The following is a 57,671-nucleotide window of genomic DNA, read 5'->3' as shown; positions in this document are numbered from 1 at the left end:
CAAGGACTCATAATAAACGCACTGTGACTAAAGTATGTGATCATCCTAGCATAGTTTATAATTCAACTGATAAGTGGCGATTACCAATACGATGAAAAGTTGATGAAAAAATATGAAGATAAAAATAGGTAAGTCATCCAAACATTCAGTGTACAGAGTCACTAACCAGTAGATTCAGCTATAAAGTGATAGCTTGTCAGATGTAGCATCAAAAAAGACCGTCTTAGATATGCTAAAACGGTCTCTTGGTTAAGGTACTACAATGTACTCTCGGTGGTATAGGTGCCTTAAGGGTATAACTGCTAGGTTAAGCCTTTGCAGTTGGCATAGTAACTGATGGGTGCTGGCCAGTCTGAGAAGATACCTTTGACGCCAACATCTTGTGCCAGTACGTCGATAAAGGTCATCATATCGCCATCATTATTGATCGCATCATTTAGACCGCTATAGTACCAGCCGCCGCCATTTGCTAGTGGGCCTGATCGTTCAAGCGACCATGTGAGGATCTCCAGCCCATTGGCTTTGGCTTGTATGGCAAATTCAGAGGGTGATAAATTACCATTGCCATCGCTTGTGACTAGTAACCAAGAAGCTGGAGCAATGATGTTGATGCCTCGTGCTTTAATATCGGCCAAAGAATGTTTCCATGTAGTCGGGTCGTTTTTATCAAAAAGGGCGCCCGCCGCCGTTTCATTGGTATCATCGATTAAATAAACCGCATTGGCGCCAAAGCTTGGCTCATTACGAAGCCAATAATCGACATCTTCGATATTAAACGATTGCGGGTATACATCGCTAGGGGCAACACCCGCTGCCTTATAGGTATCAATCAGCTGTTGACGATAATCGTCTAAGCTATAGCCATTGAACGGCATGGATACAGCAGGGGCTTTTAGCTCAGGGGTATGCTTCATGCCCAAACTGCTGGCAAGTGCAATGTGTTCTTTTAACGTCAGTAGTTTCCCATTTTGCGAATACAAGTCTGTTCGCCATGGTGCAGTTGCATTCATATAGCCGCTAATGGTTGTGGCTTGAGTGTTGGCGGCATCCATTTTCCCCTTTAGACTCTGAAAATCATTTAAACTGATGTCTGAGGTTCGACATTCAATATTGGCGGCATTGGTAAGCACACCATTGGTGTCCATTATAGGTGGTACCGTACATTGACTGGCGAGCGGGGTTGCTACAATATTAGTCGTGGTATGCAAATCATTCTGTGCGTGACGACAAACCAGCTCACCATCTTTGGTGAATGCCACATCACATTCTAATATGCCTGCTCCCATCTGGGCTGAGGCAATGTAGCCATCATAGGTATGTTCAGGGAACTGCAAGGGCGCACCGCGATGAGCGATAGAAAAGTCTGTTTTGCTAGGCTGCTGATTACCGCAAGCCAACAGCTCGTCTTTAAGCGCGCCCTCATCCATGTCATTGACCAGATAGAATGGACGAACCCCATAAGTATAATTCACAGACCGAGCCGGTTCAGTGACTGGCGGCGTGGTAGGTGGTACGGTGGTTACGATATCGTTATCTTCTTCGCACGCTATTAATAAAATACTGCTGGCAAACATGAGCGGTAGTAGCAGTTTTTTCGTCGGGCGGCTTTTATAAACGCCTTGATGACGGGTCACCACTGAATTATTTAATATTGTCATGTAAACTGTCCTCAAACAAAGGGCAAAATAAGAAGTAGGGTATGACCATGGGTATCACATTGCGTATAGTAGTACAGTACTTAAAATATCAAATTATGTTTAAGAAATGATGACAACTAAGAGACATTGCATTTTTAGTTTTATTTACTTTTCAGATATTTATAACTATTAAGGATAAAATATGAGTGATTATTTAGACTGCGTTATTACCGAACACAATCCCGCGCAAAAAGATATTGATCGCGCTGTTATTTGGCTTCATGGCTTGGGCGCTAGCGGTCATGATTTTGAGCCAGTAGTACCACAGTTAGGCTTGGCTAATGACATGGCGGTACGTTTTGTCTTTCCACATGCCCCTAAGCGTGCAGTAACCGTCAATGGTGGTATGGTTATGCCAGCATGGTACGATATTTTGGAGATGAGCCTTGAGCGCAAAATTGATGTGGCTCAAATCGAAGCGTCGTCGCAGCAAATACAGGATCTAATCCGCCGTGAAATTGAGCGCGGCGTTGCACCAGAGCATATCGTGATAGCAGGATTTTCACAGGGCGGGGCAGTGGCTTATCATGTGGCCTTAAGTTATCCAGAACGTTTGGCAGGCTTGATGACACTTTCGACCTATCTTGCGACTAATGAAAACATCGCCTATAGCGCGGCTAATAAAGACATGCCTATTTTGATTGAGCATGGCAGTCATGACCCAGTCGTACCTGTCATTCTAGGTGAACAAGCGCAGAAGCTGTTATCTGATAAAGGGTATAATGTGACTTACCGGACTTATCCGATGGCGCATCAAGTATGTATGCCGCAAATCCAAAATATTGGCAAATGGCTAAACAGTGTTTTAGCATAAATGATTGAGCTGTAACGTAATGTAATGCAGTTGTCATATAGGTTGAAAGTCGATCTATAAGTGCTATATAATAGTCGACCTTATTGGGGATGTTCTGGCTTCGACGCTGGTGCTGAAACTCAATGATGCATGTCGAGAGTGTATGTCCTCTCGTTAATCAAACATATATTGTTATAGTCGCAAACGACGAAACTTACGCTCTAGCAGCTTAAACCCTGCTTACTTAGTTGCTGATCACCTACAGTTGGTTAACTAAGTTGAAGCGTCCGCATGTAGGCTCGCCACAAGGGATTGTCTCAATCGCTTGGGTTCAAAAGTAGAGAATCGTCCAATCCATCCTGACTGTCGGATCGGTGCGGATTAAAACTGAAGACAGAAACTAAACATGTAGATTCATGAGCGTAATGCCGGCGGACGCGGGTTCAACTCCCGCCATCTCCACCAAATACTAAAAATCCGATCACTTAGGTGGTCGGATTTTTTTTGGTTTGATTTTAATAGGTTAGTAATGAATATACAGTTTTGATGAAAATTAAAAAGGGCAATCTACAGATTCTTCGTTAGCCAGAAAAGCCATTTGATAGTTGTAAGAGTTGTTGATGCATATTTCTGTTGCATCAACCGTATTAAACTGTTCTGCGGTCATTCTTATAGAATGGCTAAAGTTTATCACTTGTTGCGGTGACTGCAAGTCTGCAATTAAATCATTAGCGGTAAAATGAATCTTAGCTATATTGTCCACAATCTTAACTGTGAAGTTATTATTACCAAAATTATTTGACTCAAAACCTAGATTTTTCTCTTCTATAGTCAAACCGTTTAGATATTCTTGAATAGCATTTTTGAGCGGCGAAGCTTGATCTACAAATCGGATAACATATGAAGTATCATCCAAGTGGGGATTATTAAAATATACCTTGACTGCTATCTTGTTTCTTACTACCTGACTGTTTTTATCTCGAAGGTATTTTTTATAGTTGTAGTTATATATATAAGATAACTTGTTCATCATTACATTAGCTAACTCGGGATTAACTTTAATAGTTGATTCTGTAGCAAAACCCCATAAAAATGGCTTAGAACAACTGCCTTTATTACAAATTAGGTTTAAAATTTCATTTCCATCTGATAACTCTACTCTAGAATTTGGAAAAACTTTAGCCTTGTATTTCTCATTCTTATAATATACTTCTGTAGTTGCAAAGAAATTATACTCAACTGGTGAAAGTTCTTGAACTTCTATAAGCGAAGAGTAAGTCTCATAATCTTGGATTTTAATGGTCTCTTTAAATTTTTTAGAGTCTTTCCAGTAAGTACATACCATATTATCTATGCTATCTAGATTAAATTGTGCGCAGTTTAATTTAGATTGAGGTGTCTCTAACGTTTGTGTTTGAGTTAAAGAAACATCTCCTTCATGAGTCTTAGATATCACTGGAGAGTTGATATCTTCCGCATTGCTACAACCTGCCATTGCAATAAATAATATCGGTAATACTAACCTATAAATATTTTTCTTCATCTCTCACTTCTCAGGAAATCTTGTATCAAACGTAAATTAGCTACTAGGGTAAGAGTAAATGAGGGATGAATAAGCCCAGATTTTTAGTTATTGCCTAACTAGTATTCTCGAAAAAAAGACAATTAAAAATGATAAAGTCTGTCTCGTGGAAACAGCGCTATTACAATATCTATTGTAATTTGTTCACATCTTGAAAATATATAACGTTTCCACTAGAACATTCATAGTAAAAGTGAAAGCCTATAGCCATATTTTTTTTAAAAAATTCGTCAGCTATCTCTTCATATTTTTTTATATAATTTTCGCAGTCGACCTTATAACCATCATTTGTATGTATAAATTTGATAGTTTCATGAGTAGGTATTTTGTTACCTTCTAATAGGTTACCTATTTCTAGCAAACCGGACTTATTAGCTAAGGTGTTAAGTTTATTGTTTATATTAACATTGTCGTAACTTCCCATGTAGTCTGAACCCATGACCTGTTCAATAGTTTCGATTTCAAAAGATAAATCTGGTTCGTCAATTCTTTTTAATTGTGACCAAGAGCCAACGGCGCTGTAGTCTTCATCTAAAAACTGTAAACTATAAAGGTAGTAAGCATTATCCTTAACTAATAAGTAGTACGCAGCTTCGTTTGAATCCTGATTTTTAAAAAGAACATATTTTCCATCAATTTTTTTAGGAGTAAAATTTTTGCAAGTTTTATCTGAACGACATTTTTTATTAGAAAAGTAAATACCTGTTGGAATACTATTATGTGTATCTACGCCTATGCCAATATCTGAGGATGATCGAACAGCATTTGTCTCTAACTTTGAGTCTATGCGACTTCCTTTATCGACGTCATCTGTAGGAAGCTGAACAGTGGTGTCGCTACAAGCTTGTAATGCTAAAATGAACAATAAGAGTAGAGTTTTTTTCATAAAATATAACTCCTTATCTATTGAGGTATTTCGAGATGAAAAGCTGGTTCAGCTTTATCTCTAAGAGGAGATATAAAGCCGGAAATTTTACCTTGTCTTTCGGCTTCATCACAAATTCTTTGAAATCTTTCCTTTTTTGTATAGGTATTAAACCCATTACTATTGATGCCTAAATCAATAATGTTTGCTTTAGCATATGTTTCAAAACTAACACAATGCTTCGATACCCTCTGACCTTTTTTATCGTATTCTAAAATCTTAGATACCATATTTTGAATGGTTTTCTCCCTACCTAATTTCATTTTGATTCCTTTTTCACACACTTGAGTCACTATTTCACCAGGAGTTCGGTATGATATTCGTTTACCACCAGCAATATTATCGTACATTGCACTAGCTTGTTCTTCAGGAGTTCTTAACGAACTGGTAATTATGAGTTCTTTCGCACCATATTTTTCAGCAATCTCTCTTAAAATCGTTTTAGTCTTTTCAGTAACTACAGTTGATTTTGTATTGCGGCTGAAACTGATTTTTATATTTGAATGTTTAGGCTTCTTAGCTTTATAAACATAAGCAACGCCGTTTTTATCACTATTAGCGACAATAGTCCCTTTTTTCACTTCCTTACCATTCTCGTTGACTAGAACTGCGATACTAATACCCACATCTGAATCGTGTGTATGGCCTCTTGTGCCATCACTACCTGTAGTAGCTGGGTTTTTTCCATACTTAGTAGATTGCGTCCAATAAGTTAATCCTGACAAAGGCTTATCCGTTGCTTCATCTAAAAACTTAATAGTAATCTTTGCTTGATCTGTTTTAACTTCATGTGTTGGCCCTTCTTGAGTTATCTTATCATTGCGTATGACATTACTTTTATCAACGGGGCTTGAAGTATTAGGTTTTGTGTCATTAGGCTTTTGAGCTGAAGAAGGGTTATTGAATGATGCATTACTAGCAGAGCTTGCTGAACTGCTAGAATCTTTAATCAGTTTACTTGTATCGAATGTCCATTCAGTTGAACCGTCAGTGACGATATTTCTCGTAAATTTATTTGCTACTACATGAATGATCTTTAGTTCCTGTCCCGCCAGTGCTTTTACAGTGGCTAAGCCTCTAGCATTCGCTTTTTTGGTTTCAGAGGTCCGACCGCGATAAACGGTTTTAAATTGATAGTTAGGTATAGGTTTTTTACTTTTATCAACAAACTTTAGTTGTAGCGTAACGACAGGAACCTTTAATACTTTGGTCTGTCCGTTTAAGTCACCTGTTACTGGAAATGCCATGCTGTAAATAGATTTTTTCTTACCACCGTCGTCATCAAGATAGACGCCGATAGATTGGCTGACATCGGCTTTGATACCTGATTCGATACCTGAGCTGTCGGTTTTATGGGGTTTGATATTGTTCTTGTACTCAAAATAATAGGGTGTGTTTGGTAGTGGCTTGCCTGTGTCGCCTTCGACTAGTTTGATGTTAAAGGTGACCTCTTCTAAATTAGATGCAGTATTAGTTTTTGGCGTATTGTTGATACCAACTGTATCATTACGAACCTGAGTATTTTCTGATTCTGTTTCGTGTTTTTCTAAACTAGACTTAAAGCCATTGCCCGTACCTACTATTATTGTTGCCACAATATCTTTACCAGTAGGTAGAATTTTTAGATTATTACCTTTCTTATCTTTTATATAATTTCCATCAACTATAAATCTAGCACCCATCTCTATTCGAGCAAAAAAAACTGGTAATTGTCCTTTACTATTAGTTTTTAAGTTAGATAAAACTGGAACTTTTTTGCCAGAAGCAAACCTTATATCAACGCTTACCCCATCCATTGGTAAACCTTTATTGTCACGTAGAGTAACAAACATTTTTGAACGTTTAAATCTTAACCACTGAAAATCATCTTTCTCAGTTCCAGCAATTTTTACTATTTCTTTTTTATTATCTTTGACCCAATCTGGCACTGCAGTAGTATATAGTTTTGGCTTATCTCTATGTAGCTGCTTTTGAGCTTCAGGACTCCAGTAGGATACTACTCCATTAGTATCATCCTTAACCTTACCTTCATAAATTGGAAGTACTGTATCAATTACTTTTTTTAACAAGCTACTTATGTTGCCTGAATTAAATTGTGACATTGCCTCATAATAAGGAATATTTTTACTAGTATAAGCATCATAACCTGTTGTTGTTGCAATACCATATATTGTAGAATATTGAGTCCAATTTCCAAACCCAATTCTATTTCTCATAGAGTGTGCAATAACTTCCCAGCTTCTTACGCTAGAAGCATCTGCCTCTCCATAAATTGTAGCTACTACTATTTTAAATTCTTTACTATAACTCATATTAACTCTCGCAAGCATCTTTAATTTCAAGTGTGATTAAATTAGATTGCTTTCCGAAAGCATAGAGATGTAGGATGCCATTACTATCAATAAATGCATCTTCTTTAAATATTTGATGCAAAGGCTCTGTATCCAGAAGTTCTTGATAATCTTCATTGTCCTTATACATCGCTATATTTGAAAAATTATAGATTAATTTATTTAAAGGTTTTTTATCACTTAAAATGCGAGAAAATATTTTATGCTCATTCCAGTTTGCATAAATGATGCATTTTCTGTTTTTATCAAATAAAATTTCATTATCTTTCGTCAAGAACAAATCGTTACGCGTAATGTAATGCCCATATCCACAAGGGCTACCACAGGATATATGAAAATAATAGAGATTATCATCAATTTTTTTTATATCGCTAATCTTACTAGCATCAAATTTGACTATCTCTTTACTCTTATCTTCAAATATGCGGTATACAGAGCATGTATCCTGTGAACAGGTCTTGATAACTAAAAATTTATTAGCATCTTTTGCTAGGCAAAATTGTGTCATCAAACAAGCTGACAATACAGTTATTTTAGCTCCGTTTTTCATTTTAGCTCCATTTTCTATCTTACGAAGAACGTTTTTTAACAATAGATTCTTCAACAGCAGAAATCGTCATCATCAGTGTCGTGATAGTGAGAACTTACTGGTTCTCCATCGAAAGCATTAAATGAACCAATAACATCTTCTTCATTATGCGTATTTTCATTTTTTTCAAAAAAATAAACTCCTTGTTCTAGTACAAACTCAACCTTCTCAGCCTTATCACCAAACACCCTTAATGTCTGCCCATCTTCATCAAGCTTTCCTTCGATCTCTGTACCTTTTGTATGATTAATAAGCTTATAGCTGATACCTTGGTCTATCAAATCTTGAGGAATTAATTTTTTTAAATCAAAAGCTTTACTGAATAATCCTGATTTAAGTAAAGATATAATCGGTGCATTAACTTTACCTCCACTCAATAATTCCTTCTTCACTGCCTTAATCTTAATCGTCCCTGGACACAACAGCTTAATTCCACTGTTATCAATCGTAATCGAAGCTCCAGCTGATGTTTGCAGCTTAATCCGCTTAGGACTCGACACATTGACCTGTCCGGACTCACTACCGATTGTCATGCCTTGCTGAGAGTGCAACTGCAGCTCACCGCCTTGCGCCTGAATACCAAGTGGTTCTCTATTGGCACTGATATGTAGTCCTGACTGATCTGCTTGACCGCCAACGCCCGAAAGTGACTCAATGCTATCCGCCGTGAGGGTATAATTGCCTGCCACTGTATCTGACTGCGTAGCTCCTGATTGTCTGACAATGGTTTTTGCCGTCCACAGCGTGTTGCTTGCAGATGCAAAGATACTGTCATGACTTACCAGCATTACATCGGGTGCACCTAAGACTTCCGCATTGAGTGTCTCATCTATCATTTGTGCCGTGGTTTTAAAGGCATCTATCGATTGATTCACATTACTCAGAGTCTGTATCGATTGTAGATGTGCTTGTTTGGCCTCTTTTAGCGTCTCACCCAGCTCAGCGCCTATTTTAAGTTGCTGTTGTCCAGCATCATTGACCCACGCCGACTCATGCTCTGATTGTGAGTGTCTGAGCCCAAAGGTTGTGAGCAGTACACCTGTATCACCACTGACCTGTAGTCCGTGATCGGTTGCGATATTGACACCTTGGCCACGGTCACTCGATTGATGATTGCTATAACGATGACGCAAGACGCCGAGTTCCACAACGTGCTCATCAGGTGAGAAGGTAGCAATATCTGTCATCGTTGGGTTCTGGACATTGGCATGTGACTCGGTATTTACCGTCCACTGTAGTCCTACCTTGTTTGGCGTATCATCAAAGCTGAATGTCACCTCAGACTCAGCGCTCAGTCCATACTGAGCAATACCGGATATCCAGCCGCTATGCGTATCATCATCACTGATTTGCGAGTGACCCAAGCCGCTACCATGCCATCTAGGCGACGATCCGCCTTGCAAGTTATGTCGATTAGAAAGCCCAGCATCACAAGTAGTCACGTCTTTTTCGTCAGTATCACCCATACCAATACCCTCATAAAGGGAACGGCTAATCACCGGACTGTCGATATCGCCGTACCAGTGATTAATTAGTACGGGGTGTCCAAGCCGTGGCGAAAATTGCCAACCGTGGGTGGCACCTGAGGACAATTGCAAAGAGCGCAGAGGTGGGGTGGAGCCATCGTCATGAGGACTAAACTCTGACCAGACAGGCGTAGTAACAGTTTGTTGTAGGCTGTCATCGGTGATTTGGGATGTATAGCTGGGAGAGGTAGACGAGTTTGCATCACCTGTACGAGCTTGAGACAGGCCTTGGTAGCTGCTGCTGACAAAGGCTTGCTTACTAGGATATGGACAGTAGGATATAGACGCATCTAACAAAGTTGCCGATGCCCAAACGCCAGTATCACGAGCAATGTCATAAGCGTATTTAGGTATAGAATCAATAATAGTGTTCGAATGATAGCGTTGAGCGTACTGTACCGTTTGCTCTAACCATTCTTCGATAAATATTTGGTGATGATAGGAGACACTGTCATTGTCCGGCTCAATGCCAATCATCATCGTTGCTATACAGCGAGTAGATAGGCGACCAATGGATGGTAAATTATTAATGCTAATCGGACTGCCGACAACAATGCCACGCATAGCGCCACTGGCGTGATAAGTTTCGCGCTGACAGTTATTAGCATCAACCCACTGTTTAGCAAGCTGAGTGGCGGTCTTGTCGCTGTTTACCCGAGAATGGGCAGCGAGTAATACAGTCGTATCCTCTATGGCTAAAGGCGATTCATCTAGCGCTTGACCTTCATAAATGGTATCCGCCGCCAAACCATCTGCTCGTACCTTTACCGTACGACTGCCAGTCTGACGAGTATTCATCTTTAGTGTATCTATACTGTCTTGACCGGACTGCACCGAAGACTGTGCGTAGCTGTATTCTAGTGGTAACAGCTCACTTTCATTCAATCGATTGACTAGCCACCATGCCCCAAGATTATCAACAGAATCGCCGGATATCCATAAAGTAAATACCCCAATGTCAGCGAGCAGTCCAGTGATAAATTCATAGTCACTAATATCTGATTGTGTACGAATAGCTAACGGCTCAAATAAGCGTTCTGATGATAATAAGGTTTCAGATATCTGCCAATTTATATCATAGTCACTAAGAATAGTAGTAACGATATCAAGGGTAGATTGATTAATAAAACTGCGAGTATGTATGGACTGTGTCAGTTGCCAATCAGGGCTAACCATGTCTAAACCATAGAAGTGCATTGCCCCATCTGAGTGCTTATAGTTTATACCTCTTAGCAGCCCTGTGCGATGGATAGGCGTGCGATCAGCCGATAACGTAGTCAAACATATAGGCGCGTTGGATAAAGATAAACAAGCGTTCGAATCAATAAATAAGTAACCAAACACTAGTAAGTTAATATTATTACTTTGAGTGAGATTGCTTATTCCAAAGAATGCCACAGGGTAAAAGGCATCTTTACTTAGATATTTGGTACTAACGGTCATTCTATGTAGACGAGCGGTCTGATAAGGCATATAAAGGATACCGAAGCTACTGTTTTCACATTAAAAAATATTTTTGATAGAACGATTACTAAATAATTTATTGAGAAAAGTATAGATTTTATTGAAATTTTGTCAAGTATATGTATAATCAACCTCATGAAAAAATTATGAATAGCAAACTTTAGTCATAATAAAATATTTTTTACTCTCCTTTCTTATGTTTTTAGTGATGATCTATGAACCATATTTATCGTACTAATCTTACAACGGTAGGCTTATTAGCGGTGGTGCTTAATACTGCTTTGTTGACGACTGGCTGTAGCACAACCGCTAAAGAAAACCCTCAAAATACTAGAAGCCAGCCGACAATTAAGCAGTTGAGTGCGCCGCCTCTTACTTATCTTTCTGGCTATACCGAGACGAGTCAAAACAATCAACGTAATGTTGAAGCATGGACGGCTATGGCCAAAAAGAATTATGAGGCAAAGCGCTATGCACGGGCGTTAAGAGCCGCTAACGAAGCTCTGAGTATGGATAATCAAATGGTAGAAGCGCGACAGATTGCCATGCTTTCAGCGGTTAAGATGATGGAGAGCAATATTGACGCTTATCATAGCAATGTATCGATGGACAAAGCAGAGAAATCGACGTTCAAAGATACATTAACCAATATTACAACCTTGATTAGTACGTCTAATTGAAGTCACTTTACGTCAACATATCTTCATTTAATGATAATTACGAGCACCGACTTACGATGATCAGGATCAAAAGCAATATCAAAGTCAGTTTTAAGCTACCTAAAGCTATCGTAGCGGGCATAGTTATTATAGGCTCAGCGATGAGTACAGCGCATAGTGAGCTTGTAATACAAGAAAAAGACCCGAGTGCCAGCATCACAAATCAATTTGCTGCGCTCAAAAATACTGACATGAAATCACCGCAATTGCAGCAATTGATGACAGAGTTAAATCAACGATTGGCTCACAATCCGAAGGATTCTTTGGCATGGGAGATCTTGGCTCAAATTTACTATGACCAGGGCTATCATGCTTATGCTGTTTATGCAGCCAGCGAAGCCATTGATCTGGGGCAAAGTACTGCCAAACTGAAAAAAATACTACTAAATAGTAGTGCTGTTGTTTCCCAAAACCAGTTGCAATCAGACTATCTGACGGATGAGGTTGATGCAGCATTTTTGAAAGAATATCAGCACGCTCTAAGTAAGATATATGGCGATATTTATGAGTTTAATTACGATGAGTCTTTGCCAAAGCCACCGCCACCTATCGTAAAACCTAAAAGGGCTAAGCCAAAAGCTCAGTATCGTGCACCAGCGAAGAGACAAACAAAACCTGCTAAAAGAAAGGCTGCTGTGAAACAAGCGCCACGACCAGCGCCAAAAGCCAAGCCTGTCTATAAACCGGCTAAACAATCATCTCCCAGAAACAACAACGGAAAATCTGCTGATCCATTCAGCATATTACGTTGAAAATAGAAACTGCTGAGGCAACTTATTATGGCAAATCAAGACAGTGTGCAAAAGAAAATCGCAAAGGTACGTGCTCCTCGGGTGCATCTTACTTACGACGTCGAAGTAGGTGATTCAATGGAGACGAAGGAGATTCCTTTTGTCATAGGCGTGCTAGGAGAGTTCTCAGGAGATTCTAAGCTGGAGCAACCTCGCTTTAAAGACAAAAAATTCGTCGAAGTGGATTTTGACCTATGCCGTCAAATCCGTAGATATTAACTTGGGAGATTTTAGTTACGCAGCCTGACGATAATAATCAAACCACGTCTGTCTTGGTGATTTATAGCCTAAACTCTTTTGAATTCTAGTCTGGTTGTAATCTAGTTCAATATATTTAGTGATATCGCTGATGGCTTCAAATCTTGTTTCATAGTCTTTGTGATACACCAGCTCATTCTTTAAGACGCCCCAGAAGCTTTCTATGGGAGCATTATCGAAGCAGTTGCCACGCCTAGACATTGAGCCTTTGAACTTATGCTGCTTAACGATCTTTCGATACTCATTGCTACAATATTGACCTCCTCTGTCAGAATGTAAAATCAACCCTTGGTCAGGCCGCTTGCTCTTGATGGCCATATTAAGTGCACGGCAAACTAAGTCTGCTGTCATGCGCTTGTGGATAGCATAGCCGACCATCTCTTTAGTGTAGATATCTTTAACGCCTGCTGAGTATATCCAACCTTCATTTGTCCAAATGTATGTGATGTCACTAACCCACGACCCGTTAGGACAATTGGCATCGAACTTCTGATCCAGCAAATTTGGATAGACCAGCTTATTATGGTTTGAGTTGGTAGTGACTTTAAAACGCTTGTGACGACGACATTGAATGCCGTATTCTTCTTTAATGCGTCTGACCATGTATTTACTGATGACATGACCTTGCTATACGAGGTGAGCATGCAATCGCTCAACACCATAGCGCTGTTTAGTTTCATCATGAGCTACGCGAACTAGCAACTCATATTGATTGCGATGAATCTGCTGACAGCTGATATCGCGTTTCGTCCAGTCGTAGTAGCTAGAGGGTACAATACTTAGTACTTTGCACATGCGAGTAACGCTAAAAAGCCGCTGATTGGCCTCAATATAAGCGTACTTCACAAGCTGTGTTTGGCAAAGTACGCCGTGGCTTTTTTAGAATATCTCACTCCTCCTGAGCAACCTTGAGATCACGTTTAAGACGTTTATTTTCTTCTATAATAGCCATGAGTTCAGGATCATACTGCTTAGTGCCGACAAGCTTGCCTTCATTCGCTTTGTTCTGCCAGTTAGATAAGGTTTGCATGGCTATGCCTAGTTGCTTTGCAGTCGTTGAAACATTGCCGTTATTGTCTGCTATCTTTTTGACGGCTTCAGCTTTGAAAGCTGCGCTATAGGTTCTGACTTTCTTAGTCATGATAAACTCCTCGTTGAGTCGTTAGTTTACCAAGTTTACCTCTACGGTTTATTCAGCATAGCTCCTTTAGATATATGGTCAAACATTCATTATGGATATGTAGGAAGGTCAATTGGGTTTACAGCAAATGAGTTGCTCACAGGTTCTAATATAGCTCAGTATGTAAGCAACGCTGTAATATTAGAAATAAGTGGCGATACTAAGGATGATAAGACAGCTATAGAAATTGGGATTGAACTTTATGAAAAATATAATTTAAGCAAAAATATTACGGCATCTATAATTTTAAGAGAAATAACTTCTCAGCCGAATAATAAAATTCCAGTTTCAAAAGTTAATTACTACTGTTTTAGATAAGTAGTAAATCCTAATTAATATAGAAATAATTTAACACTATGAAAATTTTAAAATACCTTTTATTATTTATAGTTTTTTGTACAATTTTATCTATTACATATTCTTATGTTTTAAGTCCTAGAATAAAAATAATCAACTTTAAAAACTATGATATGAAGTTATTTAAAGGTGAATCTAATGCTAATACTATAGAGCCTTCATTAGAAGAAGTAGAGAGAATGCTTAATAGTGTTACTACTATAAGACCCCAAAAATCATATTCCTTTAGTATCAGACGAGAGTATATTTTTTCCGGCGAAAAAATAGATCCAATATATCTTTACGCAATGCTAATTCAATTAATGCAATATCTGCAGAATATTCAAATGAATTTTTTATTGGTGATAATGGATTTTGTAAGTACACGATTGAAATTTATGATGATTATATAAATATTAAAACAAGTAATTTTAATATTTGCTATAAGAAACTACTTATGACCAAGTAAACTACCAAACTTTTCGTAAAATATACTTAAAATAAAACCCATGATGGTCGCCTTACCTAACCCTATAGGAGAGGTGATAGCAGCCGCGGAGAAGCATAATTATTTGATTAGTCAACTCAGTGAACTATCAGAAGATAATAACTATCTACGTAAGGTCATTAATGTCTTAATCATAAAAAATCTTGAAAAGGCAAGTATTAAGACAACGAAGTTTAAGGATAAGAAATTTTTTAACGAAGGTAAAAACGACTATTTTGGCACTTTGTTAAATATAGTATTCTCAGATACTGACCCAGATGATTTGATATTTAAGCATATCGATAAGAGCAGTTATGAATCTTACCTACAATCTTCCTAAAAAATAATTGATCTTAAGAAGCAAATTGTTAATGCGCGTCAAGTCTTTATCAAAGCAATCGCCAGTGAAGAGTTCAAATTTATTATAGAAAATGACTTTGACTTTGACTTTGACATTGAGCTTGAGCTACATATTTCAACGCTTGGCTTTCAAATTTGATGATAAAAACAATACATTAATAGAGTACGGGTTAGACAATAGTGTCTTTGGTCATAAAGCCATACGAGGGCAGGACTATTACTTGATAAACCCGTTTCAAGATAAACCGCCTTTTAATAGTTTGGAACAAGATATTAGTGGCTTTATCACGGCTTGCACCTTATTTTTAGCCAATAACCGTTTGCAAACCTTTCAAGGTAATATGCCTATAGAGCACAAAACAGACTCAAATAGTGAAATAAGGCTACCACCAGTCTTTGGTAGCGTCAGAGAGTATCTGACCTTATTTGAAAATCAGATCCACATTGGAAATTGGGAAAAAGCAAGTCAACTGACTATAGAAGTAGTCGCTGATAAAAACGGCAGAGAACAAAATCTATATAAAGCGACATTCCATAACTCTGCTAGTAATGAACCGGTTGCTAGTAATATTACGTCATTAGCCATTAAGAAACTATCACCTGTAGTGACAAAAAAAGAGACTGAAAGAGAATTGGAACCCCAATTTATCATTGATACGCAGTTATTGAAGTTCGAGCCACATAGTATCAATAAAGCAAAAGTTATCGTCACTTATACGCCCGATACCAGTCGCAATCCGCCATACCCTCTAAAAGACGTAAGTTATTTGGATAATAATAGCTACTAAAGAAAGGTTGCAAAAAAAATAATGATTTACAATCCTCCTAACAATACCCATCCTATCGAAAAGCTACTAAGTAGACCTTGGGAAGGGAGCATACCTACGTATCGGGAAAAATTAGCCAGCATAGAGAAGCTGAGCCGTGATGTACACGAGGTAAACCCAGATTATTTATTGTTTCACCCGATTATTAACTCGCACCAGTTGGTTGGTTTCTTAATGACCTATTGCTTTAGTTGGTTATTTGGGCAGTCGTTATTTTTGATGACAGCTATGGTTATGGTAATTATTAAAGATGGGTCTATATTTTATTATTTCTTAGCTTTTTTTATTATTATTTTAAACTTTTTAATGTTTGGATTACTACCGTATGTAGCATATAAACAGTTTAAAAATAAAGAATCCTATTACAATAAGATTTTATTGTTAAAACAGACTCAACAAATTGCCTATTACGAGCATAATCGCAAGCAAGAGCCGATTTTTCATTTAATTAATTATAAAGATCTTGTCGCCTCAGTTAGACGTAATAAAGGCGTCGTCTTTGAAGCCTTGAACCTGCATGTGATTGATCCTAAAACAGAAGAAGTGGCTCAAAGTATCAATCTTGAGGATATGCAGCTTAGTCCTTACGACCAATGGACATTTATCCGCACCTATATGGAACGTCCAGCAGACGAGCTACCGCTTGATCCAAGATATGCCCATGCCTGTCCAACCGATCTCAGTACCTCACTATTAGCGTGTGCTGATATTGCTCAAGAGAAGAAAGACAAGGGGCTGACTGGGCTACGGCATGAAGTGACTTTTATGGGTTGGTTGCGTGCTCGCACCGTTAGCTACTTAGATCTGGCCGAAGGTAATATCTATCAATCAAGCGCCAATCCTGCCTTACATCCTGAAGTTCAGCGACGACTCATGTGGGATGGAGAAAACAATCCATATAATATCTTGCCTATTACCGTAGAACGGCAAGCGGCCTTTGCTAATGAGAATCAAGCCGTTAAACGCAAATGGTATTCAGGCATTGTGATAAATGCGACATGGTTTATTGGGTCGATACTGTATGTAATGTTGGTGATTGCTTAATAAATAATGTGATAAAAAAGTCGACACCACTTGGCATCGATTTTCAAATTTATTTGCTAGAAGAGTTTATATACCAATCTCAGTGACTAAGAAATAAACGATAGTACCTATGTAGTTTCCCACCACATAACCGACCGTACCAATAACTAAGATAGGGCCGACGAGTTTCGTCCAGCCTTTACTAATCGCCAGAGCTGCTGCCGTCGTCGGTCCACCGATATTGGCATTACATGCCAGCACGACTTCTTCAATGTTGAATTTAAATAGCTTTCCTACACCCATAGTAATGGCCAAATTGACCATTGCGATGATAAAGACAAACACGAACAGTAACGGTGCCTTAGTCACAATCAAGCTGATTGAAGCGGGGATACCGATGACTACGAAGAATAAATAAATACAGTAAGTACCAAGCTCCTGACTGCCGCTTAGTTTTTCAAAACTGTTTTTGAATACAGAAGCAACGATAAAGGTAATGGTGGTCAATAATAGGTATTTATCAGTGATTAGGTTGATGACCAAGTCGCCGACAATATTGTCACTCGTACCTAATACTGCTTTTAATAATGCTGATAATTTGAATGAAATCAAAACTATCAATAAGGAGCTTGCCAAACAGATAGCAATGTCCTTTAACGATATGAGATTAGGCTTCCAATAGGCTTCAGACAAAGTACGACTGTTTTGCATCTCCGGATCTTTTTCAATCTCGTCCGTATGCGGTGAGCCCCATATACTGCGAATGAGAGGAACACCAGCCAACCCAATGAGTATTAAAAAATAAAAAGCCATCATCATGTTGTCAGCGACGATTGTTGCCGCATTGATACTTTCGCTCGGCTCTAACTTGGCGGACATAGCGGCATAGTTCACACCGCCGCCACTGTATGACGCCGAAATCATACCACTGATTTTGTCCAAATCGGGTATGTAATGCCGTAGCGCCAAAAAGGCAATGACCGTACCGATCATCGTTGCCATAGAGGAAGTTAAAAAAAGCAATAATAATTTCCAGCTTTCTTTGACCAGTGACTGTAGGTTTGTTTTAAACAATAATGAAGGTATCGCTAGCGGGACGATATAGCCCCAAACAGCGTCATAGGTGGGCGCATCCGTTGGTATAATCTTCAAATTCGATGCAGTGATTGCAATTAATAGCGCTATCACTGCACCGGGTATCTTACTTGCCCATTTGTAACGTTGTTCAATAAAGATCGCTGAAGTAGCAGCCACCAATACGAATGTCCATAATGCCAGATGATCATCTGCTTGAATAAGTGTTTCCACAAAGTTCCTCCATGAACCAGATACAAGTGTTGCTTAGCTAGAGGCTAGGCTGGATATTACCTTAAGCACTACGCGTAGCTAAGACGCTATAGACTCCCAATGTGCCGCCCCATAAATAGCATGATCCTGCTGCTTGTAATGGGCCCAAAGCGGGTTACCATAATCAAAATGCCACCATTCTGTTGGCAAGTTAGTAAAACCAACGGTCGTCATGACTGAGTACAATAAGCGTCTGTTCGTGCAAGCAGCATGCTCGAGCTGGTCTTCGTAAAAATGCGTGTGTGAGCGTTCTGTGGGCTCATCGAAACCCGCACCCATATCGAGCCATTCACCCGTTTTTACATCAAACAAAGTAATATCTACAGACCCTCCCGTTAAGTGAGGACTGATAAATTTTGGACCCACTGGCGCAACAAATTCTGCTAAAAGTGCTTGTTGGTCAGATATACTCAGATTTGGGTATTTGCTTTTTATAATGTCTCCTATCTCTGCTTGAACGGCCTGCTGAACATCACGTGAGCGCCAAGCGTCAAGTACGACAATCCCTATATGATCCGGTAATAAGTTCGCTGCTTGTTGCAGCTTTTTAACGACAGAAGATCTTGCCACGCAAATATCAATAGCGTGCGATACATTTTGATCAAAATAAATAGGGAACTGTTTTAATTTTTTGGAATCTGGGATGATCTGTAGTGGTTCATCTGCTTCAATAACGGGGATGGCTTCTAGATTTTTCCATTGGTGTTGAGGAAGTTTGGGTATAGGGGTTACAAACATTGCTTTCTCGCATTAACGGGTTTTGCTTTACATCTAATATATACGATCATCGTCTAAATACGATATTCGTCACAGGCAGTGCCTTTCATCTTATTTGTGTTTAAGAAGTCAGTCAACACTCGCTTATGACACAATACGTTTTATATCCTACAAATTGCTATAGAAGGACTGGTTGAAGGAGGGCGTTTCAACGTTTCTAGACTTGATGTTTAGCGAAGATGTTTATACATTGTGCCTTTAAGATGCTGATATCAAATAGGCATTTGCATCAAATCAAAGACTGGTCAAAAAAGTATATTGACGTTTCTTATTATCATTATAAGGCCGCTGATGACCATGAGTAGCAATAGCATTATTCTGAACTGACTGATACTCATCCCTGCCAAAAAGCGTTTGCCAATGATATTGCCAAACACGGCACCTAGTCCTAACACGAGACCATACACCCAAATTTTGGTAGTGAGTAAACCAAAAAAAGAGTAGCTGCCGATTTGTACAATACCCACAAAAAAAGAATTGGCCGTTTTAGTAGCAATTAGATTTTCTTTTTCTAGCCCAGCGTTCATATAAAAAGGGTTAAGTATAGGACCGAGACCACCTACCAAGGTGCTCATAAAAGCAATAACGAAGCCTAAAGGAATAAAGCCAGCTTTGGGCATATCAAACGTTTTACTTACTTTGCCAAATTTATATTGGAAAATGGTGGACACCAAAAACACGCCAACCAATAATTGAATCCAGTTAGCGTCTAAACGACTAAATATCAAGGCGGCCAGCCATGCCCCTACGAGGGCGCTTGGTACATAGTATTTGGTCAATGACCAATCGATATCCTTCCAAAATAGATAAAGGCGCGAGCCATTACTAATAAAGGTTGCCAAATTGATCACAGGAGGTGCAGCTGCGGCCCCAATTGTCCAAGAAGCGACTGGTATAAGTAACATAGCTCCGCCACCACCCGATATAACGGAGATGATAAACGCGACCATACCAGCGACAAACAAGCCGACTAAGTGCCAATTTGGTATGGTTTGCAATAGGTCTAAAACAGTGGACAATATAAACCTCTATTCCATGAGTTATATTAGATGGACAGGAAAATCTTACTAGAGTAGTGGTATGAAGGTCGTTTGGTAATCAGAATAATAATGTAATGTTTTCTACCTTATAGCGAGCTTTACAGTTAAGTGCTTCGGTTCCGAAATTACAAGCATCATGGTACGTCGATAGATGCTTGATAGGTCAAGGTCATCTTAGTCCTTTTGGCCGATAAAGCGCAATCAATCTTCAGCACATTATCTTTCAGCCTGACTACATCGATAGAATTTGATGTGAGAAGGATGAAATTAATGTTTATATGATTGATATTAATAAGATTGGCTCAGAAATATACGCGCACAAAAAAACCCAAACGCTTATGGCGTTTGGGTTAATTCGAATTGCTTTTACTGCTATATGGTACCCGGAGCCGGAACAGTAGTATATAAGTAAGTTGTTGATTTTAAAATACATAATTTATTATACTAATCTTGGTGTACATATGGGTGTACATGAAGTGGCAAGTTCAAACATTAATAACATTTCACGATTATATCAAATCGGGTAGCTTTACATACAGAGCTATCTACTCCTTATTAAACATTTCTTTGTATTTATCTTTAATCAACTGACCTACAACTTTTGAGGCAGAAATGGTTCCTTCTGCTTTCATAATAGAGTCCAGTAGATCTTGATCTTTTTTATAAATCTTTATTTGGCTTAGATCTTCGTTCTTACTGCTCGCTGAAAGTTTAACCCAAGCGTCTTTCATGTTCTCTATGACTTTAGCTCTATATGATATTACTGGTATCGGCTTGAAATCAAAGTTAGGGTCACTTGTATCTATATTTTTAGTAAAGATTTCATACGTGTAATCTACGTTTGATAGAACATCTAGACTAGCCAAAATTAAATTGTATTTGTCTTGCAAAGAGACGGGTATGAATATCTTCTGAAGCACAAGATAGTCTCTCTTGTCTGAACTTAGATAGTTATAAGCCCATTCAATTTGATCGCTGTCATCACCCTTAAGCCACTTTATTTCCCTGTCAGTACGATTTTTAAAATAGTGAGACTTAACTGTTTCAATTTTGCCTATCAACTGATGTTTATTTAGATATACATCGTTTGCATAATTTGGAAAGTTGATATGGGTTTTGTTGAAATGATTGACCTCATATTTCAAGTAATTTGAAATGTAAGGAACTAGCTCCTTATCTCCAACCAAAGCTTTATTATGTAGAGTATCACGGACTAGATAAGCGATGTGCAGAGCACTACGGAGATCTTCTCTTATCCATCCTAGCAAACTATCTGGTAGTTGATTATTATTTTTAAAACACATTAACTCGGTTAAGTACTGAATTGGGTATTGCTTAGATTTGAATATATTTACTAATTGTGATTTAAAAGCCAGCTCACTAATCTCAATATTAGCTGATGAATTCTGCTCATACATATTATGCGCAAATACCAAGCTCTTGCACTCATCATGATTCAAGCGTTCAATCACTTTGAAAAAATTGTCTAATGCTTCTCTATTACGTTTTTGGTAATGAATATTAGAGTCAGTATTAAACTTAAGTTGACTAGCTAAGTGATATATATTAGCCTCATTTACCACCTCATAAATGGGTTCAAAATTTGACTGGTCATCACTCTTGATAAAATCTGCGTTATTGGAGTTCGCAGTAACCAATTTTGCATCTGAATTTTCATTTTGTATAAGTGAAATATCTTCTTCATAAATAGATGATTCGTAAATCTCACTATTAGTATATGTGTCATCGTCATCGTCATCGTCGAAGTCGTCATCGTCGAAGTCGTCATCGTCGAAGTCGTCATCGTCAAAGTCGTCATCATCAAAGTCATCTTGCATATAAAAACCCCTATAAAAAAGCTCATAAAAAGTGGTGTAAAAGTCCATATTAGTAGAAAAAAACTATATTTTAACTACTTACAAACTCCCTAATATAGGGGTGTGAGCAGTCTTATGCTCTTCTTTTGACTTATAATAGAATGTATTTAGACTTCTATCTTCGTGGTTAAACTATACATCGAATACAAACTTCATTCTAGCAATAAATTTAGATAGTTTAGTTCTAATATCATCGCTTAATCTAAGTGCTATATCCTTTAGCTGAATCAGGTAACCCCACCAATAAACACAGATAGTTGACGATATATTTTAACAGTCCCAATCTGCTAACTCCATTTTCAGTACGATTTTAAAAACTTGTTACTCACTAGCATTTAAATCCCACTTAATAAAAAGCAGATCGCGTAATAGTGCGATCTGCTTAGTAGGTTATTTATATTATTCATATAGATACTAAACATTTATGAGTAATTAAATACGCACTTCATTGATGGTTATGTACACCAAACTAAAATCAATGGAGCCCACTCATGTCACACTCACTCATTAATCAATCATACCTCATCGCTAATATCGATAGACTCGTCAGAGACGCTATATTTCAGCCTTTCAATTTTAACGACATTAACAATCGTTTGAATGCGCTGTATCAGCCTTTCATGGAAAGTCTAAATACTGATCTATTCTACTCGCAGACTATCGACTCATTTGTCTTCAGTACTGATGCCATTGTCGGTGATTCATACCCCTCCGATGTTATCTGGGATCATGCTAAGACTCAGCAATTCGTTAATAACATAGCTTGTTATAAAAATAACATTGAGAGCGAAGATAACGCTTGGCGTTATCAGGAGGGTCAGAACAAAATGAACCTTGAGCGCTATGTCAGAAGTTTGCTCAATCACTATTCAAAACTACTATTCGTGCGTGTTGACTTAAAGTACTCACAAGAGACTAGCCATACTGTGACCATTGAAGATTTCAATGGTCACATGATTAAGCTTAGAGAGCTGATTGGTAACAAGCAAACTTGCTTTGCGCATTTGCAAGGTAACGCTTGGGCGTTGGAGCAAGGGTATGAGAACGGAGGACTTCATTGTCACTTACTACTGATTTATGATGGATCGGAAAGACAAAGTGATTGGTTTATCGCTAAGGAGGTTGGTGAAAAGTGGCAGGAAGTCACAAATGGTACAGGAGCTTATTATAATTATCACAGTGCTGAGAATAAGCAAAAGTATCAGATAAATGATCGCTTAGGCATTGGTATGATTCATCGTGATAACCCAGTGCAAGTAGAAAACGCTGTATGTACAGCGTTGTATTTGACTAAGCCTGAAAAGCAAGGTCAGCATTTGAAAGTCTGGCTGCCTAGCATGCGTAGCTTTGGTCATGGTATTTATAGAACGAATAAGCGTCGTGGACTACCACCCATATCAAACTAATTTCAAATACATACTACTTACGTGAGATCGAGCATTAATCGCTAATGCTTAACCCTTCTAACTATAAAGGTCTGCACGAGGCAGACCTTTTTTATGCCGTTAATAAAAGGAGGTCTTTATGAGAATAGACTATCAATATTGTCAGTCGTCTGCCGTTTGCGCCTCGACTGCTACTCAAAACTCTTATCACTGTGAGGGCTGTCAAAGCGTCTTAACGGTACTCAACCCATTTATTTAACCCTTAACTTATCAACACAGGAAATACTCTTATGGCACATTTAATCGAAAATATGGCTTATGTCGGTGACACCCCTTGGCACGGTCTCGGAAATCAGTTATCTAAGAATCAGCCCATCGAAGTTTGGGCTCGTGAGGCTGGTATGGACTGGCGTATTGAATCGACTGATGTCAGCTACATGGCAAGCAATGAAAAAGGGCAAAATCTGATCATGCCGTTTGATAGCAATAAGGTGCTATATCGCAGCGATAACCTAGAGCCCTTATCGGTGGTCAGCCAACGCTACCAAGAAGTACAACCCCGAGAGATTCTAGAGTTCTATCGAGATCTTACTGAGCAGTCTGACTTTGAGCTTGAGACCGCAGGCGTCTTAAAAGGTGGTCGTAAGATGTGGGCACTCGCTCGTACAGGTCAGTCTATGACCCTCAAAGGCGGTGACGTCAGTAACGGCTATCTGCTACTAGCAACTGCTTGCGATGGCACGCTTGCCACCACTGCACAGTTCACTAATATCCGTGTGGTGTGTAATAACACCTTAGCGATTAGCCTCGCTGACGGCAGCGGCGGCGTGGTGAAAGTACCGCATAGCACTTCCTTTGATGCGGACAAGGTCAAGCAGCAATTAGGCGTTTCTGTTCAGCAGTGGAATGAACACATGTATGAAATGAAGCAGTTAACCCAGCGCCGTGTAACCCAAGCAGAAGCAGCAAACTATCTCAACCGTGTCTTCAACGATCAGGACAACGACATCATTCTGTTTAACAGTGCTAAGAAAGAAAAGGATGCGGTGCCCAATGCCCGTGCCATGAATCAGGTGATGAACATGTTTAACGGTCAAGGTCGCGGTGCGGATTTAGATTCAGCGCGGGATACCGCTTATGGCTTACTGTCAGCAATGACAGAGTATGTGGACCATGAGCGCCGTGCCATGTCGACAGACCATAGGCTTGATTCCGCATGGTTCGGTGCAGGGGCTAAGCTGAAAGATAAAAGCTTAGAGGAAGCCTTTGCACTGATTGCCTAAAGACGCTTAATACAAGCAACGATTAAACCACGCTTTCGAGCGTGGTTTTTTATGCCGTTTGTTTGTCAGTAATCAGTAATCAACCAAAACCAATAATCAATTTAACGAAGGAATTTACCATGAACATGATTGCATTAACTACCAACACTCAGCCAAGACAGGCTAAGCGTGCCACCGCTAAGGTAAAAGCTAAGCACAGCATCGAAGATATACCAACGCTTAAGGTTCAGAATAAAACCGTTAAACCTTCCGCTAGTCAAACAACCACTGCTAAGCGTTTGGTTAATACCAAAGACTTAAGCCGTGAGGACTGGCTGCAAGTACGCAAGCAAGGCATTGGCAGCTCTGATGCTGCCGCCGCTTGTGGTATCCATCCGTACCTATCCATGCTTGAGCTATGGATGATTAAGACCGGACGCATGGAATCAAGCATTGATGAAAGCTTAGAGGGCTATTCGCCCTTGTACTGGGGCAATACCTTGGAGCCGATGGTGGCTAAGTACTATCAAGAACATACCGGCAATAAGGTGCGCCGCGTAAACGCCATCTTGCAGCACCCGGATCCTGACAAGCACTTTATGCTGGCTAATTTAGACTATGCCATTACTGGTAGTGACGAGGTACAGATACTCGAGTGTAAAACTGCTGGGGAGCATGGGGCAAAATTATGGAAGCATGGCGTACCGTTATATGTCACCTGCCAAGTACAACATCAATTAGCAGTCACGGGTAAACAAGCTGCGCACATCTGTGTGCTGCTTTGTGGTCATGAGGCTAAGATATATAAGGTTGAGCGTGATGAGCGTTTGATTGAATCCATCATGCAGCATGAGCGGCTATTCTGTCAATACGTGGAAACGGACACGCCACCAACGCCTGACCATTCTGAATCCGCAGCTCGAGCATTAAAGCAGCTTTATCCAACGCCTGAGCCTTCAAGCAAGGTTGATCTACGAGATGACGATGGTGCCAATAAGTTGTTTGAGCAACTGCTTAGCTACCGTGACTATATGCAAGAGCTAGAGCAGCGCCATGATCAGGTGAAGCATCAGCTGCAAAGCTTAATTCAAGATAATGAGGTAGCAGTGTTTGAAAAAGGGGCTATTTCGTGGAAGCGCTCGAAAGACAGTGTCAGTCTTGATAGCAAGGCTGTCATTAAAGCCCATCCGGAATTACTCGCTCAGTTCAGTAAAACCCGTCAAGGCAGCAGACGCTTTGTTGTCTTAAACGATTAAGCCGCTATATATTCTCAACAAACCAGATCTAGCGCATAACCGCCCACCTATCATAGGTGGGTTTTTTTATGGCTAAACACATTCTATTAAACCTATAAGGAATATCACCATGATTAAAGGTCTAACGATAACCCCGCCCGTTTTAGGTCGTATCAGCATTGGACGTGTCATTGTAAAAGACGGCAAGCGTCTCCCTGCCAAAGACGACCAATTCACCATTACCAGCCAAATACAGAATAAGGAGGGCTGGATCAACCATCCACTTGATGACAAGCTACGTGCAAAGAGTGACGGTAAGCTGAGACAAATACCCGTGCGTATGTTGTTTAACGATCCGATGCTTAACTTGCGAGCAGAATACACGATGTTCGATCGGCAAACTGGACGCCCACTATGCGTGGGTGATGGTGAGCAATGTCAGCGCCGCACAAGCAATGGCGTTGAGCAACTGCCTTGTCCATCCCCTGACCGCTGTCCACTGGCGCAAGGCGGTGCTTGTAAGCCTTACGGTCGTCTGTACGTCAATCTTTCTGAGGACGATGAGCTGGGTACGTTTATCTTTCGCACGACTGGCTTTAATAGTATTAGGACGCTTTCGGCACGCTTAAGCTACTTTGCTGCGGTATCAGGTAATAAGCTGTCATGTCTACCACTGCAATTAACCTTAAGGGGTAAAAGTACGACACAAAGCTATCGTACGCCGATTTACTTTGTGGATTTAACGCTGCGTGATGGGGTGACGCTCAAAGATGCGGTGTCTAATGCACAGTCAATTGATAGTGAGCTTAGCGAACACGGCTTTGATCAAGCAGCATTAGAGGCAGCGGCAAAGCTTGGCTATGTGAACTCAGCCTTTGAGATTGATAACGATGAGGCGTTTGCAGTGGTGGAAGAGTTTTATCCAGTCGAGACAGGCGATTCTGGTCACCATCAAGATGCGCATGGGCACTTCAACCATAGCTTAACCAATGATGACGTAACCAGTATTGAGCAGGGATTACGGCAAAGCGTGACGGCGGTTAGTTAGTCTAGCGAACTAGGCATAAAAGGAGCTGTTACATACAGCTCCTTTTTTTTATTAGCTGCGTCAAAAGCTAACTGTCGGACGGCATGGGATGCAGTAAAAAATTATAGGACTCGGTAAGTATATGAGGGGAAACGCTCTCATTCACTTATAAGGAGCAAATCATGGAAAACTTGAATGCAACACAGCCAGTAATAGAGCCATGTAATCATATACCGCAACTGCTTAGTATCAAAGATGTGGGTCATTATACCGGTCTTAGTCGTTCTACGATCTACGAGATGGTCAATGAAAAATCTGATCGTTACGACCCAACATTCCCTAAGAAGGTACAGCTGACACAGGTGAGAGTAGTGTGGGTAGCAAGCGAGATTGCAGAATGGATTAATACTAAGATTGGGGCAAGATAAGCCTAGATTAATCTGACCGTTCTAATTGTAAGAATAGGGCGGTTTGTTTTTTTGTGTTTTATAAATCACTTAGATCGCTTTCAAAATCTCGCGTATGTTTTTTTATTTGAAACTATTAATCAAACGCCGATATCTATAGCTAGATGTGATCTAATATAAGTAGTTCCATTATAGCAGTCTATTTTAAGTGGTCTATTAATTGATTAATAGTTCTGTTTCGATAGTTCCCTTGGGGTATACCAAAGTGAGCGGTGATGCTTATATGGGAGAGGTTATCTGGAATAAATCTGCTTGTTCAGTTTATGATAAAGGTAGATAAGCTAGCTTGTGATAGATTCTTTACGTTGTTATAAGCTTAACAATCAGCTATAAAGCATAGATATGCTATGATTCATTGATTAGATTATAAATAAGATGTGTAAATTATGACTGAAAAAGATAACCAAGGTATTACAGAGTCTAACACTCTAGTTAAGCGTACCAATAGAGACTTAGTGGCAAAAAATGACGGTAGAAGCCAAATCACCTTAACGTCAGATATCATCAAATCTGCAGTAGCAGCACGAACCTCTAACCAAGGCTTGAGAGATGTAGACTGGGTACAAAAAATATGGATATGGGCTGATGAATGTGAAATTGATGAGGAAAGCATTCCTCGTAACAGATTGGATCTATTAGAGTTAAATGAAATTAGTGTGGAAGGTAGTAAAATTAAGTCGTTGCCTGAAAGCATAGGGAATCTAAACCAACTTCAACACCTTTATATTAGTGGTCAAAATTTCGAGTCGTTGCCTGAAAGCATAGGGAATCTAAACCAACTTCAACACCTTTATATTAGTGGTCAAAATTTCGAGTCGTTGCCTGAAAGCATAGGGAATCTAAACCAACTTCAACGCCTTTCTATTAGTGGTAGCAATTTTAAGTCGTTGCCTGAAAGCATAGGATATTTAAAAAATCTTCAATACCTCAATGTCGATAATAATAACCTTGTGTCACTGCCTGAGAGCATAGGATATCTAAAAAACCTTATATATCTAAATGTTAGTGATAATAATCTTAAAACATTACCTGGTAGTCTAGTAAATCTAAAAAATATTGAAAGAATTGAGTTTGATGGTAATAATTTTGAGTGGCTGCCTCAGAGTATAATGGACATGCTAAGGAAAAGTGAGGAAATTAAGGAGATTGAAAGACAGGAAAGCGTTGAGTATTTTGAAAAACTTGACATGATTAACTCTGCCCTTGAAGGTTTAAAGTTTAATACTAGAATATAGATCAATTGAAAAACTACATGTATCAATAATATGGCTATTTAGCTGACATACTAATTTTGAAAGGTAATCTAACGTGCAAACTGAAGCTATCTTTGACGGCATTGCGGATCGTATATATCTGGAAATTGAGAAAGCCCAAAGCAGTATTTATATTGCCGTTGCTTGGTTCACCAATAAAAAATTATTTAACGTCATGCTCAAAAAAGCGCAGCAGGGCGTCATAGTTCAGCTGATGTTGTCAAATGATCATATTAACCAACAAAGCCATATTGAGTATAATCAATTAGATATAGGTAGCTCTGGCGCTTATCTTATTGGTGACGGTAAGCAAGACCTTATGCATAATAAGTTTTGTATTATTGATAACGACACCGTGATTAATGGATCATATAACTGGAGCTATAAGGCTGAAAAGAATCACGAGAATATACTTATTACTAAAGGTGATCAGGTTTTAGCAGATCAATTTATCAAACAATTCAAAAAAATTCGTAACATTTACTTTGATCATCAAGAAGACAATCCAGAGCTACCGCTAGATAAAATCATTAAACGCCTTGAGATTATAAAGAACTACGTTGTTTTAGAAGATATAGAAGACATCGCTCGTGAAAATGGCAAGCTAAAAGTATATGCTTTTCAGCAAGATATTGCTGCCATCACTCAAGCACTACAGCAGCATAGCTTTGAGACTGCAATAACGCTTATTGACCTATTTATTAAAAACCATCATGCCTTAGTTATCTATAACGATATTGATATTAGCGCTTTAAAGCTAGAAATTCGCCAACTTGAGCATCAGCTCAACGCCTATGACAATGAAAAAATAGAATTAGAGCAGCTTTGCTCAGAGTTTTATCATCGTCATACACAGGAGCTAGGCAGTTACATCAAGCGCCTATTAGAGCTGCGTAAAATATCTACTGAAGATGATCCAGAAGAGTACGCAGAAGCGGTGAAAGATGAACAAGACTATAATGAGCAGTTTGAACTTGAATCTGAAAAAGAAATCTACCAGCTAGATGATGAGCAACGCTTAGAGATAAAAAAAGCTTATCGACAAGCCAGTCAAATCTGCCATCCTGATCGTGTTAATGAAAACATGAAAGATATCGCACAAGAGATTTTTATTAAGCTCAATGAAGCCTATAAGAAGAACGATGTGGACGAAGTGAAGCAGATTTTATCTGAATTAAGACAAGACATATTCAAGCCACGTTCAGAAACGGTCAGCGAGTCAGATCAGCTAAAAGTCATTATTAAGATGCTTAAACATAAGATAAAAAATCTTGAAGACGAAATATTTATGATTAAAGGTAGTGAAGATTATCAGACTATCCATAGTATTGAAGATTGGAATAGCTATTTTGAAGACGTAAAGGCACAGCTGATTGAAGAAATTGATTATCTTGAAGCTGATATGTGTCTAGTTGATGATGGCATAGTTTTAGGAAAGCCTTTCCTGATACTTCCCTAAAAACTGTGTAACTGCTTATAACGTTGATTAGCCTTCAGTCATGCCATCCCAATTAATTGTATAGGTCTTAGTTCTGCTGTTATTAATCATATAGTAGCCAGACCCTTCATTGAATAACTTATAGGCATATTCTTGCTGAGTTGCATAATCTGTATGGGCTGAGAATAGTGATGATGCGATACCTATGTCTTTAAAGTAACCAATCAAAGCCTGACTTACGTCATTAAATTTGTCATCTCTACCAAAATTTAGTGTGAACAACGTATATGCATCCTGCTCGTTAAAAGCAACGAAAACATCTACACTACTATTATCTTGTATACCTCTAAAGTTAAACTTAACTACCCTTCCATCAAATTTTCCAGTACTAGAGCTGGTAAATAGACGGTTTAGATGTTCATTAATATAAACAACTTGACTGTTTTTAACGATAGCTACAACATCTACTTTGGCATCTTTGAGATGCATATCTATTGATTTTTCTATAATGTCCTGAGTTAACTGATTTTCTCCAATATTATATTTTTCCATTACACATTTAACTATACCTAACCTTAAAGGAACAATTACATCCATTCGTGGGTATAGTTTCGAAGTAAGCAACTGCATCCATTCTTGGGATATATCTAATTCAGGTGTATCATGGTTTAAGCTGTCTTTATATTCAGACTCTGCAACACCACTATTTTTCACAAAATCGATAGATAAGTCATTACCTTGACGCGCTCCATCCAGCTCTTGCATTACAAAACCATAAGCTAATGAACTTGTAGTTAAAAAATCCTGCATTAAAATGCTTGAAAACCTCTCAGCAGCATAATCCACTCCGTCTTTTATAATTTGTTCAAGAAGTGCAGGATCATCTACCTCTTTTTTATTGAAGAAATCGAACATACTAAAAACCCCTTTAAAAAAACAATCAATATAGTTTTGATATATAGCTAATCTAATTCATAAATTGAGCCTTTCCTAAATTTCGTGTAAGTACTTCTACAATCTAAATGATAGTTACACACTTTTTAGGAAAGGCTCTTCTAATAGGGTATAAAATTATTAAAAATAATGCCTATAAAAGTAAATCTTAGATAATAAGTTCAGTCTATTGGCTCAGTGCCCTGTATCGGTCGCAACCTTCTTGTATACCACTATCACATGCTTTCCCGTACCATTCTCTTGCTTCAAACAAGCTGTACCTGACACCTCGTCCTCCATGATACATAACACCCAAATTGAACTGTGCTAAGCCGTTGTTTTGGCGTGCAGCTTTTCTGTCCCATTCAATAGATTTAACATAGTCCTGCTCAACTCCATGACCGTAAAAGTACATCTGCCCAACACTATGTTGAGCCATGTCAAAGCCTTGATCAGCAGATTTTCGATACCAGTCCATTGCTTTAGAGTAATCTTGTTTAACTCCATGACCGTAAAAGTAAAGCTGTCCAATATTGTACTGAGCTAATGCAGCAGACCGACTATCCTCTTCTGCCTCGATAATTTTCTTATACCATTTTAGCGCTGCAATATAATCTTGTTTAACACCTTCACCTCGTTTATACATTCCTGCAAGGCTAGCTTGAGCACCAACATAACCCTGATCAGCAGATTTTCGATACCAGTCTATTGCCTTAGAGTAGTCTTGTTTAACACTTTGACCTTTGTGGTACATAGTACCAAGGCTATCCTGAGCACTTGCACTACCTTGTTCAGCAGCCTTTTTATACAATTCAAATGCTTTTCTATAATCTTGTGCTATATCTTCTGCATAGTAGTATTTAAATCCAAGACTAGTTTGAGCACTAACATCACCCTGATCAGCTGCTTTTTGATACCACCGGATAGCTTCAACAGGATTTTTTATAACGCCTTTCCCATAATCGTACATATATCCAAGGCTATATTGAGCTTCAGCATTACCTTGATTGGCTGCTTTTTGATACAAGTCGAATGCTTGTTTGAATAGAGAAAGTCTCTCTATTCCAGAGTAGTATTGGCTTGCACTGTCATAGTACATATCAGCAACTTCATTTTGAGCCGAAGCAATTTCTTGCTCCGCTAACGTTTCAGTTGTTTGAAAATCAGCTGCTAAAGTCGATGTTACCAATCCTAGCGAAAATCCTAAAATCATTAACTTATAGACAAATATTTCTTTTAATGGATACATATTTTTTATTTTCCATAAACTTTAGTTTTTCTGCTAAGTAGCGAGCCTTATCATTTCTATTTACTTGTTATGATAGCTTCATTCTCACCATTCGTACCAAATACACACCTAGCAGACTGAGGCAATTCAGTACCTATGGCATTTTTAGCAGTGAAGTCTATTTCAACTACGATATTGCCACTTGTCCCTTTAAATGCATTTACACCACCAAAACTCTCATCAAATGTACTAGGGTAACTAATTTGTGGTTTTATCATTTCACGACAAGGCTGAATATACTGGGAAGGCTCACCCCTTAACATCTCGCTTTCCGCTTCAATTTTAGTAACTTCACTAAGCTCGTTTTGACTAACATAAAATCGCTCACCATTTTTGCAGTCTACATAAAACACTGCTTCCTGTTTCAGAGAGCTTCTATTATCAGATAAATCAGCGATTTCTGGAGCATCGCATTTTGGATTAGATGCGATGCGTTCGACTACTAAAGGCATCATGTTATTGATATCGTCAATCCATTTCTTACCCCATTTAGCATAAGTTCCAGGATAACCTTGTTCTGTTATCTCATATGCAACATGACTATAGTCAATATTTACAGATTGAGTAGGTGTATCTGCCACCTCTACAGATGTGACAGATGGCGTTACAAATTCTGCGTCTTGGTTTTCTGAGGAACAACTTGCTATCAATGGAATAAAAAGCGATGCTAGAAAAGCCCTGTTTGTTAACACTAACGATCTCCAACAGCTCAAATAGCCAGTATAACGAAATGAACTAGAAAAATAACAAGCATTTGTAAAGTGTTAATAGGTGTTATAGAAGGCTAATGCTCATCTTGATTTTCAAATGTTTTAGACTGTGTTTTGTATAATTTAAGCTATACATCGCCATATTCCTTCCTTGTTTACATTTTTTGAAGATAACGACTATGGACGAGGGCTACAGAAACGCTGTGAGCTAGTAATCTTTATCTCAATTTTAGATTCTGTATCTATATCAACATAAAGCTCTAAAGGCTCGGGTTACTGATTTAACAGTTTGAAAACCGATTGTTGGTATTATTGTTGGTATTGTCAAAATATATAATCAAGAAAGCCCGAAAACACTTGGGCTGCATCGTGTTGTTTAGTTCCTTGTGTAGGAGTCAAACTAGAAAATTGAGCAAAAGTTTTGTACATATAAAATCTATAAGTTACAAATCATATTCGCTTGTGTTTCACCTAGCGTTCCAGGTATAACAGGTAAAAAATCATTATTTGTAATTAGCCCACTCCTAGTAACATTACCTTCTAAATCGTACTGAGCAGCGTACGTAGGTTTCGATCTTCTTGGGTTGCTTCTACAATCATAAGAAATAAGACTTATAATGAAAAACCCTTCTGGAATGCTTAGCATCTTGACAAATGCTTGTTTGTACTTACCTTGCGTTGATATTGATTCAGTATCAACATAAGTGTATATCCCATCCTTAGAGTCTTCAGCAGCTGCAACCCAATTTGCTGCGCTAGCAGACATTGCCCCAAAGCTAACCAATAATACTACGGCTAATTTTTTCATAGACTATTTCACAAAATTAATTAAAGGTAAATTTGAGTATACGTTATCACCCAACTAATACCAACTGCCTCGAAATACTCACGCTAAGTACACCCACAAGTACACCCAAAGCACCTACCTATAGATAACTATATAAATATCAATTACTTAACTACTAAGTATGGTACCCACTACAGGAATCGACTGCTATTTAAATTGGTATATGGATATTAAGTCAGTTAATAATTAAGTTAAATATTCTCCAAGCATACTACCAACTTTAAAACCCTTCCGACAACCGTCGTCGCATGAATCACATTTGCCCTTGAATTGTGCAAGCGGCTGTCTCTACAATCAAAGTCATCTCATCTGAGCATTCGTTACTCATGCTTAGGTTCGCATTTTTTTTTATGCCGAGTCCGCCATGTATGCGCTTATCGACTGCAACAGCTTTTATGCCAACTGTGAAAAGCTCTTTCGTCCTGATCTCAAGGACAAGCCTGTGGTCGTGCTCTCTAACAACGATGGCTGCGTCGTTGCTCGCTCCAGTGAGGCAAAGCTACTTGGCATTAAGATGGGTGTGCCGTACTTTCAAGTCAAAGACTTCTGTAAGTACAATAACATCACTGTCTTTAGCTCTAACTACACCCTCTACGCCGATATCTCCCAGCGTGTCATGATGACCCTCGAAACCCTCTGTCCAACGGTTGAGGTGTATTCCATTGATGAAGCCTTTTTATACCTAGCCGACTATCCCATTGCCATGCAAGATTTAAGTGCTTACGGACATAAGCTTAAAGCCATTGTAGAGATGCATACGGGCATTCCAGTAGGTGTCGGTATTGGCACTACCAAGACCATGGCAAAGCTTGCCAATCATGCGGCTAAGACGTATCCCGCCACCAAAGGTGTCTGTGTCTTAGACAATATCAGGTGGATACGCCGCATCATGCAGATAACTGATGTCGGTGAGCTATGGGGTGTGGGTCGTCGTTATAAGGTCAGACTTAACGAGATGGGTATTCATACTGTCTATCAGCTTGCCATCTGTGAGCCTGGCAAGATAAGACAGCACTTTGGGGTGGTGTTAGAGCGCACGTGCTTAGAGCTAAACGGTCAGTCATGCATAGGCATTGAGAGCATAGCGCCCAAAAAGCAAATCATCTCCTCACGTTCTTTCTCCGAGCGCATCACAGATCAGCAAGCACTCAGTGAGTCTATCTGTGCTCATGTGGCAAAAGCTGCCAGTAAGCTGCGTAAGCAAGACAGTGTTTGTAGTTATATCAGTGTCTTTGCTAAGAACAGCCCGTTTAGTAAAAACGAGCCTTATGTTTCTATCTCTGGGGACTATCAGTTTATCACCCCAACCGCAGACACCAGAGTGATGGTCACCGCTGCCAGACAAGTGCTAAAGATGATTTATAAAGAAGAGGTACGCTACGCGAAAGCGGGTGTGATGCTGCTTGGTATCTGTCAGTATGATGAGGTGCAGCTTGATTTGTTTGCAGAAGATCAAAACAAGAGAGGTGGCAACAGTGAGAATGATAGTACAACGAAAAGCACTGACAAAAGAGGTGAAGTCACTGCCATCATGGATGCGCTCAATAAAAAGTACGGACAGAACAGCAATCAGCAAGCTGCGGTGTTTATCGCCAGTGAAGGTATTAAAGACAAACAGTCATGGCAGATGAGCCGTAACATGCTATCACCGTGCTATACCACCAACATCAATCAGTTGCCTAAGGTGCATTGACTGAACGTCGAGGTAATTTGTAACCAGCTATTTTCACTTACTGTAGTTATATTTTCTATTAAATCTCTTAAATCTAGGATATAGAAAAGCCATAGTTAGTGATTTATTTACCAAACTTGTGTAGGATAACTACAGAAATTTATTTAGTTCAATTTGGCAAAGATTTATTTACCAAGGAATTTATTTGAGCTTTGTTTTCCCACAATAATGATGTCTGTAATTACTATGAGTCGTTTTTTTAATCTGATTTTATCAATTGATGTTACTAAATTAAAAAGTGTTAATGATCTTAATGAGTAATTTAATATTCAAAACTGGAAAGTGTAAATATGTCACTGACTATAGATAGTCCGCCAAATGCAGCAGCACTTATGCATTCTCTAAGGGATATTGGTTATGAGCTAGATACGGCTTTAGCAGATATTATTGATAATAGTATCACTGCAGGAGCAAACAAGGTCAATATTGCCTTTGAGACTGACCCTGTGATTAAGGTTGCTATCTTAGACAATGGCGATGGCATGAGTCGAGATGAGCTTATAAAAGCAATGACAATTGGATCAAAAAGCCCTTTAGTAGAGCGTTCTAATAAAGATCTTGGAAGATTTGGCTTAGGTCTAAAAACAGCTTCTTTTTCTCAGTGTAAACGTTTGACGGTAGTTACTAGACAATTTGATCAGACATGGGCAATGTGTTGGGACTTAGATCAAGTTACTAAGTCCAATTGCTGGGAGTTAATACAGCTTAGTGATGAAAAGATGGCTGAGATTTATCAGTTTGACCAACTGGAAGACACAGGTACTTTGGTAGTATGGGAAGTTTGTGACCGCCTTCAAGGTGATGGAAATCGCAACAATGATAACCATGTGTTGCAAAAATTTGATAACGCTGAGAAATATCTAGGCTTAATCTTTCATCGATTTTTAGACAAATCACCAAGTGCTGTATCAAATCTGGATATTATTATTAACGGTAGAGCAATTGGTTATGTAGATCCCTTCTTTCGTAATAAACCTGCCACGCAAGTGCATAACCTTGAAACCATCAAATATAAAGACGTATATATTAAAATACAGGGCTATACCTTACCGCACCATACAAAATGTACCAAGGAAGAGTATGAGAAATATTCTTTAGGTAGCTATAGAGACAGGCAAGGATTTTACGTCTATCGAGCAAACAGACTTCTAATAGCAGGCGATTGGTTCCGATTGGCTCCAAAATCAGACTTAACTGCTTTAACCAGAGTTGAGATTGACTTACCTAATAATTTTGATAGCGAATGGCATATTGATATTAAAAAATCCCATGCTAAGCCACCAGAACAAATGCGCGGTCAACTTAAGCAATACATTGATACTTATATACAAGGGTCTAAACGTGTCTACAACTCTAAAGGTTATAGGCATCAAGGAGAAGTTACTCCTATTTGGCAAATGTATACTAATAAAAATTTACGTTCTTACCAAATTAATAAAGACTATCCTCTGATTACGCAATTTATGGAAGGGCTAGATGTCAAACAGAATAGTCAACTCAGGCAAATATTGGGTTTAATTGAGGAAAGCTTTCCGATTGATCAACTTCATGTGGAATATGCATCCTCTCCCAAAGATTTTAAAACTAAGCATTCCGATGAGGAGCTTGAAGAGTTAGCGCTCGACTATCTTAAAGATTTCGCTGATCTAGATCTGCGAACACATATTGATATTGTTGCTGGGTTTTTTAAGGTTAATGAGCCATACAGTAATTATAAAAATGAATGGATAGATTTTTTGAACCAAATTGAAGGATAGTGCAATGGATATGAACACCCTAAACAATATTTATGATACTTGTGTCAATGCTATGTCAACTAACAGCAAGTTATCTAAAGTAGATGCAATAACTTTTGCGTTATCTATATTTGGCTTTAAGGTTCAAGAAGAAAGAGAGGTTTTTGAAATACTGATTAATAAATTAACTGTCTTTTTTGATACTAAACAGGAAGAAGCACATGTTTTAGATGACCAAGAAATAATGCCTTGGATGCACACAGTAGATAGTGATAGATATTATAGTAATCGCTATTACAACTATCTTCAAAATGAAGAACAGTTACCCAGTAGGGTTATTGATGTTATGAAACGCACTAATGAAGATATTCTAGAGCGCCTGGGTAATCCTAATGTAGATAAACCTTTTAGACGACAAGGATTAGTAGTTGGTAATGTACAGTCTGGTAAAACAGCCAATTATTTATCACTCATTAATTTAGCAGCTGACTACGGTTATAAGTTAATTATCTTAATTACAGGCATCCATAACAATCTAAGATCTCAAACGCAGAAACGTGTTAACAAAGGGTTTATTGGTTATAACAGTGATGAACAAAAGTATACAGGGGTAGGATCAACTAATGATTCTGTACGTCATGAAATCATTACTGCAAAGCAGCCACATTGTTTTACAAGCTTAACGGAAGATTTTAGTGGCAAGATACGTAAGACAACAGCAGTTCGACTAGAGAGCGCTAAAAACCCAGTCATTATGGTTATTAAGAAGAATTATCATACTTTAGATAATGTCATTAAATGGTTGAGAAATAATGATGAAGGCAGGCGTTTTATTAATGAGCCTGTATTAATTATTGATGATGAAGCTGATAACGCTTCAATTAATACCAGTAAGAAACCTAATGAGACTACCAAAATTAATAGACAGATACGGGAGACTTTGGATTTATTTCTCCAAGGCTCATATATCGGTTATACAGCCACCCCATTTGCAAATATTTTTATAGATCCTGTTAGCTATGATGACGCTGTAGCAGGCGATTTATTTCCTAAAGACTTTATATTCACGCTAGTACCACCATCGAACTATCTAGGGGCAACTAAATTCTTCTTAGGTGATGACGGTGAGCCAAATTATGATTCGCCTTACGTCGAATTTATTCAAGATAATGAAGATAGTATTCCGTTAAAAAAACCTACAGACTTCGTTTTGACAGAGCTACCTAATAGTCTGATTACAGCGCTTTATGAGTACTTAGTCAGTATTGTGATTAAGGGTATACGCCCAATCAGTAATAAACATACATCAATGCTTATAAACATTTCACATAAAACTCAGGAACAATCTGAGGCACGATATCTAGTAAGTCAGGAGATAGAAGAGATTGCTTTGGCGGTGAAGTTTCATGGCTCTAAATTACAACAAGAGCGGATGAAAAATTCGCACTTAGAAGGCTTGTATCGTAAGTTTTTACCTCACTCGGATGAATGTAGTGTTGATGAGTTTTTTACTAAGCTACAGAAAGTTATTGATTCAGTGAAAGTGAGAATGATCAATAGTGCTAGTAAAGACAAGTTAGATTACGACAATTATGAGAATGGCCTAAACGTCATTGCTATAGGTGGCTATAGTTTATCTCGTGGCTTTACGCTAGAAGGGTTAACTGTCAGTTATCTGATACGCAATACGGCTATGGCAGACACACTATTACAAATGGGACGTTGGTTTGGTTATCGGGATCAATATAGTGATCTTTGTAAACTGTATATACCTGATGCTTCCTTTGAATGGTATGCCTTTATCGCTCAGTCTATTGAAGAGCTACGCTCGGAATTTTCTATTATGGAGCAAAATGGTCTAACGCCTGCTGAGTTTGGTCTAAAAGTGCGAACCAGTAATACCGGACTATTAATTACTGCTCGCAATAAAATGTATCATACAGAGGCTGTTACGCTATCGGAAAGCTTCTCAGAGGAAGCCTTTACACTGCGTGGTATAGCATTAAATGACCTACAGGAACAACGTGAAGTCTTTACTAGTTTCGCGCTTAAATCTGCTAATACGTATGGTTTTAAACCAGTTTACAATCATGTTAAAGCAGAAAATGACAAGCAGTTTAATTTGATTCAAGAAGTGGGTGTCGATGAGGTTATTAGTCTACTTAATGAGTATGAACATTCAATCGATGATAATGGCAGGAAAGAGGCGCTCATATCCTATATTGAAGAACGAAAGGATGAGTTGGCAACTTGGGATATCGCCATTCATAAATGTTATTTAGGTGAAGATGCACTACCTCAGGTTCGTACTTTTGCAAAATCTTGCTATCACTCAGATCATGTCAAAACAGCTGATGGTGGTGGGCGTATTTTAAGGCCTTGGGAAGAAGCCTTTGGCTTAACAGATGAGCAGTATGCACTTGCTGAACAACAAAAGGATAAATCAAAGGTCAAACAGACTGCGCGATTCTATAGAAGAAATAGAAGTCGACCGTTACTTGTACTTAAGTCTTTCGATCTTTATGTAGGCTCTAAAAAGACAGGTGATCAAAAAGGTAAAGACGTACCAGCATATGCGATCAGTTTTCCAAAATCCAGCAATCATAACCCTGTAAGCTATGTAGTCAATAAAGTCTTTATGCAAGACTACTTTGGTGAAGAAGACGAGTCAGATGAACTGGAGGAATACTATGAATAACCCAGCAGACCTTCAAAGCTACTATTCAGATTTGATGAATGAGCTAGATCATAGCTCTACTTCGCAAGGTAACTATAAGGAGCTTTTATTCATTGATAAGATACTCCCTTATATTGAGGAACAAGGTGTTGTTGATAACTTAGAGCAGTACCATTTTTACAAGCCTGGCTCTCGTTATGGGCGTATTGATGGCTTAGGTTTCAATGGTGATTTTAATGATGCAGACTTAGATCAATTGGAACTGGTTATACTCATTAATGAATTTATCCACGATGATAACATCAAATCTTTAACAAATAGTCGCATTGAGCAGTTAAAGAAAGCAGGTGTCAACTTCTTTAACAGCTCACTAAAGACGCAGTTCATTGAAAGTTTAGAAGAAAGCTCAGATGGTTATATAGCGGCAAAAGAGATATTCCAAAAATATAAACGTATTGAGTCTATCAAGCTCATCATTTTAACCAATGCTCAAATCAGTAGCCGGGTGGCTGATAAAAAAGAGATAGATGAAGACTTAGATATTCCTCTAAAAATTGATATTTGGGATATCAAAAGAATCTACGATCTTGAGAGCAGTCAAACAAAGTCTGAAGCAATTGAAATTGACTTAAGTGAATGGGGAGGTCCAATACCTTCGCTACAGGCAACAGAGTCAGATGAGTTAACAAGCTATTTATGCGTTGTCAATGGACAGACGATTGCTGATCTTTATGACGAATATGGCGCAAGATTATTAGAAGCAAACGTAAGAAGCTTTTTGCAATTTCGTGGCAAAATTAATAAAGGTATCAGGAAGACAATTAAAACAGAGCCTGAATATTTCTTCAGCTATAACAATGGCTTAACTGCTACAGCATCAGATGTAGAATACGATAAAAGCAAACAAATTATTACAAAGATAAATAATTTACAGATTGTGAATGGGGGGCAAACTACAGCTTCTTTATTGATGACCCAAAAGAAAGATAAAGCTGATCTAAGTAAGATACAGGTTCAGTTAAAACTTAATGTGGTGAGTGATGCAAAGTCAGATGAGCTCATTAGTAATATCTCTCGCTATGCGAACTCTCAGAACGCTATTAAGGATTCAGACTTCTTTTCTAACCATCCTTTCCATCGTACTCTTGAAAAACTATCACGACAGATACTTGCTCCAACGTCAAAAGAAAGAATCAAACCTACACGTTGGTATTATGAAAGAGCAAGAGGCTCTTATCTAAATGCTCAAAGCAAATTGACAGATGCTGGTAAAAAGGCTTTTAAATCTGAACATCCTAAAGAACAATTAATTATCAAAACAGATTTGGCTAAAATTTATCTCATTTTTGACAAAAGACCTCATGATGCTATTAAGGGGGCTCAAATAGCATTTAATGGATTTGCACAGTCAATTGAGAAAATTTGGGATAATAATCCCGAAACTATAAATGAGTATTTTTTTAAAGAGTTAGTAGCAAAGTTTGTTATTTGGCAGGCCTGTAAAAATGCCGTGTATAAGCGAGAAGAGTTCGTTGGCAATACCAAAGCGACCTTAACCGCGTATACAATTTACATTCTTAAAGCTCTAATGGATAAACAAGATCTTGATTTCAACTATCCAAAAGTATGGCAAGAGCAAGCTGTAAATGATTTTTACTACGATCAGTTTATCGAGACCTCAATTAAGATAAATGCCTTACTGAATCAGTTGAGTGAACAGACTGGGAAGGCGGTGTTATCAATGGCCAAGTCTAAAGAAACCCTGATTAAAGTACAGTCTATAATTGATAAAACAGATTATTTCTCACTAGATATGATGTTCAAAACCCAATTGGTTTCTAAAAGTGTTATTGAAGAAAAACGTCAAGATTCAGCTCAACAAGCCAAAACAGTGACTAAAGCTGTGAATAGCTTAATAGACCTGTGTAACACTCCTCCAGCTAAATGGCTGGCTTTAATAAAAAATGCGGAAGACAAGGGGGTGTTAAACGAAACTGACAAGCAAGTTTTGTCACTAGTCCCCAATGTTCTACTTGGAAAATCATTAAAGACACCAACAGATAGACAGGTTGAATTGATCAATAAAACTTTAGGTAAACTTGAAGATAAAGGGGTGTATTTAGAGGTTGGATAAGATTTAGTAAAGCATTCAACAGCCTTACAGAGGCGGAAACGGAAGATGTGCTCAATTAGAGCTTCCTCATAAACATGAGTTATCAAGAGTTTATTAGATGACCGTCAAAATAATCGGTAAGCTGACCAATGAGGGTGAAGCGGTATTGCTGTCTTTATACAGCGATAGAGTTAAAGCTGGCTTTCCAAGTCCAGCGACTGACTATGTACAAAACCGTATTGATCTAAACACGCTACTCATACGCCATCCTTCATCGACGTATCTAGTCGAGGTGGAAGGAGACAGTATGGTCAATATCGGTATCTACCCCAATGACATCTTAATCGTTGATCGCTCACTGACAGCCTGTCACAAAGACATCGTGATTGCGCTAATAGATGATGGATTCACAGCTAAGCAATTGATACTGGGTGAGAACATCATACTGCGAGCGCACAATGAGAATTATGCCGATATCGTGGTTCAAGGATCGCTTGAGCTGTTCGGTGTGGTGTCGAGTAGCATTAGACGGTTTAAGCGATGAGGGTAGGATAATAAGCGAAGTCAGATTTATAGCAGATAACACGTTAGCAGTAACGAGTATTATTAATGTCAATCAAGGGAGCAAAGCAATGACTGATAAGACTGAGCAAAATGAGTCTAGTGATTTGGTACAAGGATGGATAGATAGGTCAGCACTGAACGCCATACAAATGAGCGAGGATGAGAACTACCGTCAGCTAGTGTCTGCAAGAGCAACGAACTGGGGTAAGGATATTCAAGCGAAGTCAGATCAGCGGATCAGACAGTCACAAGCGCCGCATTTAGAGATATAGCTAGAAGTGAGGTTTTTAATCCCGCGTTTTTTTGAGTGTCAATGTTGTTAAAAACCCCATGTTTACGGGAGTAAGTTGTTTTTCTCCCGACATATAGCAGAATGTTCAAAATAACCGTTGCTGCATATGGTATGTTACGGCGTGGCGTAACGTATAAAAAGCGAAGTTTATATAAGAGCAAAGCGATTGTATAAACGACTTCGTAACCCCAATCAGTTAATGTTAAAAAATGAATACCTAACGATATCGTTGTCACTAAAGACAACGACATAATCTATTCAGTATTATCTATGAATAAATCAACAGTATCGAATTTGAAATCAATCATCTGATGTATACCAAAATATAATCAATATTGGTTTCTAACGAGTGTTGGAGATATACCGGGTATATATCGATTGAAAGTGAAATCTAAGACAAAGCGTAAGCAGTAATACTCCACCTTAGTATTTTGCAAGGTGGATTATTTTTATTAGATCATGAGTGCTTTATCCAACAAGCTTTAATAGTTCATCAAAGCTATCAATCACACCGTATTCTACGGCTAGGTCATCAATGCTGTTATCCTCAATAACTTTAAATTTAAGGTATCAAAAATAATTTGGTGCTTTCTATCATATACCTTTTGTTATGCAAGTCAGAACCTATCATTAAGACCTTAATTTCAGCTACAAAGTAAATATGATGAATTTTACATTCGCTGATAGCAACGGCGCATTTAGAACTATAGTTTCCTACAGATTTAGGGGTTTTGACTTTATCAGGCAACTTGGCATATACCGCAATATCTTCAATAATACCTTTTAGCTGCTGAGCAATGAAATAAGAGGTTAGGACGGTTGTACAGTAATTAAGCCACTGAATGAAGATTCTGGTACGTACTTCTTATCTTTAAAGGGATTGAAGCGATGTTGTTATTGCAAAATGTTCTACCCATTCTCCATTAGCTAACCTGTCAGACTCTATGCAAAATGGAACAACCCAAAGTCGTAAATCACTATCTAGCTTAAAGTAAGGTATGGGTAGGGCAAACTTCTCATGCTTAGGATAAATAAGCATCAAATCACCCTTACCAGATAGATACTTATGCCCGTAGGCAAACATTTGATAAATATCACTTTGGCTCAGATCAAAGTTTTTTTCGCTATTAGAGCTATTAATTAACTTCCATTTTGTGTCCATCACGTAGCGGTGCTCACCACAATGATCTATGAGTAAATCGGGTTTTAAATAGAAGCGGTTTTTATTTGTATCAGACAGCTTATCTCTAGCTTCAATCATATACTTACTAGAGGCTTGAGTTTTAAGCTGCCATGGAGACGTAACCAGTTTTTTAAGACAAGCGGCAACGTGTTCTTCAAATAAACGTTCCATTGGAAACAGTAGAGAGATACCTCTGTGTGAGCCTTTTTGGAAGTGAGGGTTCATTTTTTCCAATATGAGCTCACACCAAGGTTTTATAGTCTGATAGTTATGCAGGGTTTTGCTGTTCGACCACTTAGCCATTAGCCTCATAGGGTTAGCAAGGCTCTTAACTGGGCTTAAAATATGTGATAGCTCATTTGCTAGACGCCAGTTTTCAGGACTACGACAGTTATCTTGGATGTAATCTAGTGCAGATTTTATAAGGCGATTTTCTAAACGATTAGGATGATAGATATCATGTCTTATATGGAACAGGTGCGCACGCTCAGCAGGTTGACGCTGCTGAGCAGTCACATTTAACTGACCACGTATGAACCTACTTTCTTCTTCTACTCTTAGATAGTCAAACCTTAAGCCTGAAGCAACCAACCTGTTTAAATGGGTTAGAAATTGATTGTAAATCCATTCATGTATAGGCAAGTTCATACGGGTGAGCTGAGCTGAATGTGCTTCTTTGTACGGAAGGTGTAGCGCTGAGCACAGCATCTTACACAATACAGCTCTGCCGTTCTGTGGGTCATACTCTGAATTACCTATCTTAGGTAAGACTTCTATACCTTCACCAGCAGGACTTTGTAGATACCCTACATAAGAATGCAGCCTCAGACAGTCAGGTTTTTCAAAGCTAATAAATCTACCAGAATTTGGCTGCTCGCTTAAGCTCACCAGCCACTTAAAAGTATCGGGCTTTATGACCGCTAAATCTGGAGTAGGACTAACCGATGTGTCAGTAGTGAGCCTAGCGTATTCTCTGACCTGAATATGTTTTAGCATTACTCAGCCTGTAGATCAGCAGGGATAATCCCTGCATAGGCTTTGGCACGATTAAAAGCCTCATTATTGATACGATAACGTCTATCCATAATTTGGTCAGTCACACTATCATGAAACAGCGATTTAACATCGGGTGTTAAGTTATCAACTTGAATGAATCTATCATTGCTATCTTTTGCAGGGTCATTAAGCACCCAGCCAATACGCTCCCAATCTGAGAAGAAATACTCCTGTAATAAAGGAATAATACGGTTCTCAAATATATTGGCAAGCTCTTCTGCTCTTTCTTCATCTGATTGTAGGTCCATAAGTGACCAGAAGTAAGCATGACCTATGGTGTGCTCTCGATCTAATAATACTTCGATACGTTGATTTATCACTTCAAGTATTTCAGAAACTGGAACATTATGAACGTTAACTTCCTTCAAGTGCGAAGGTTCTGGTAGCAACTCAATGAATTCAAACCTGCGGCGGAGTGCGAAGTCAATTTGCGCCAACGATTTATCCGCAGTGTTCATCGTACCAAGTACGTATAGGTTTGAGGGTACTGAAAACTTCTCCTTAGAATAGGGCAACGTAACTTCGCGTGCATCGCTCCCGTCTTTACGTTTATCAGGTTCTAATAGTGTGATGAGCTCACCAAATATACGCGAAATATTACCTCTGTTTATCTCATCGATTATGATTAAATGAGGTTTATTAACTGCGCTTTCAGTTGAATGAACAGTAAGTAGCTCTTTAAGTTTGTCTCGGTTAATCGTACTGTCTTTAAGGTTATACAAAGTCATTTGAGACAGGGATTTTTCAAACAGCTTTTCTTTAGGAAGGCTTGTTTCATATATTCGTAGCCATTTAACCTTTCTTGACTGTTGATAGCCAATACGATCAGACAAGTCTAGAAATTCATAGTTTCCAGTTACCTCTGCTATTGCACGAAATTTATGATTACCATCGGAGATAATTACTAGGTCACCAGTTTTAATGACGTTCTTAAAGCTATTAACGGCAGTTGCTAGATAATTGTAAGGGTCATCCGAAAGAGAGATATTACGGGTAGACTCAAACTTTGAAACGACCTGCTTTCTATTTTCACACCCTGTAAAATTAATATCTTCGCCCCAACCTAGAAGGATATAGTTATTCTCAATACACTCATTGAAAATATCTTCACCCTCATCTTCTAGTGTATTACCAAGGGACAACTTCCAAATTTTCTTACCATCAATATTAACTGACTGCGTTGATCCAGTTCTTTCTTTCGCATTGGTATCGGCTAAACTGCATATACTCTTAAAAATACCTGGTATAACGTCATAGCTGATCATTGATTGGTTGTCAGGTCCTTTATGGACGGTAGGTCTAATGCCCTCAATAAAGTCTTCATAGGCGAAGCTTTGATGAAAGGTTGTGAATGCAATGCGCCCTTTACTAGTTAGCTCATCATACTTTTGTTTCAGCAGGATACGCTTTTCATCATCTGGGAGGTCAAAAGAATGCCATGACGCATACCAAGCAGGATCAACACACTCTACAGCAAGCTCTGTAGTTCTATAGGTTTTACCTGTGCCAGGAGGGCCGTATAAAATACGGTTCAATGGCTGTGATATAGGTTCATCCTTTATTGTGTACTCGCTAGCTTTAGACGACACTATTTTAGGACTATCATTACCTTTTTGATTTGATAACCATGCTTCATATGAAATTTGATAGAAGGGCTTACTACTATTATTAGCTACTCTTTCTAACGTTTTTATATAATCTTCCCAACTCTCTTTTGGATTATCAATATTATTTTCTGCTAGCCAATCTCGAGTTTGTTTATCTATTGGGAGGTAGCGCGATGGATTAAAGTAAAATATATTCTGGGTGAGTTTAGTAAAACCTGTATATTTAATTTTTAGTGCAGAGTTAAATGTCTCAGATGCTATTTCAGATTTTAGAACTTGTTCAAAAAGCTCCCATAATAAAGGTATAGTATCTGGATCACGTTCAAATCCATATGGGAACAACCAGGCGCCCTGCGCCTGTGCTGTAGGAACGCCATCAAGATCTTTAATCGCTTGTACATTTAGCTCTATTTTTGCAATCAACCTATTAAAAATATTAATTCTATTCTGCAGGTTTTGATACTTCATTAGTAAGGAGATAAAAGTAAAAGGATCCATTACTTTTACCTTTTCTGGCTCACCCTTTTTAATTTGATCGTTAAGGCCGTTCTCAACTCCAATATCATCTAATATATCAACCAGGTCTTCCTGCTGATCTTTATATTCTAGTAACCATTTTGCAAGAGCTGCAAAGGCGGGTATCCATGTGAACTGTTTATACTGGTTTTGATTTGACACTATTTCTATACTTTTATAATTGGCACTCACAAAGTCTAAGTCTTCTATCGCCTCTATCAGCTCATCTCGCATTGTCCACTCAAATAAATGGTTAGAGTCATATCTGCCAGTCATGACAATTCGCCAATAGATTTGACTACCTTCATTACTGATAATTTGAAATCTATTCAGCTCTTTTTGGACTTGCTTGCCGAACTGAGTGATAGCTCCATTGAAAGTATTGTGATGTAGATTGTACTTGTCACCAAGAGCTTTGCAGGTAGACTTATGACCAGGTTCTAAATAAAAAGCTATTAAGGCATCTATATAGCTACGCTTCATTATGTCTTTACTAGAAAGGACTTGTTTCCATTCATCTTTGGTAACAAAGGCTGGGGATTCGTAGTCGCCTTCTGTGATTGTTATTGTTTCCATTGATAATTCCGTTAGCATTTAATAGTTTATAGTAAAAGTTGATGTTGTTTATTAAGGATGTAGCACACTGGATTAGTCTCTTTAACCATTAGGGCTTTCTCTTGATAGCTATTACTCATTCAAATAAAGCTCAGCCATGCTATCGAGCTGCGTCTTAACTTCTCTCCAATGAGGCATGACCTGAGTGAGCAGTCGCCAGAATCGGTCACTGTGATTGTGCTCTTTAATATGACACAGCTCATGCAAGATCACGTAGTCGATACATTCTTTGGGGGATTTAACCAAATGCGGATTGAGGACTAAGTTGCCTTGAGTGGAGCAGCTGCCCCATTGTTTTTTCATCGATAGTATTTTAAAGGTAGGGGAGCCATTTACCCAATTGGCTTGCGGCAATACGGCAGCAAGGCGCTCTGCGAATATCGTTTTGGCCTTGATGTGATACCAGCTATCTAACAGTGACTTAACTTTAGTGGCTCGATTGCTTCCGTCACTGGCATTACTGTCATCATGAGTTAAGGTAACCGTTAGCTTGCCACGAATGAGCTTTACACCAGCGACTTGTTCAGGGTCGACAATCACTTTGAGTACGTATCTGCGACCCAAATAGAACTGGGTTTCACCACTGACATAGCGTCTGGGTAGCACGTCGCTTTTTTGCTTGGCAAAGTCTTGCACGTGCTGCCATATCCAGCGAGCACGTTTTTTCACTGAATTATGTATGAACTCATCTGTCACTTGCATAGGTACAGTGACCACTACGCGCTGATCAGGATGCACCTTAATACGTAGCTTACGAGATTTGTCTTTCCGTATCACCTCATAACTGATTTTGTCTTGTCCATAGTACAAATGGTGCAGCAGACCATCAGCTTTGGTAAGCCTGCTATCTTCGATAGGCTGCTTGTCATTGTTTGCTGTAGTGTGCTCTAAGCGACTTGCCATGATTAGTTGCCTCTAGAGATACCATGGCGAGTGATATCTATTACTTTATCAGACAGCTTTTTAGCATTATCGGTACCGATGGCCTTGAACAATAGCTTTAGCAGTCCAACCCTGATATCTTTTTCCATTTGTGACGGATTCAATGAGTTCTCTGCCACCGCTTTATTGACGACTTCATCGATATTATAGGCACAGCTGACAAGTGATTCATTGTCTAAGTCGTTTTCTGCTAGGAAGCTTGCAGCAAATAAGTGTTTGAATAACCCAAAGTAGGCTTGTGCATGTTTATTATGTTTGCCTGACTCATCTACAAACTCATTAGGAACCTCAGGTACTTTGCGAGCTTTGACGTCTTGCTCGAAGTCAGCAAACATCATGTACTGCTTGACTGGTGCATCGAACATGGCCTTAGCATCTTCAATGGCTTTTTTAAGAAGCTTGGAGAAATGCTCTTGCGCATAGGGATCATCAGCCAAATCTTGCTCAATCATCTTAGTGACACGGCTGGTGATCTTATCGGTTTGGTTACGTGCTTCATCATCGCTCAGCGCTTCAGGCTTAATGTCTTTGCCCATATTACCGACTAGGTAAGCGCCTTTAGGCTCTCTGACTTCTATGCCTGCGATATGTTTGTTGAGTAGGGTGCGAATATCGTCTTCAAACTCATCAAAGTTGATGGTTTCATTGGCATCTTCACGCACTTGCTTACGTAGCTCAACGAACGCTTTTAAGTCCTTTTTATAACGATCTCGCTTACCGTCAAAGAAGCTGTCTTCAAAGTATGAAGCAGACTGTAATGCTACTTTCATCACATTAGCAAACTCAGTTAAAGCAGCATAAAAGTCATCACGCTTTTTAAGGCGCGTATCGATGAATACACCCTCTCTTTCTTCTATTTTAGGCGATAGAGATTGGCGAAGTGATGGACCATGTTGCTTGTTTGCGACATCAGAGAAAATGCCCCAGACCTTTTTGTGAAGCATCGGCAGTTTTTTGTACTCAGAGTCCATGGCATGGTACATACCAGCCAAGTCTTCAATGTCAAAGCCACCTTGGGTGCGCGTGGCTAAATCTTGGTATTTTTCAATAGTGATATCTAGCTCTTTTAAGATACCTCGATAATCAATCAAGTAACCAAACTGCTTTTTGCTATGCAAACGGTTAACGCGAGCAATGGCTTGAATCAGGTTATGACTCTTTAAAGGCTTGTCGATATACAGAACGGTGTTTTTGGGTTCATCAAAGCCCGTCAACAGCTTATCCACCACGATCATAATATCGGGGCCATCGTCTTGACTAAAGGCATCGATAATGTCCTTAGTATATTGGGTATCGTCCATACCGTATTTGGGAGCGACGTTATCCTGCCACCAGTTTTGTACGATGTCTTTACTCTCGGCATCGACGACTTCATGCCCTTCACGAGTATCAGGAGGTGACATAGCCACGACTGAGCTGACCTTACCAATAGTATCTAAGGCTTGCTTATAGCGAATGGCAGACACTTTAGAATCACAAGCCAGCTGACCTTTTAGGCCTTGTTGTTTGAAGTTCTGAAAATGATCGGAGATGTCATGAGCGATCAGTTCAATGCGGCCTTCAACTTGATATACCTGTCCTTTTTTAGAGAACTTACGTTTGAGATCCGCTTTTTGATCACTCGTCAGCTTTTGGGTAATGCGGTCAAACCATTTATCGATAGCGACATCATTGGTATTGAGCTCAGGGATGCGTTCTTCGTAGAGTAGGGGCGTGACGGTTTTATCGGCTACGGCTTGCTGCATGGTGTAGGAGTGAATGATGGTACCAAATTTGTTTTCGGTCTTATCATCTTTTAATAGTGGTGTACCAGTGAAAGCGATAAAAGCCGCATTCGGCAGTGCTTGCTGCATACGGATGTTGTTTTCACCGTTTTGGCTACGATGCCCTTCATCGACTAAAACGATGATGTTGCTACTTGGGTTATAAAAGTCATCGTATTGCGCCGCCGCGCCAAATTTATTAATGATAGAAAATATAATACGCTCGTTGGTCTTGCCAATCTTTTTCGCTAAGTCTCGCCCTGATAGCGCTTTGGCTAGGCGACGATCTATATCGCTTAGGGCACCTGCTGATATAAAGGTACGCGCGATTTGGTTCTCTAAATCCACACGGTCAGTGACCACAAAGACACGGCATTTAGCCAATTCCTCAAGCCAAATAAGTGCCTTGGATAAGAACACCATCGTGTACGATTTGCCACTACCTGTGGTATGCCAAATCACACCACCTTCACGGCTTCCTTGCTCGTCAAAATTACTGATGCGGTTAACTAGAGCCTTAATACCAAAGACTTGCTGATAACGCGCTACGATTTTACCTGCTTTACTATCAAACAGCGTGTAGTAGCGGGTCATGTCCAGCAGTCGATCTGGGCGCAGTAAGCTTATGATTAGCCTGTCTTGATCGGTCACAGCTAACTCGCCAGCAGCAAGCAGCGACTGATATTCACGCTTATCATAAGCGCTACGATTACCAAATAGATGGTCAATTTGAGCGTTATCTAAGGGCTGGTTTTTTAGCCGATAAAACTCAGACTCGCTGATTTCTTCTTCAATCCACTTAGACCAAAACTTTTCAGGGGTGCCGCAGGTAGCGTATAAACCCTCATGACCATTTACAGCAAGCAGCAGCTGACTATAAGCAAACAGATGCGGAATGTACTTTTGACCTTGATTGCGGATGTGCTGCGAGATGGCTTGCGCATTGGTCGATTGATGCGGATTGTTTGAGTCGGGGCGTTTGGCCTCTATGACTACCAGTGGTAGCCCATTCACAAAGCAGATAATATCTGGTATGACGTTGCCTGTCGCATCAGCGTTTTGTACGACCATCTCTTCGGTCACGTGATAGGCATTGTTTTCAATATGCTGCCAGTCAATAAGCTGAATAGTTGGTGAAGCCTTTTTGCCTTCGATAAATTCAGTCACGTTGACGCCATAGAGTAGGGCGTCATACAGCGTCTCGTTAGCACGCGTTAACCCTAGATTCATAGCAGGGTTTAGCTCGCTAATGATTTTATCGATACCAGCATCAGACAGGTGGTGCTGCTTACCTTCAAAGGGAAAGGTTTGACGGGTTAAGTACTCACGTAATACAGGCAATAGCATGACTTGGTTGCTGCTATTGGCTGCTGAGTACGCTGGGGTCTGTAAACTAGAGCCTCTAGGGCTACGCAGCTTTAAACACTCTTCAGGGGATAGGTAGCGATAACCCAAATTCATTAGTAGGATAAGAGCGGGGATTTTTGCGCTGAATTCTTCTTTGAAGTTAATGCTGGGATTGGTCATATCTGCCCGTCTCGATTACATTGTTCATAATCTAATTTGATTACATCCGATAAGGGTGTGAATCTTGGATTCAAAACAACTTCTCTTTCCCCAGCTCTTATCCAAAAAATATCAGAATTACTTACAGTAGTTGTGATAACAACTCGATCTTTTTTATCAAATCCATAACGGTTAAAAGCAAATTCTTTTGCTGTATCGAAGTCAGTAGTCCAAGACTGCCTATTCCTATAGCTATTATCTTCAAATGATTTTAAAGAACATCCTCTATATACAGTTATCTCAGCCGGTTGTTCAGAATAATCATCTACAGGTGAAGGTATTACTACTATAGGAAACCAACCACTTTTGCCACGCTTTTCATGTTCATAGATACCTTTATATGCGTCTAGCTTTTTCGAGATATTCAACTGTTCAAAGCAGCTATACATTGCGTTTATAAATTCATTTTGTTTATGAGTTCCATCTTCATAAAAAATCACATCTTTGCTAAATGAAGAAGGTGTTTTTGAAGCGATTAGCATATTAATAAGCAATCCATTTGCTGTTGCCTTAAATCTGTCATTAAAACTATCGTACTTCTTAAAGAAATGATCCATCTCAATCTGCATCTCATTTTTTAAGCAATTTAGCACTGACGGTGGAAACGTAACTATAATCATTTGACACTACCCCTAAACAAAGAAAAACCGCTAAGTTTGCGCGTTACCCAAAGGGCGTAGCAGCATGGTGGTCTTGTGAATAACTGATTTACATAAGCTTAATTTTAATTCAGTTTAAACATCACTTTTAAGAGACTCTATGAAAACGACAGCTTGACGCGTGATACCATATGAAAAATCGCTAGAAGATAAAGCTTCTTTTGTAATAAGCTTGTTATCAACGAGGCTCTGAACATCAGCATCTATAAACCTACTATCATCGTATTCAATATTTCCATCGCTCATCAATAAGTAATTAACTTCTCCATCTATAGTTTCAACTCTATAGATACTTTTGCTTTTTGAATTCACAAATTGACGTAACACACCTATAGCTTGATCAGACAAGCTATTGTTCAACTCAAAGGTTGATGCTAAACCGCTTAAGCCATCCATACGGCTTGCTACTGAAACCATTAGGCTATTAAGTGTTGTAAGTTGTGCCATTACCTCTTCATGGTTTTGACTAATAAATACTGAAAGCTGTCGTTGTAGTTCAATATCATTTTCAATAACTATAGCCGTGTTTTCGTTATTGTTCTCTCGCAACCATTCCAAAAAATCACTTATATTTGCTTGATCTCTAGTAGATTGAAATGTTACTAATAAACCGACTATAGCAGCAAAGCTATTTGCTAAAGTAATTGCATCCATATCTAAACTCCAAAATCTAATTCCTACACTTTTCATGTACTGTAGATGTGTTAGATATATCATTAATCGTACGTACTTTATTGTTAGGTAGATACTCGAATTTTATTTCACTTACCGACTGCGTACCTTCTACGTGATACACCCCCGTCAAGTTAATCTCTTTAGGTGAAGAATAACCCACACCAATAACATCAAATCTATAAGTGCCATTCGTTGAGCCACTGGTTGCATTCAGAAAAGCGGCATCTCGACTGTCAGCAGGATATTTACACTCACCCCATTTGCCCCAATACTTACTGGGAACATGAGACGACGCCTTTGAGTAGGCGTAATTGCCATTGAACGATTTCTCTACTTGACTACATCCATTCAAACTTTTTAATTGAATCTCATTAGGCGAAAACTTTGCCTCTACCAAGCAACCAGCATTCTTGTCCACTCCCTCTTCCATAACGATATAAGGATTCTCTGGTGTAGTGAAAGTTACCTTTTGATTGTCTTGAATTTTCTTGGCTTTACTGGCTACAACATAGCTCGACTCTCCATTCAAATTAGCGAGTGTTAGCCCATATTGAAGAGTCCCTTCATAATCCCAGCTCTCTAGATGCACCCTTTTACTAGGATGACCGATATAGACACCCTCGATCACTGGTGCCGCAGTAGCCGTTAATGGCAATAAAGCGATTAATGCAAAAAGTTTCTTAGTCATTTAGTCTCACCCGCTTCTTACCCGTCAACAATACCTGCATCAAAGCCTTTTTCTCTTGCTGCAAATCATCTAATTGCTGCTCAAGCAACTCAATTTCTTTATCGGCATTGGTTAACACGATGGCGATTTTTTGTTGTTCTTTGAGGGATGGTATTAATACTTTAAAGTTGCTTAATACGGCTTTTGTGATGGTTTTAATTGTCCCACCTGGTGCTTTAGTCTTCTCAATTTCAAAAAGCTCCTGAATAATATAAGCAAAGAACACTTTATTCATAGGAACCAAAAACTCTTGGAAAAGTAATATTGTCCTATCAACATAGGCATCGTATTGAGTGATTGCAACTCGCCCTATTGAACCTTGCAAAGATACAATAATAGTTTCTTTTGGAATAAAAACACTTTTATCAATTGCTGCATCACTAATTTTCATTTTCGTATCAGGCTTAAGTTTCATGTTCTTAGCAATGTCATATACCTGCACAAATGGATAGCCATTTATTTCATCAACCCACTCTGGATTACCGTATGGCTGAGGAAAACTTCCTCTTCTGTATTCAACAGCTTCTTCTAACGTCACCTCTTCCCACTCACCCTCAAACCGTTTCCCCTCATCATCAAGCAAACGCTTTTTACCCGTCATTAGTTGCTGCATCAAAGCTTTTTTCTGCTGGGTACTATTCTCAATCAAACGCTCAGTGGTGCCAATCGCTTTATCCCAAGTCGATAGGATTTTGGCGATTTTTTGTTGTTCTGGGACTGATTTAGGGAACTGAAATTCAAACTTCCGTAAATTTCCAACCAATACATTAGGCTGTGATGAAGAAGTATTAAACTTCATAATTTGGTTTTCAGATTCTTTGCTTAACAAACAGTATGTAAGATATAGAGGGTCAACAGTTTCATCAGGAGTTAGCTTTGCTATATTTTGGTTGATATGAAATCTATTATCTTCTTTTACAAGGTACGCCTTACCTATACTTCCAACACAAGGAAATACGATGTCATCTTTGAATAGTTTAGAGCGTGATAGCTTTAAAGACATTTCTTGAGTAATTCTTTCAACATCCCTCAAGTTGATATGGTTATTACCAATATTATAGCCACGTAATGCTATAATTTCTCCATCAGGACTTGTTTCCCATACATCCGAGTATTCAGCCCCAGCTAGACGAGTAATTTTTGAAACTTCATTTAGTGTTTTTATGTTCCAACCATTAGGCACCATAACCCAACTCCTGTAAAAACCCTGCCATCTCGACCTCTAAACTCTCCAACTCAGCCTTTAATTCAAGACGCTCAGACCTTACCGCGACCAGATCAATCTCCGTCTCTTCCTCAAAGGTATCGACATAGCGTGGAATATTTAGATTAAAGTCGTTTTCTTTAATTTCATCAAAGCTCGCTAGATAAGCATATTTATCGACGCTTTCCCGCGCCTTGTATGTCTCAATGATTTTGGCAATATTATCCTCAGTCAGCTGATTCTGATTTTTACCTGATTTGTACTCATTACTGGCATCGATAAACAGCACCGTATCGTCAGTTTTGCTCTTTTTAAACAGTAATATCGCCGCTGGAATCCCCGTACCAAAGAACAGCTTTTCAGGTAAGCTAATCACCGTATCAAGCAAGTTTTCTTCGATGAGTTGCTGACGGATTTTGCCTTCACTTGACGCACGGAACAATACGCCATGCGGCACGACCACGCCCATGCGACCCGTGTTATTCTTCAATGTCTCAATCATGTGGGTGATAAATGCATAATCGCCCTTAGTCTTGGGTGGTACACCGCGATGGTAGCGACCGTGTGGATCATCGGTTGCATCTTCATGACCCCACTTACTAAGCGAGAAGGGCGGGTTAGCAGTGACCACATCGAAGCGTAATAGATTACCTTTGTCATCTAGCAGCAATGGATGACGCAGGGTATCGCCCCATTCAATGCGGTGGTTATCTTCCCCATGCAAAAACATATTCATCTTTGCCAATGCCCACGTCGAGCCAATCGCTTCTTGCCCAAACAGCTCATAGTTTCTGCTGCCAGAGTTTTTGCGCGCCATAGCGCCACACTTAATCAGCAGCGAGCCAGAACCACATGCTGGATCGCAGATGGCATCACCCTCTACAGGCTCTAATATAGTTGCCAATAGAGTAGATACCTCAGGCGGCGTATAGAACTCGCCAGCACTGGCGCCAGCGTCAGCCGCGAAGTGCTTAATCAAAAACTCATAGGCATTACCGATTACATCCAAGCTACCCACACGAGACGGGCTGAGGTTCATGACATCTTTGCCAAAGTCTTCGAGCAAGTGACGCAGTAGCTCGTTTTTCTTCTTCTCATTACCCAGGCGATCGGTATTGAAGCTGATATCTTGGAAGACGTTTTTTAGCTTATTGCCATTGGCTTCTTCAATCGCATGCAGCGCTTCATCGATACGCTGACCGTTGCCGGGCTGATGACGCAGCTCGTATAGATCCCAAAAGCTTGCGCCATCGGGTAACACAAAGCGCTGGTTCGACATCAGCTCTTTAACCAAGTCCGCATCGCCATATTCTGCCATGAGCGTGTTGTACTCATCTCTATACATATCAGACAAATACTTCAAAAACAGCATGGTCAAAATAAAGTCTTTATAGGTATCGGCACTGATCACACCGCGAAAAGTATCGCAGGCATCCCAAACGGCTTTGTTAATCTCAGATTGACTGATAGGGGTGGTATTGGTTGCAGCCATGTAAGTGTCTTTCCTTAATTGAGTTTTTGATTATTCTTTATTAAATTATTGGTTTAATGCTTCATAGCAGCTGTCTATGTTCATGGTAACTTTAGCAAGTGGTCGGTAATCTTGATCAGAGTAGGAATAAACCAATGTGTAATTGTTCGCCAACATAAAGTCGTTAGGTATGTAGTAATCAATACAAGCTATTTGGAGTGCTTCCATTGAGGATAATTCTTGTATAACTGCTTTTCTCTCAGTGGCATCAAACGGTACTGTGTAAATGGCCTCAAAATTACCAAAGTGCGGGGTCATCATAGCGCTTTCAATTTGGATATAGCTATTTATGTTCATTGGCAAAGATTGAGCGTACTGATTGGTTGATAAGCGAAAAAACTCCGCCGCTAACTTAGTATCTGTATAAACATAGTCTGCGTCTACAATACCAGCATATTTTAATAAATCATCTAGCTCTGATTCGGCATAGGTCACACTAGAAGTAAGTACAAACATTGTCGTTAAGAAAAGCTTTTTCATTTTATGTCCAGACAAATAGCAGCTTGCTATTATGGAAAGTAAATCCTGAATGGTTTAGTAGTTGGAGTCTTTGGCAAACTCAGAAAGCTTAGGGTTTAATAGTAATATTGGTAAACCCTCGGAAGTAATATACACCACGGCATTTTGCTCAAAGGTACAACACAATGTGAGACTGGTATCTTTATCTATTGGATATGCAAAAAAACTATCTTCTCGATGCTCGCCGTCAGGACTCTCAC

47 protein-coding genes, 1 other RNA gene and 2 pseudogenes (2 of these 50 only partly in view) are annotated in these 57,671 nt (G+C 39.1%); 22 read left to right on the top strand and 28 right to left on the bottom strand.

The features are described from left to right. Both ACT3TH_RS01375 and ACT3TH_RS01370 read right to left on the bottom strand, forming a co-directional pair. Positions 1-11, bottom strand: partial view of a response regulator gene (locus ACT3TH_RS01375; RefSeq protein ID WP_444754061.1) — the 5' portion only. It extends 778 nt beyond the left edge of the window; 11 of the gene's 789 nt are visible here — the first part of the coding sequence; it begins with the start codon at positions 9-11; its stop codon lies off the left edge, out of view. Between the two features lie 291 nt (positions 12-302). After that, on the bottom strand, positions 303-1,658 hold the full coding sequence (locus ACT3TH_RS01370) for a glycerophosphodiester phosphodiesterase family protein (RefSeq protein WP_444754060.1): 1,356 nt from the start codon (positions 1,656-1,658) through the stop codon (positions 303-305). 181 nt (positions 1,659-1,839) lie between these two features. On the opposite strand from ACT3TH_RS01370, the gene ACT3TH_RS01365 reads away from it, so the two are divergent. Then, the gene (locus ACT3TH_RS01365) at positions 1,840-2,511 is read left to right on the top strand and encodes an alpha/beta hydrolase (RefSeq protein ID WP_444754059.1); all 672 of its coding nucleotides are present in this window, start codon (positions 1,840-1,842) and stop codon (positions 2,509-2,511) included. An 85-nt stretch (positions 2,512-2,596) separates the two neighbouring features. After that, positions 2,597-2,955, top strand: a transfer-messenger RNA (tmRNA) gene (gene ssrA / locus ACT3TH_RS01360). Positions 2,956-3,043: 88 nt separating this feature from the next. Here ssrA and ACT3TH_RS01355 read toward each other — a convergent pair. The 5 genes from ACT3TH_RS01355 to ACT3TH_RS01335 all read right to left on the bottom strand — a co-directional run bounded on the left by ACT3TH_RS01355 (position 3,044) and on the right by ACT3TH_RS01335 (position 10,936). Next, positions 3,044-4,033 carry a hypothetical protein gene (locus ACT3TH_RS01355; RefSeq protein ID WP_444754058.1) on the bottom strand — a complete coding sequence of 330 codons (990 nt, stop codon included), beginning with the start codon at positions 4,031-4,033 and terminating at the stop codon, positions 3,044-3,046. A gap of 169 nt (positions 4,034-4,202) precedes the next feature. Beyond that, positions 4,203-4,958, bottom strand: a complete 756-nt coding sequence (locus ACT3TH_RS01350) for a hypothetical protein (RefSeq protein WP_444754057.1) — start codon at positions 4,956-4,958, stop codon at positions 4,203-4,205. Between the two features lie 17 nt (positions 4,959-4,975). Further along, positions 4,976-7,309 carry a hypothetical protein gene (locus tag ACT3TH_RS01345; protein ID WP_444754056.1) on the bottom strand — a complete coding sequence of 778 codons (2,334 nt, stop codon included), beginning with the start codon at positions 7,307-7,309 and terminating at the stop codon, positions 4,976-4,978. A gap of 1 nt (position 7,310) precedes the next feature. Continuing rightward, positions 7,311-7,898 (bottom strand): hypothetical protein, encoded by a 588-nt coding sequence (locus ACT3TH_RS01340; protein WP_444754055.1) that lies wholly within the window; start codon positions 7,896-7,898, stop codon positions 7,311-7,313. Positions 7,899-7,948: 50 nt separating this feature from the next. Continuing rightward, complete coding sequence (locus tag ACT3TH_RS01335) at positions 7,949-10,936, bottom strand: DUF2345 domain-containing protein (protein WP_444754054.1); 2,988 nt, start codon at positions 10,934-10,936, stop codon at positions 7,949-7,951. A 206-nt stretch (positions 10,937-11,142) separates the two neighbouring features. On the opposite strand from ACT3TH_RS01335, the gene ACT3TH_RS01330 reads away from it, so the two are divergent. The 3 genes and pseudogenes from ACT3TH_RS01330 to ACT3TH_RS01320 all read left to right on the top strand — a co-directional run. Next, entirely contained in the window at positions 11,143-11,607 is a 465-nt protein-coding gene (locus tag ACT3TH_RS01330) for a hypothetical protein (protein ID WP_444754053.1), read from the top strand. 140 nt (positions 11,608-11,747) lie between these two features. Continuing rightward, positions 11,748-12,398, top strand: a complete 651-nt coding sequence (locus ACT3TH_RS01325) for a hypothetical protein (RefSeq protein WP_444754052.1) — start codon at positions 11,748-11,750, stop codon at positions 12,396-12,398. 27 nt (positions 12,399-12,425) lie between these two features. After that, a pseudogene (locus tag ACT3TH_RS01320) lies at positions 12,426-12,629 on the top strand (type VI secretion system contractile sheath small subunit); the annotation flags it as partial. A gap of 42 nt (positions 12,630-12,671) precedes the next feature. Here the strand turns inward: ACT3TH_RS01320 and ACT3TH_RS01315 are convergent. Continuing rightward, positions 12,672-13,836 (bottom strand): annotated as a pseudogene (locus tag ACT3TH_RS01315) (IS3 family transposase). On the opposite strand from ACT3TH_RS01315, the gene ACT3TH_RS01310 reads away from it, so the two are divergent. The 4 genes from ACT3TH_RS01310 to ACT3TH_RS01295 all read left to right on the top strand — a co-directional run bounded on the left by ACT3TH_RS01310 (position 13,759) and on the right by ACT3TH_RS01295 (position 16,929). Next, positions 13,759-14,193, top strand: coding sequence for a polymorphic toxin type 44 domain-containing protein (locus ACT3TH_RS01310; protein ID WP_444754267.1), 435 nt, complete (start codon positions 13,759-13,761; stop codon positions 14,191-14,193). The pseudogene ACT3TH_RS01315 and the gene ACT3TH_RS01310 overlap by 78 nt on opposite strands. Positions 14,194-14,720: 527 nt before the next feature. Next, entirely contained in the window at positions 14,721-15,038 is a 318-nt protein-coding gene (locus ACT3TH_RS01305) for a hypothetical protein (RefSeq protein WP_444754051.1), read from the top strand. Between the two features lie 241 nt (positions 15,039-15,279). Continuing rightward, complete coding sequence (locus ACT3TH_RS01300) at positions 15,280-15,846, top strand: hypothetical protein (RefSeq protein ID WP_444754050.1); 567 nt, start codon at positions 15,280-15,282, stop codon at positions 15,844-15,846. Between the two features lie 21 nt (positions 15,847-15,867). Beyond that, positions 15,868-16,929: a hypothetical protein gene (locus ACT3TH_RS01295; RefSeq protein ID WP_444754049.1), complete on the top strand. Its 1,062-nt coding sequence runs from the start codon at positions 15,868-15,870 to the stop codon at positions 16,927-16,929. Positions 16,930-16,995: 66 nt separating this feature from the next. Here the strand turns inward: ACT3TH_RS01295 and ACT3TH_RS01290 are convergent, their stop codons facing one another. The 4 genes from ACT3TH_RS01290 to ACT3TH_RS01275 all read right to left on the bottom strand — a co-directional run bounded on the left by ACT3TH_RS01290 (position 16,996) and on the right by ACT3TH_RS01275 (position 21,910). Further along, positions 16,996-18,216: a DUF819 family protein gene (locus ACT3TH_RS01290; protein WP_444754048.1), complete on the bottom strand. Its 1,221-nt coding sequence runs from the start codon at positions 18,214-18,216 to the stop codon at positions 16,996-16,998. A gap of 78 nt (positions 18,217-18,294) precedes the next feature. After that, positions 18,295-18,993: a M15 family metallopeptidase gene (locus tag ACT3TH_RS01285; protein WP_444754047.1), complete on the bottom strand. Its 699-nt coding sequence runs from the start codon at positions 18,991-18,993 to the stop codon at positions 18,295-18,297. A 284-nt stretch (positions 18,994-19,277) separates the two neighbouring features. Next, entirely contained in the window at positions 19,278-20,051 is a 774-nt protein-coding gene (locus ACT3TH_RS01280) for a sulfite exporter TauE/SafE family protein (protein WP_444754046.1), read from the bottom strand. A gap of 566 nt (positions 20,052-20,617) precedes the next feature. Next, positions 20,618-21,910, bottom strand: coding sequence for a hypothetical protein (locus ACT3TH_RS01275; RefSeq protein ID WP_444754045.1), 1,293 nt, complete (start codon positions 21,908-21,910; stop codon positions 20,618-20,620). Between the two features lie 530 nt (positions 21,911-22,440). Here ACT3TH_RS01275 and ACT3TH_RS01270 point away from each other — a divergent pair. The 7 genes from ACT3TH_RS01270 to ACT3TH_RS01240 all read left to right on the top strand — a co-directional run bounded on the left by ACT3TH_RS01270 (position 22,441) and on the right by ACT3TH_RS01240 (position 30,037). Then, a complete protein-coding gene (locus tag ACT3TH_RS01270) occupies positions 22,441-23,355 on the top strand; it encodes a YagK/YfjJ domain-containing protein (RefSeq protein WP_444754044.1) in 915 nt (304 codons plus the stop codon). 269 nt (positions 23,356-23,624) lie between these two features. Beyond that, a complete protein-coding gene (locus tag ACT3TH_RS01265; RefSeq protein WP_444754043.1) occupies positions 23,625-24,617 on the top strand; it encodes a DUF932 domain-containing protein in 993 nt (330 codons plus the stop codon). Between the two features lie 119 nt (positions 24,618-24,736). Then, positions 24,737-25,852 carry a YqaJ viral recombinase family nuclease gene (locus tag ACT3TH_RS01260; RefSeq protein ID WP_444754042.1) on the top strand — a complete coding sequence of 372 codons (1,116 nt, stop codon included), beginning with the start codon at positions 24,737-24,739 and terminating at the stop codon, positions 25,850-25,852. 109 nt (positions 25,853-25,961) lie between these two features. Then, positions 25,962-26,879, top strand: a complete 918-nt coding sequence (locus tag ACT3TH_RS01255) for a recombination directionality factor (protein WP_444754041.1) — start codon at positions 25,962-25,964, stop codon at positions 26,877-26,879. Positions 26,880-27,040: 161 nt separating this feature from the next. Continuing rightward, the gene (locus ACT3TH_RS01250) at positions 27,041-27,286 is read left to right on the top strand and encodes a helix-turn-helix transcriptional regulator (protein WP_444754040.1); all 246 of its coding nucleotides are present in this window, start codon (positions 27,041-27,043) and stop codon (positions 27,284-27,286) included. Between the two features lie 425 nt (positions 27,287-27,711). Continuing rightward, the gene (locus tag ACT3TH_RS01245) at positions 27,712-28,560 is read left to right on the top strand and encodes a leucine-rich repeat domain-containing protein (protein WP_444754039.1); all 849 of its coding nucleotides are present in this window, start codon (positions 27,712-27,714) and stop codon (positions 28,558-28,560) included. A gap of 73 nt (positions 28,561-28,633) precedes the next feature. Beyond that, complete coding sequence (locus ACT3TH_RS01240) at positions 28,634-30,037, top strand: phospholipase D-like domain-containing protein (RefSeq protein WP_444754038.1); 1,404 nt, start codon at positions 28,634-28,636, stop codon at positions 30,035-30,037. Between the two features lie 27 nt (positions 30,038-30,064). Here ACT3TH_RS01240 and ACT3TH_RS01235 read toward each other — a convergent pair whose 3' ends face one another. The 4 genes from ACT3TH_RS01235 to ACT3TH_RS01220 form a co-directional block, all read right to left on the bottom strand. Then, positions 30,065-30,931, bottom strand: a complete 867-nt coding sequence (locus tag ACT3TH_RS01235) for a hypothetical protein (RefSeq protein WP_444754037.1) — start codon at positions 30,929-30,931, stop codon at positions 30,065-30,067. 205 nt (positions 30,932-31,136) lie between these two features. After that, entirely contained in the window at positions 31,137-32,198 is a 1,062-nt protein-coding gene (locus tag ACT3TH_RS01230; protein WP_444754036.1) for a sel1 repeat family protein, read from the bottom strand. A gap of 56 nt (positions 32,199-32,254) precedes the next feature. Continuing rightward, positions 32,255-32,929: a hypothetical protein gene (locus ACT3TH_RS01225; RefSeq protein WP_444754035.1), complete on the bottom strand. Its 675-nt coding sequence runs from the start codon at positions 32,927-32,929 to the stop codon at positions 32,255-32,257. A 454-nt stretch (positions 32,930-33,383) separates the two neighbouring features. After that, the gene (locus ACT3TH_RS01220; RefSeq protein ID WP_444754034.1) at positions 33,384-33,755 is read right to left on the bottom strand and encodes a hypothetical protein; all 372 of its coding nucleotides are present in this window, start codon (positions 33,753-33,755) and stop codon (positions 33,384-33,386) included. Between the two features lie 403 nt (positions 33,756-34,158). On the opposite strand from ACT3TH_RS01220, the gene umuC reads away from it, so the two are divergent. The 6 genes from umuC to ACT3TH_RS01190 all read left to right on the top strand — a co-directional run bounded on the left by umuC (position 34,159) and on the right by ACT3TH_RS01190 (position 42,888). Then, positions 34,159-35,487, top strand: coding sequence for a translesion error-prone DNA polymerase V subunit UmuC (gene umuC, locus ACT3TH_RS01215; RefSeq protein WP_444754033.1), 1,329 nt, complete (start codon positions 34,159-34,161; stop codon positions 35,485-35,487). A 329-nt stretch (positions 35,488-35,816) separates the two neighbouring features. Next, positions 35,817-37,283 carry an ATP-binding protein gene (locus ACT3TH_RS01210; protein WP_444754032.1) on the top strand — a complete coding sequence of 489 codons (1,467 nt, stop codon included), beginning with the start codon at positions 35,817-35,819 and terminating at the stop codon, positions 37,281-37,283. A gap of 4 nt (positions 37,284-37,287) precedes the next feature. Continuing rightward, complete coding sequence (locus ACT3TH_RS01205) at positions 37,288-39,960, top strand: Z1 domain-containing protein (RefSeq protein ID WP_444754031.1); 2,673 nt, start codon at positions 37,288-37,290, stop codon at positions 39,958-39,960. After that, complete coding sequence (locus tag ACT3TH_RS01200; protein WP_444754030.1) at positions 39,953-42,073, top strand: AIPR family protein; 2,121 nt, start codon at positions 39,953-39,955, stop codon at positions 42,071-42,073. The genes ACT3TH_RS01205 and ACT3TH_RS01200 overlap by 8 nt, the downstream gene beginning before the upstream one ends. Positions 42,074-42,170: 97 nt before the next feature. Then, positions 42,171-42,596 carry a translesion error-prone DNA polymerase V autoproteolytic subunit gene (umuD, locus tag ACT3TH_RS01195; RefSeq protein ID WP_444754029.1) on the top strand — a complete coding sequence of 142 codons (426 nt, stop codon included), beginning with the start codon at positions 42,171-42,173 and terminating at the stop codon, positions 42,594-42,596. An 88-nt stretch (positions 42,597-42,684) separates the two neighbouring features. Beyond that, positions 42,685-42,888 carry a hypothetical protein gene (locus ACT3TH_RS01190; RefSeq protein ID WP_444754028.1) on the top strand — a complete coding sequence of 68 codons (204 nt, stop codon included), beginning with the start codon at positions 42,685-42,687 and terminating at the stop codon, positions 42,886-42,888. Positions 42,889-43,470: 582 nt separating this feature from the next. On the opposite strand, the gene ACT3TH_RS01185 is transcribed toward ACT3TH_RS01190, so the two are convergent. The 12 genes from ACT3TH_RS01185 to ACT3TH_RS01130 form a co-directional block, all read right to left on the bottom strand. Continuing rightward, positions 43,471-43,674, bottom strand: a complete 204-nt coding sequence (locus ACT3TH_RS01185; protein ID WP_444754266.1) for a restriction endonuclease — start codon at positions 43,672-43,674, stop codon at positions 43,471-43,473. 105 nt (positions 43,675-43,779) lie between these two features. Beyond that, positions 43,780-45,087 carry an McrC family protein gene (locus tag ACT3TH_RS01180; protein WP_444754027.1) on the bottom strand — a complete coding sequence of 436 codons (1,308 nt, stop codon included), beginning with the start codon at positions 45,085-45,087 and terminating at the stop codon, positions 43,780-43,782. Beyond that, positions 45,087-47,846: an AAA family ATPase gene (locus ACT3TH_RS01175; protein ID WP_444754026.1), complete on the bottom strand. Its 2,760-nt coding sequence runs from the start codon at positions 47,844-47,846 to the stop codon at positions 45,087-45,089. Before ACT3TH_RS01175 ends, ACT3TH_RS01180 begins: the two co-directional genes overlap by 1 nt. 111 nt (positions 47,847-47,957) lie before the next feature. Then, complete coding sequence (locus ACT3TH_RS01170) at positions 47,958-48,788, bottom strand: M48 family metallopeptidase (protein WP_444754025.1); 831 nt, start codon at positions 48,786-48,788, stop codon at positions 47,958-47,960. 2 nt (positions 48,789-48,790) lie between these two features. Beyond that, positions 48,791-52,117: a type I restriction endonuclease subunit R gene (locus ACT3TH_RS01165; RefSeq protein ID WP_444754024.1), complete on the bottom strand. Its 3,327-nt coding sequence runs from the start codon at positions 52,115-52,117 to the stop codon at positions 48,791-48,793. Next, positions 52,114-52,713, bottom strand: coding sequence for a hypothetical protein (locus ACT3TH_RS01160; RefSeq protein WP_444754023.1), 600 nt, complete (start codon positions 52,711-52,713; stop codon positions 52,114-52,116). The genes ACT3TH_RS01165 and ACT3TH_RS01160 overlap by 4 nt, the downstream gene beginning before the upstream one ends. 177 nt (positions 52,714-52,890) lie before the next feature. Beyond that, positions 52,891-53,469, bottom strand: a complete 579-nt coding sequence (locus ACT3TH_RS01155) for a hypothetical protein (RefSeq protein ID WP_444754022.1) — start codon at positions 53,467-53,469, stop codon at positions 52,891-52,893. A gap of 16 nt (positions 53,470-53,485) precedes the next feature. Further along, positions 53,486-54,178: a hypothetical protein gene (locus ACT3TH_RS01150; RefSeq protein WP_444754021.1), complete on the bottom strand. Its 693-nt coding sequence runs from the start codon at positions 54,176-54,178 to the stop codon at positions 53,486-53,488. After that, a complete protein-coding gene (locus ACT3TH_RS01145; RefSeq protein ID WP_444754020.1) occupies positions 54,171-55,403 on the bottom strand; it encodes a restriction endonuclease subunit S in 1,233 nt (410 codons plus the stop codon). Before ACT3TH_RS01145 ends, ACT3TH_RS01150 begins: the two co-directional genes overlap by 8 nt. After that, on the bottom strand, positions 55,393-56,913 hold the full coding sequence (locus ACT3TH_RS01140; RefSeq protein WP_444754019.1) for a type I restriction-modification system subunit M: 1,521 nt from the start codon (positions 56,911-56,913) through the stop codon (positions 55,393-55,395). The genes ACT3TH_RS01145 and ACT3TH_RS01140 overlap by 11 nt, the downstream gene beginning before the upstream one ends. Before the next feature lie 45 nt (positions 56,914-56,958). Then, positions 56,959-57,432: a hypothetical protein gene (locus ACT3TH_RS01135; protein WP_444754018.1), complete on the bottom strand. Its 474-nt coding sequence runs from the start codon at positions 57,430-57,432 to the stop codon at positions 56,959-56,961. Between the two features lie 54 nt (positions 57,433-57,486). Beyond that, positions 57,487-57,671: the 3' end of a DUF3293 domain-containing protein gene (locus ACT3TH_RS01130; protein ID WP_444754017.1), read on the bottom strand. It continues 250 nt past the right edge of the window; only the last 185 of its 435 coding nucleotides appear in the window; its start codon lies beyond the right edge, outside the window — the gene reads right to left on this strand; it ends in the stop codon at positions 57,487-57,489.

Origin of the sequence: Psychrobacter sp. AOP22-C1-C5, from assembly GCF_052378885.1 — a bacterium.
GTDB lineage: Bacteria > Pseudomonadota > Gammaproteobacteria > Pseudomonadales > Moraxellaceae > Psychrobacter.
The sequence above is the reverse complement of the archived record's forward strand: the minus strand, read 5'-3'. Positions and strand labels throughout refer to the sequence as shown.

What these genes read in the sequence shown, in the direction of transcription:
- ACT3TH_RS01370 (WP_444754060.1), bottom strand. Translation starts at nt 1,658, where the DNA reads ATGACAATATTAAATAATTCAGTGGTGACCCGTCATCAAGGCGTTTAT.
- ACT3TH_RS01365 (WP_444754059.1), top strand. Translation starts at nt 1,840, where the DNA reads ATGAGTGATTATTTAGACTGCGTTATTACCGAACACAATCCCGCGCAA.
- ACT3TH_RS01355 (WP_444754058.1), bottom strand. Translation starts at nt 4,033, where the DNA reads ATGAAGAAAAATATTTATAGGTTAGTATTACCGATATTATTTATTGCA.
- ACT3TH_RS01350 (WP_444754057.1), bottom strand. Translation starts at nt 4,958, where the DNA reads ATGAAAAAAACTCTACTCTTATTGTTCATTTTAGCATTACAAGCTTGT.
- ACT3TH_RS01345 (WP_444754056.1), bottom strand. Translation starts at nt 7,309, where the DNA reads ATGAGTTATAGTAAAGAATTTAAAATAGTAGTAGCTACAATTTATGGA.
- ACT3TH_RS01340 (WP_444754055.1), bottom strand. Translation starts at nt 7,898, where the DNA reads ATGAAAAACGGAGCTAAAATAACTGTATTGTCAGCTTGTTTGATGACA.
- ACT3TH_RS01335 (WP_444754054.1), bottom strand. Translation starts at nt 10,936, where the DNA reads ATGCCTTATCAGACCGCTCGTCTACATAGAATGACCGTTAGTACCAAA.
- ACT3TH_RS01330 (WP_444754053.1), top strand. Translation starts at nt 11,143, where the DNA reads ATGAACCATATTTATCGTACTAATCTTACAACGGTAGGCTTATTAGCG.
- ACT3TH_RS01325 (WP_444754052.1), top strand. Translation starts at nt 11,748, where the DNA reads ATGAGTACAGCGCATAGTGAGCTTGTAATACAAGAAAAAGACCCGAGT.
- ACT3TH_RS01305 (WP_444754051.1), top strand. Translation starts at nt 14,721, where the DNA reads ATGATGGTCGCCTTACCTAACCCTATAGGAGAGGTGATAGCAGCCGCG.
- ACT3TH_RS01295 (WP_444754049.1), top strand. Translation starts at nt 15,868, where the DNA reads ATGATTTACAATCCTCCTAACAATACCCATCCTATCGAAAAGCTACTA.
- ACT3TH_RS01285 (WP_444754047.1), bottom strand. Translation starts at nt 18,993, where the DNA reads ATGTTTGTAACCCCTATACCCAAACTTCCTCAACACCAATGGAAAAAT.
- ACT3TH_RS01275 (WP_444754045.1), bottom strand. Translation starts at nt 21,910, where the DNA reads ATGCAAGATGACTTTGATGATGACGACTTTGACGATGACGACTTCGAC.
- ACT3TH_RS01270 (WP_444754044.1), top strand. Translation starts at nt 22,441, where the DNA reads ATGTCACACTCACTCATTAATCAATCATACCTCATCGCTAATATCGAT.
- ACT3TH_RS01265 (WP_444754043.1), top strand. Translation starts at nt 23,625, where the DNA reads ATGGCACATTTAATCGAAAATATGGCTTATGTCGGTGACACCCCTTGG.
- ACT3TH_RS01260 (WP_444754042.1), top strand. Translation starts at nt 24,737, where the DNA reads ATGAACATGATTGCATTAACTACCAACACTCAGCCAAGACAGGCTAAG.
- ACT3TH_RS01255 (WP_444754041.1), top strand. Translation starts at nt 25,962, where the DNA reads ATGATTAAAGGTCTAACGATAACCCCGCCCGTTTTAGGTCGTATCAGC.
- ACT3TH_RS01250 (WP_444754040.1), top strand. Translation starts at nt 27,041, where the DNA reads ATGGAAAACTTGAATGCAACACAGCCAGTAATAGAGCCATGTAATCAT.
- ACT3TH_RS01245 (WP_444754039.1), top strand. Translation starts at nt 27,712, where the DNA reads ATGACTGAAAAAGATAACCAAGGTATTACAGAGTCTAACACTCTAGTT.
- ACT3TH_RS01235 (WP_444754037.1), bottom strand. Translation starts at nt 30,931, where the DNA reads ATGTTCGATTTCTTCAATAAAAAAGAGGTAGATGATCCTGCACTTCTT.
- ACT3TH_RS01230 (WP_444754036.1), bottom strand. Translation starts at nt 32,198, where the DNA reads ATGTATCCATTAAAAGAAATATTTGTCTATAAGTTAATGATTTTAGGA.
- ACT3TH_RS01220 (WP_444754034.1), bottom strand. Translation starts at nt 33,755, where the DNA reads ATGAAAAAATTAGCCGTAGTATTATTGGTTAGCTTTGGGGCAATGTCT.
- umuC (WP_444754033.1), top strand. Translation starts at nt 34,159, where the DNA reads ATGTATGCGCTTATCGACTGCAACAGCTTTTATGCCAACTGTGAAAAG.
- ACT3TH_RS01210 (WP_444754032.1), top strand. Translation starts at nt 35,817, where the DNA reads ATGTCACTGACTATAGATAGTCCGCCAAATGCAGCAGCACTTATGCAT.
- ACT3TH_RS01205 (WP_444754031.1), top strand. Translation starts at nt 37,288, where the DNA reads ATGGATATGAACACCCTAAACAATATTTATGATACTTGTGTCAATGCT.
- ACT3TH_RS01200 (WP_444754030.1), top strand. Translation starts at nt 39,953, where the DNA reads ATGAATAACCCAGCAGACCTTCAAAGCTACTATTCAGATTTGATGAAT.
- umuD (WP_444754029.1), top strand. Translation starts at nt 42,171, where the DNA reads ATGACCGTCAAAATAATCGGTAAGCTGACCAATGAGGGTGAAGCGGTA.
- ACT3TH_RS01190 (WP_444754028.1), top strand. Translation starts at nt 42,685, where the DNA reads ATGACTGATAAGACTGAGCAAAATGAGTCTAGTGATTTGGTACAAGGA.
- ACT3TH_RS01180 (WP_444754027.1), bottom strand. Translation starts at nt 45,087, where the DNA reads ATGCTAAAACATATTCAGGTCAGAGAATACGCTAGGCTCACTACTGAC.
- ACT3TH_RS01175 (WP_444754026.1), bottom strand. Translation starts at nt 47,846, where the DNA reads ATGGAAACAATAACAATCACAGAAGGCGACTACGAATCCCCAGCCTTT.
- ACT3TH_RS01170 (WP_444754025.1), bottom strand. Translation starts at nt 48,788, where the DNA reads ATGGCAAGTCGCTTAGAGCACACTACAGCAAACAATGACAAGCAGCCT.
- ACT3TH_RS01165 (WP_444754024.1), bottom strand. Translation starts at nt 52,117, where the DNA reads ATGACCAATCCCAGCATTAACTTCAAAGAAGAATTCAGCGCAAAAATC.
- ACT3TH_RS01160 (WP_444754023.1), bottom strand. Translation starts at nt 52,713, where the DNA reads ATGGATCATTTCTTTAAGAAGTACGATAGTTTTAATGACAGATTTAAG.
- ACT3TH_RS01155 (WP_444754022.1), bottom strand. Translation starts at nt 53,469, where the DNA reads ATGGATGCAATTACTTTAGCAAATAGCTTTGCTGCTATAGTCGGTTTA.
- ACT3TH_RS01150 (WP_444754021.1), bottom strand. Translation starts at nt 54,178, where the DNA reads ATGACTAAGAAACTTTTTGCATTAATCGCTTTATTGCCATTAACGGCT.
- ACT3TH_RS01145 (WP_444754020.1), bottom strand. Translation starts at nt 55,403, where the DNA reads ATGGTGCCTAATGGTTGGAACATAAAAACACTAAATGAAGTTTCAAAA.
- ACT3TH_RS01140 (WP_444754019.1), bottom strand. Translation starts at nt 56,913, where the DNA reads ATGGCTGCAACCAATACCACCCCTATCAGTCAATCTGAGATTAACAAA.
- ACT3TH_RS01135 (WP_444754018.1), bottom strand. Translation starts at nt 57,432, where the DNA reads ATGAAAAAGCTTTTCTTAACGACAATGTTTGTACTTACTTCTAGTGTG.